The organism is Aquirufa rosea, assembly GCF_004118285.1.
Lineage (GTDB): Bacteria > Bacteroidota > Bacteroidia > Cytophagales > Spirosomataceae > Aquirufa > Aquirufa rosea.
In genome coordinates this window covers 173,015-224,571 of record NZ_SDHY01000006.1, presented here as the reverse complement: position 1 = coordinate 224,571, position 51,557 = coordinate 173,015, and the positions used below count along the sequence as shown (strand labels likewise).

Here is a 51,557-nt window from a genome sequence, read left to right as displayed (position 1 = left end):
CTGAGCCAGGATCAAACTCTCCATTGTAAATATTCTTTGGATGTTTGACTTGCTCTTATATATAATAAGAATTGTCTTTATCCTTGTCTTGAATGCTATTCTTTACTCTTCATAACTAACTTAAATAGTTATGAACTTTTTCCTTTTATCAACACGTCAAAGAACTCTTTTAAACTTGACTTGCCTGATTGACACAATAGTGCCTCACATACTCGTTTCGTTTATTGCGCTGGCTCGTTAGCTAGCGATTGGGAGTGCAAAGATGCACGGTTTATTTATTTTGTGCAAATATTGGCGAATAATTTTTTTAATATTTTTTGAATTTATTCGCCAGTAATCTCACAACTACTTGATTGCCAATATGTAGTTTTTTTGTTTCCCGTTTCCGATCAACAAATATTTTTGGCGCAATAACGGAAAATCAATATTTGCCTGTGGATTATTTACCTTCACTTTATTCACACTAATGGCATTTCCTTGGATGGCTTTTCGAGCTTCCCCCTTCGAAGAACAGATTAAATTATTACAGCCCACGCTGATTAAATCCGTCAGATTTTGGCATTCTGCCATCGCCTCTGAACTAACCTGATAAATAGGTAATTGCTGAAAAACACTTTCTGATGCTGCTTCCAATTGCTCAATGGCATCTTTCGCAAATAAGATACCCGAAGCTTCTATGACCTCCTCGCAAATTTGGGCGCCATGTACTCTCGTCGTTACTTCTTTTCCTAAGGCTTTTTGTAATATACGTAAATGAGGGGCCTCCGCATGCTCTGCCTCCATCGCCTCAATTTCCGTTTGACTAAATAAGGTGAACACTCTTAGCAACCTAGGTACGTCGGCATCTGCCGTATTTAACCAGAATTGATAAAACTCATAAGGACTTGTTTTACTAGCATCTAACCACACATTGCCCGACTCCGACTTACCAAATTTGGTTCCGTCGGCCTTAGTGACTAGGGGGGTAGTCAACGCAAATGCTCGATCCGTTTCATCTTCTCCTGCGCCTTCTTTCCTACGGATCATTTCGGTACCTGTGGTAATGTTACCCCATTGATCAGATCCTCCCATTTGTAATCGTACGTTCTTTGTTTTGTACAAATGGTAGAAATCATAACCCTGTAACAATTGATAGGAGAACTCCGTAAAGGATAGTCCCGTTTCCAAGCGGTTTTTCACCGAATCCTTGGACATCATATAATTAACAGTCAAGAATTTCCCTGCCTCCCGTAAAAATCCTAGGAAACTAAATTCTTTAAACCAATCATAATTATTAACAACTTCTGCTGAATTAGCTCCTGAGTGAAAATCTAGAAACTTCTCCAATTGCTTCTGGATACCCACTTGATTATCGCGCAAGGTTTGCTCCGACAAAAATTCCCTTTCCGCATTTTTACCGGATGGGTCACCGATCATTCCCGTAGCTCCTCCCACCAAAGCGATGGGCTTGTGTCCCGCTAATTGAAAGTGCTTCAGCAACATGATGGCCGCCAAATTACCTATGTGCAAACTAGGTGCTGTAGGGTCAAAGCCAATATAGGCCGTGGTCATTTCTTTGGCTAGTTGCTCTTCTAAACCTGGGATCATGTCATGCAACATGCCTCTCCATCTCAATTCCTCGATAAAATTACCTTGCATTTTTTTGGGTCTGATAAATAAAATGGTCGCAAAAATACAAATATTTGCTTGAAATCACTTATTTTTTGAACAACAATGATGAATCACCGTAACTTAAAAATCGATAGCCTTCTTCTAGAGCCACCTCATATACTTTTCGCCAATGCTCTCCAATTAAAGCCGCTATTAACACCAAAAGGGTGGACTTTGGTTGATGGAAATTGGTAATCAGCGCATCACACAAGTGTAAGGGATAACCCGGCATAATTAGGAGCTCAGTTTCAGCTACCCATTGTTCCAAACGATGGGTACGTAAATAGTCCAAAACCTTTTTCAAGGATTCCTGTACAGAATAGTTTTTGGCATGCACCTGATAGGCAAATTCTTTCGGCAATACGAATCCCTCTGCTGGTATAGGCTTCCCTTCCATTAAATAAACACCTGACCAATATAAGCTCTCCAATGCTCTCAAGGCGGTAGTACCTACTGGAACCATAGGTCCCTGATGTTGCAATAAGGTCTCAATCATGGGAATGGAGAATATCAATTGCTCCCTGTGCATGGGATGGTGGGCGACATTGTCCTCTTTGACTGGAAGAAACGTGCCTGCTCCCACGTGCAAGGTAATAAAGGTACTTTGATGCCCTTTGGCAGGAATTTGTTCAATAATCTGTTCCGTAAAATGTAGGCTAGCCGTAGGGGCAGCTACCGCGCCTAATTCCTTGGAAAATATGGTTTGGTATCTTTCTTGGTCGGCCTCATCCAAATCTCTTCCCAAATAAGGAGGGAGCGGAATCTGTCCCAAAGCATTTAAAATCTCGGCGAATAAATGGGCACTATCCCAAGTGATTTTGACCCAATTGTTTTCACGATCTATCCAATCCAATCGTAAGGAAACGCTCTCTTCGCCCATTTGGACGGCCTGCTCCAAGGATTCACCTTCCTTCCAGCGCTTTTTATTGCCCACCAAACATTCCCAATCCACTTCATGCTGAGATTCCATGGTGATTTGGGTGGCAACAGTAGCCGTTAAAGGCTTTAGTAAAAACAGCTCAATGGTGGCTCCTGTAGCTTTCTTTAAATGAATTCTGGCAGGAATAACACGGGTATTGTTGAATATCAATAGGCTATTGGCAGGTAATAAATCCAATAGATTGTAGAATCGATGATGCGAAATCTCTCCATTTTTGCTGACTAACAATCGCGAGGCATCCCGAACTGGACTAGGATGCTGCGCTATGCTAGTCTCAGGGAGGGGATAATCATAATCGTGTATCGAAACAGAAGGTAACTCAATTTTCATTAGTTTTCAGATTCATCTGCTAAGGAGAACAAACGAACAGGCAAATAAATAAGCCAAAGGAGTAATAAGACGATTCCTAAGCTTGGATAGTAGGAAAAATCTTGGTTATAAGTTCTTTCATCGTTCAATAAAAGCAAGGCTCTTAATACCAAAATCATATAAGTGTTGATCAGGGCGGGCAACATGTGTAACCAATGTCCGACAATGGCTTTTATATTTTCTGGTCCTTTTTTCTGAAAAGCTGAAAACAAAGAAAGGAATTGAGCAGCAGGTATTTTTTGGATGTTTTTAATCAACAATAAGGCTAGCATATTGATCAAGGTAATGATCCCGGCCGTCAGATAAAACACTTCTTCTTTCGGTAAAAATCCATCTCCACGACCCGTTTCGCCAAAATGCACGGCAGTTGGATCGGGTAGGCCACGGTAGATAAATAAGAGAGAGACACCAAAACCGACTAGGGAAATGATTCTCCATACTCGAGAGAAAAAATGATCGATCGACATATGTTGATTAAAATGTGCACAAAATTAGGTCTGAAAATCTATCTGACCTAATCTTTATTTTCTTTCACCGTTGAAAATGATAATTATGCCTCATTCTTGTTATTCAGGCTCGAAAAAAGTAGATTTGTGTCTTATACTACATTGCCATGGCGATCTACACAAAAAACGGAGATAAAGGCTTTACGCGCTTAGCTGACGGGAATGGCGTCTCAAAATCAGATTTGAGAATTGATGCCATGGGAGATATAGATGAGTTAAATGCTCATTTAGGATTATTGAACACCCGTCTTTCGGATCCATTACATGCCAAAGTCCTAGGAATTCAGGCTAGTTTATTTGTTCTTGGAGCACATGTGGCCTGTGATTCTACGGATTTTTTGGGTAATATGAAGCTTCTAGAGCTTCACGATATTGTGGCTTTGGAAGGTTTAATTGATGAAATGGATGATGTCTTGACACCCATGCGAGTCTTTATTCTGCCCGGCGGTCATGAAACAATTGCATTAGCTCAAGTTTGTAGAACCGTATGTCGCCGTGCAGAACGCAGCCTTATCCGATGGGTACAAGCCGAAGAGAAGGAAGAAGCTTTTCAGATATCCATCGCATTTTTAAACAGATTATCCGATTATTTATTTATGATGTGCCGCTATTTACATCATTTATTGGGGATCCCAGAGATTCCTTGGAATTCAGGTAGATAGCCATATATATTCAATAAGATGCAAATAGAAATAAAACCCATAGCCCAATCTCGAATCTCAGAGGTTGATTTTGATCATTTAGTTTTCGGTCGCAGTTTTGCTGACCATATGTTAGTAGCGGATTATGCCGATGGTGCTTGGCAAAAGGTGACCATCCAGCCTTATGGGCCATTGACCTATCAACCTGCCATGATGTCTTTGCATTATGGTCAGGCTATATTTGAAGGAATGAAAGCCTATCGTTCCAAGCAAGATGAGATTTTGGTATTTCGTCCAGAAGAAAACTTCAAGCGTTTTAATAAGTCGGCCGTGCGCATGTGCATGCCAGAGGTACCTGAGGAGATATTTTTAGGTGGATTGCGTCAGTTATTACAAATGGACAAAGCTTGGGTTCCTGCCAAAGAAGGTTGCTCTTTGTACATTCGTCCTTTTATGTTCTCTACGGATGAATATGTGGGTGTTTCGCCATCTACGACTTATAAGTTTATTATTTTCCTTTGCCCAGTGGGTTCTTACTATGCCAAGCCATTGCGTGTACGTGTAGAGACAAAATATATCCGTGCTGCCAAAGGGGGAGTAGGATTTTCTAAAAATGCAGGAAATTACGGTGGCTCATTATTTCCAACTCAAGAAGCCAACAAGGCAGGTTATGATCAGATTATCTGGACGGACGCTGCCACCCACCAATATGTGGAGGAAGCCGGTACGATGAACTTGATGTTTGTGGTGAATGGGGCTCTAGTGACAGCACCTACGGGAGATACAATTTTAGACGGAGTGACTCGCAAGTCGGTCTTACAAATAGCCAAAGACTGGGGAATGAAAGTGGAGGAAAGGCCTCTTTCTGTAAAGGAGTTGGTAGAAGGTATTCAATCGGGTGCGGTAACTGAAGCATTCGGTGCAGGTACTGCCGCAGTAATTGCTCCTATACAGGTGATTGCTTTTGAAGGTAAAGATTATGAATTACCTGCTAGAAAAGAAAGCGATTTCTCATCCAAAGTATTCCATGAAATCAATCAGATTCGCCTAGGCGAGGTAGCAGATACCCGTCAGTGGATTTGGAAGGTCTAATTGATTTTCGAATAAGTTACTTGAATACCTGGGTCTTTGGGAGTACCTACATCCTCTAAAATGACCTGGGTATTTTCATTTTTCCAAATGATCTTTTTGGCATTTCCTCGGCCATTGCCATAGATGTTACTCAGGTATTGTTTGAAGTCATTGGTTAGGTCTAGAACTTCGTCCTGCTCTTCAAGGAAAATATTCAACATGATACTCTTTACCTTATTGTTTTCATCGGGTATGTAGGTGATGTCCACGAAGTTTAAATCCGTATCATCGAAAAACTGGGTATACGATTTACCCATGCTGGGTTGGGTTTCTGATAATTCTACTTTTTCGCCTAATTGCGCTATATCCTGTCCCCAAAAAACATTTCTGACAACCCCTTCTGTGCCCAAGGTGATTCGCTTTAATAGGGGAGTGCTGGCATCCCAGGCTTTTAGTTTAGCTTCTTTTTGAGGATTGCTGCTAGTCTGATTGGCTTCTTGTTTATCTGTGCTTGTCTGACAGGCATGGCTAATTATCAATAAACTGATAATCGTAATAAATGCCTTAAATATTCTAAAAAAGCCTGTTTTGTGATGCATTAGGTAGGAATTCTAGGGTGATAAATTTACCGATGGATAAAATTAAAAAAAATCAAATTTGATATATTCAATTTTTAGAAAAATAGTGTTATTTTTGTACAACGATTTTTAAGTTTGATAAGTCAAACTAGCAATATTTAAGATTATTAGTGGTTAGGTATTTTAAAAAGAAGCCGGTCTTTGACTGGCTTTTTTTTTAGAACTCACGTCCAAGTCCAACTACGAAACCGTACTTCCCTCCATTATTAAACGGTAAGGCCATCTTTAATACAAAATTGTAATAGGTCACCACGTCTAACCCCAGTCCATAACCAAACAACCATTTGTTGGCGAAAACACTTTTCGTCTCCATGCGATTCTCCTGGTTAACATAAGCAAAATCAAAAAAAGCGGTTGGATAGATGGATAGGGGCATTTGATTGAACTGTTTATATGGGATAAAGCTCAGGGGAATGATCTGTTTAAATAGTTGGTATTTCAAGGTATTCCTAGAAAGGAAATAATCAGTCCCATCGATTACCTTGAGCTCAAATCCACGGACTACCTCATTGCGGTAACCCAATCCTCGTTGATTGGCATAGGGTACTGTAGCACCTTCTTGAGTGATTTTTCCTTTGAATTGACTACTGAAATAAACCTTTTTACCTAGATCGAAAAAATAGGATAAGCCAGCCGTCATCTCCCAAAAATTGATTTCATCCTGAGCTAACACACCATATTTTTGGAAGCTGATGTCAATCTTTTTTCCGATCAAAGGATAGACGACAAAATCCCTGAAATCATAAGAGAAAGTGTAACCAATCTGCATGAAATTCTGCTCGTTTGACTTACCCTGGAAGTAAACAGGATTTAGGCGCGTAATGGTATCTGCCACTACATTATGGGTGTATTTGATTTCTAAAATTTGGAAATCGTAAAAGCGAAAACGCTTCCTGAAACTGAGACCTCCGCTCCATTTTTCCCTTAATATATTATCTGAGCCCAAATAGACCAGGGTGTCCGCTTGTGTCTTGTAGGCAATGTTTTTGCTAGTGGTATAATCTACGTTAAAACCTACTCCAAGGGTCTTTTTTCGGTCTACATAGGGATTGCTATAAGAAAATTCTATGCGTTGGGTAAAGCCAGTTTCTGCCTTGAGCATTAGTTTTTCGGCTCTGCCCCGGAAATTGCTATGCAAAAAATGGATTCCATAAATGGCTCTGTCCAGTGGATGACCGCGTGCCCACCATTCATTTAAATTCCTGTCGGCCAATTGAAATACTGGATACCCCAATAAATACAATTGCTCCAAAAGGTCAAAATGGATGATTAATTTACCTGCGGGAGAAAGGTGGTATTCTGAACGAACCCAAATGAATAAATTGGTATTCATGAGTTTTCGTCGACTCAACTCCAGTTTTTGATCGATCTCATTAAGGTCCAATACATCGCCAACTTTAAAATCTAATTCTCTGGTGAGGATGCTTCTTTTAGTTCGCTCATTACCTTTAAAATGGATGCTATCAATCGGCACCATCTGCGCCCAAAGGGATGTTTTGGAGCCTATGCCTAGGAATAGGAACAAGCTGATCATGACAACATTAGGCGGAACTAGGCGTCTCATGCAACTAATTTAGTCAAAAAGACCAGCTATTAATTTAGGGTCCAATAAATTATTCAAAAAGAATGGTGGAAGGATGTTGGTGCCAATGCTCTAATTGATCCTGAAACTTTTTCTCAATGGCGTGTCGACGAATTTTCAAGGTTGGCGTAATGCATTGGTTTTCAATGGTCCAGTCTTCCTTGAGGACAATCATTTTGGCCAGATGCTCGTATTTCTTAAAATGTGGTTGTAGATTACTTCTGATACCATCTAGGGTCAATTCAAGGGCCGTTTTATCCGCTTTTTTCCCTTCAGAGTTTAACACAATGAGGGCGACCGGCTGGGGTAAATTGCTACCTACCACGCAGACCTGCTCAATCCACTCATGTGATAGAATCATGTTTTCGATAGGAGCGGGAACCACGTATTGACCTTTGCTGGTCTTGAAATTATCTTTTACTCGACCTATGATGGAAATATAGCCCTCCTCATCTAATTCTGCCATATCACCCGTTTTGAGCCAAGGTCCATCAAAAAGATCGGCCGTTAATTGGGGTTCTTTATAATATCCTGAAGTATTGTAGTCGGCCTTCATGAGTAATTCATTCGAATCTGGGTCAAGGCGCACCTCACAGGTTGGCCAAGGTCTTCCCACAGTTCCCAAGCGCATTTGATCTCGAGGCATTAGGGAATTAAATCCCATGTTTTCTGTCATGCCATATGCCTCTTGAATGACGATGTCCAGTTTTTGAAACCAAATTAATAATTCGGTGGGCATGGGTGCTGCTCCTGTAACATTCAATTTGGTTTGGTCTAGCCCTAGTCCTTTTTGGATTTTCTTTTGAATGAGGTTTCGAACAATGGGTATAGACAAGAGTAAATCCAATCGTTTTTGGCCACCTATTTTTTGTAGGATTCCCTCCCGAAATTTGGCCCATATCCTTGGAACAGCTAAAAAATGCGTAGGCCTACAGGATACTAAATTATCTTTGAAGCTGTCGAGTGATTCCACAAAATAGATAGTACCTCCTGAAGCCGTACCCGCAAATTCAACAAAGTTTCTCTCTGCTATATGGCAAAGAGGCAAATAGGAAATGAAGCGATTATTCTCAGACTGCAGATAGGCTGCTTTCTTGGCCAAATTAATGGCTTGAATAATGCCCTTGTGGTGGAGCATCACCCCCTTGGGAGAACCAGTGGTACCAGAAGTGTATACAATGGTACTTAGCTCATCTCCATTAGCTTCATGAATAGGATGTATGATGTCGTTCTGGGCGACGATACTCATCCAATGTTCTTCTGAAATTAGATTGCTATGTTCAGGAGTAAAAATTAGTTGGATATGGGAAGGAATACCTTCTTTTAGGCTATCCCAGAGATCTAGTTTTCCTACAAAAAGGATTTGGCAGTCGGAATGCACCAAAACCTGATTCAACTGTTCTGCGCTTAGGGTAGGATAAAATGGAACAGAAATAGCGCCCGCGGCTGCAATGGCCAAATCAGCCATAATCCAATGGGCACAATTTTTGGATAAAATACCCACATGTTGGGGCTTTTGAACATCCAGCTGTTGCTTTAAATGATTGGCTACACGCAATATTTGGTCGGCTACTTCCCCATAGGTATAATCCAGATAGGATTTGCCAACAGGTTGTTTCAAATAAACTTTATGTGGGCAATGTTCTGCCCAATACAGAAAATTGTCAAGGTTACTGCGGTAGTGGTCAATCATGGACAAAGTAATGGCTAAGCTTAGTCCTTAAAAATAAAACTTAATTCCTTGATTTCATAGGCTTGTTCTCCACTGGATTTCTCCATGATTAATAGCCCTTGATCGTTGACCCTTAGAATTTTACCAGTAAATATGTGATTTTTGTCTTGATAGCTATGCCATTCTTGGAATCTAAATAATTGACTATGATAAATTTCGTCCAATAAATAGAATTTTTTCTCTAAAAAATGTAAGTATTTTTGTTCTATACCCATTGAAATATGCTGGTAAATGTCTAGCAGGTCGAAGGGTTGAGGTGACTTCATCCAAGATTTCAAGGAGCAAGCTCGCAGGTCGGCGAAGTTAGTTTGATTGATATTTAAACCAATGCCTATGATGGAAAAGGTCCATTGGCCTGCTTGAAAATTATTTTCTATCAGGATGCCTCCCAGTTTTTTGCCTTCTAAGTAAATGTCATTAGGCCACTTAATGGACAAGGGTAATTTTTCGCCAAAATGGATTTTGGCCCAATCTTGTAATCCATGGATGATACCAAGTGCCACGGCCTTGCTCAGAAAGAACTGATTTTCCAGTAAATGATGGGGTGGTTTTAGTAAATAGGACAGTAATAAATTTTGGTCAGGTTCTGCTTGCCAAGTGTTACCTCTTTGTCCTCTCCCAGCTGTTTGATGTCCTGCTACCCAGGCATATCCTTCGGGTAGAAGCATGTCCAAGGATTCCTGAAAAGCCAGGGAATTGGTGGATGGACAACTAGCGAGGTATTTCGCCGTTTTGCCTACGAACTGGGTAGGAGCGTGGTAATTGTTCAAATTTATTTGTAATTTTAGGTTTGATAGAACAAAATTAAATTTTTAATCGTTAAGATAGTTCTCTACAACATTTAGATCAAAACATTATATGCGTAAAAGTTCCATTAAGTCCCCTAAACAAGATATATCTGAAGAAATTGTGAGCTGGGTTATCAAGGGGATGCAAGAAAAGAAAGCACAGGAGATTATGGTACTTGACTTACGTGGTGTTCACAATGCCTTCACCGATTTCTTTGTTATTTGCTCAGGTACTTCCGATACGCAAATTGATGCGATTGCTGATTCCGTGGACAAGGAGATTTGGGAAGCAGGTAAATTACATGCTCATGCCATTGAAGGTAAGGCCAATAGAGAGTGGATTTTGATGGATTATTACGATGTAATTGTACATGTGTTTTTAAAGGAGAAGCGCGCATTTTTTAAATTAGAAGAGTTGTGGGGAGATGCGAAATTTACACTTGTCCCGGATCTATAAGAGTTCATTTGTAGATTTTTTAACCCAAAAGAAACTTATTCATTCCCTTAGGTTGTTACAAGCCCAAATAGATAGCAATGGCAAAACAATTAAACAATTCAAAGAATACTAAGAGGTCAGGAATTCCTCCTCGATTACCTAAAAAACCCGTTGGAGGCATGCAAAGTTGGATGGTCATCGGTCTGATGATCGCGGTGGTGAGCATGTTCTTCTTTACCAAACAAAGAACACTTCAGGAAATTTCTCAAAAGCAATTCGAGTCAATGTTGATTCAAAAAGAGGTAGAAAGTGTGACAATCGTCAATGATAAATTGGTGGAAGTAAGCTTGAAGCCCACTTTTGTGAATAAATATTTTAAAAACTCTCCGCAAGGTCTAATTACCGTGAAACAAGGGCCTCATTTTGAGTTTCAAATCATCTCCAAGGAGGGTTTTGAGCGCTTTTTGGAAGATAGACAGAAAACTTTCCCTCGCAATGAGCAGATTATGGCTAAGCCAGAAACGCGTACAGGACCGTTAGATTGGCTGGGTACATGGGGCTTTTTCATCTTGATGGGATTAAGTTTTTATTTCCTTTTCTTCCGAATGGGAGCAGGGGGTGGTGCCGGTGGACAAATCTTCAATATTGGCCGTAGTAAGGCGACTTTGATTGAAGGTGAGTCTAAAGTACGTATCACCTTTAATGATGTTGCAGGATTGGATGAGGCTAAAGAGGAGATTCAAGAGATAGTTGAGTTTCTAAGACATCCAAAAAAATTCACGGATCTAGGAGGTAAAATACCGAAAGGAGCCTTGTTAGTAGGCCCTCCGGGAACTGGTAAAACCTTATTAGCGAAAGCCGTGGCTGGAGAGGCAGGGGTGCCATTTTTCTCCCTTTCTGGTTCCGATTTTGTGGAGATGTTTGTGGGGGTAGGAGCTGCCCGAGTACGTGATTTGTTTAAGCAAGCCAAAGAAAAAGCACCTTGTATTATTTTCATTGATGAGATTGATGCCGTAGGTCGTTCCAGAGGTAGGGGTTCCATGCCAGGTGCTAATGATGAGCGCGAGAATACATTGAACTCTTTATTGGTAGAGATGGATGGATTTGCGACTGATTCTGGTATCATCATCATGGCGGCTACTAACCGTCCAGATGTATTGGATTCTGCCTTGTTAAGACCAGGGCGTTTTGACCGTACGATTAGCATTGATAAACCCGATATCATTGGTCGCGAGGCTATTTTCAAGGTACATATCAAGCCATTAAAATTAGCCAATGGAGTAGATGTAAAAGAACTTGCAGCTCAAACCCCGGGTTTTGCAGGTGCAGAGATTGCCAACGTTTGTAATGAGGCAGCTTTGATTGCAGCCAGAAGAAACAAAGCTGCCGTGGAGATGACTGATTTTCAAGAGGCGATGGACCGAGTGATTGGTGGATTGGAGAAGAAAAACAAATTGATTTCTCCCGAAGAAAAGAATATTGTGGCCCACCATGAGGCGGGGCATGCCATAGCGGGTTGGTTCTTAGAGCACGCCAATCCACTGGTAAAGGTATCTATTGTTCCTCGTGGAGTGGCAGCCTTAGGTTATGCTCAATACTTGCCAAAAGAGCAGTTTTTGTATCGAACAGAGCAATTAATGGATGAGATGTGTGTGACATTAGGGGGGCGTGCTGCTGAAGAGATTATTTTTGGAAAGGTATCTACTGGTGCACAAAACGATTTGGAGAGAATTACCAAATTGGCCTATTCCATGGTGACGGTTTACGGTATGAATGATAAGTTGGGTAATATTTCTTACTACGATTCCAAAGGAACGGAATACCAATTTAATAAGCCGTACTCTGAAACTACAGCCAGAGAAATCGACGAGGAAGTGCGCAAGATTATTGCAGAGGCCTACAAGAGAACTTTAGCTTTGTTACGTTCGAAGAAGTCCAAATTGATTATTCTAGCTGAGCAATTATTGAAAAAAGAAGTGCTCTTTCAAAGTGATTTGGAAGCATTAGTGGGGCCTCGTCCTTTTGCGCAGTTGACTTCCTACCAAGAGTACATCAATGGAGAAACCGAGAAAAAGCGTAAGGAAGCTAAAGATGAACGAGATATAGCAGAGAAAGCTGATCAAGTTCCGGAGACTCCAGATGTGAAAAAAGTAGTCAGAAAAACTAAGCCTAAAGCTGCGAAGAAAGAAGAGCCAAGTGGCTCGGATGATGCTTCCAGTGAATCGGCCGTATAACTATTTGGGGTGGTTAGTCCACCCCTTTTTTTATGAAACAACTTCACGTAGCTAAGGGTAAAAAAGTTTATTTCGCCTCCGACTTTCATTTGGGGTTTCCTAATGAAACTGAAAGTAGGGAGCGAGAAGCTGCTTTATTGGATTGGCTTCAAAATGCCCAGCAAGATGCGCAAGCTATTTTTCTACTCGGGGATTTGTTTGATTTTTGGTTTGAGTACAAAAAGGCTGTTCCCAAAGGTTTTGTTCGTTTTTTAGGCAAATTAGCAGAATTAACGGATGCTGGCATTGAGCTCCATATTTTTGTTGGAAACCATGATTTGTGGATGTATGATTATTTCCAAGAGGAATTGTGTGCTAAAATCTACCGTGAACCAGAACGCTTTATCTTATCTTTTGAGGAAGGCCAACAGAAGTCGATCTGGGTGGGACACGGAGACGGTTTAGGTCCGGGTGATTATGGGTATAAAGCGCTGAAAAAAGTGTTTACCAATTCATTGGCTCAGTTCTTATTTCGCTGGTTACATCCTGATTTGGGTATACGTTTAGCACATGCCTGGTCGAATACCCGTAAGTCCAATGCCATTACTCAAGGTTTGGTTCCTTTCAATCCTGAAACGGATTACATTCTTCAATATGTTCATGAGAAATACCACCAAGATTTAGCTTCCCAAGAGGTATCTTGTTGTTATGTTTTCGGTCATCGACATCACCCTATTGCCTATGAATTGGGCAAAGAGGTCTTTTATTATAATTTAGGAGATTGGTTTAGTCCTGCTTTAGCCAATGCTTACATTTTAAGAATCGATGAACATGAAAATACATTTCAAAAATATACTGCTGGCTAGCCTATTTCAGGTAGCATTTTTATTAATTTCTCAGGCTCAAACTGCCACTGATGCATGGCGTCCTTTGGTGCATTTTTCGCCCCAAAAGAATTGGACAAATGATCCCAATGGCTTAATCTATTTCAAAGGCTATTATCATATATTCTTTCAGCATAATCCTATAGCCAATGAATGGGGGAATATGAGTTGGGGGCATGCTCGTAGTAAAGATTTATTGCATTGGGAAGAATTGCCCTTGGCCATTCCACATGGGGAGGAGTATATATTTTCAGGCTGTGTGGTTTGGGATAAAGAACACGTTTCCGGTCTGGGAGACCCCCAAAAAGAGCTTTTAGTGGCGATCTATACCGCAGATTATCCGAACAAAAAACAAGAACAACATTTGGCCTATTCAAATGATGATGGCTTGACTTGGACGAAGTATCTCCATAATCCCATATTGGATATTAATCTGTTGAATTTCAGGGATCCTAGCGTCATTTGGCATAACAGTAGCAAGCAATTTGTGATGTCTGTAGCTAAACCTACGGAACGCTCTGTTCAATTCTATGGATCCAAGAATTTATTGAATTGGGAATTGTTGAGTGAATTTAGTAATCAAGGAGAACTTGATATGATCTGGGAATGCCCTTCCTTGGCTGAATTACTTGTCGAAGGCAGTGAGAAAGAAACGAAATGGGTCTTATTTAACTCCACCCAAGGAGTACAGAAAGGTTTTGTGGGTATGCAGTATTTTGTGGGGGAATTTAATGGTAAGACATTCACGAATGCTAATCCCCCAGAAACCAAACTCTTTGTGGATTATGGCAAAGATTTTTATGCAGCTATTCCCTTTTATAATGCACCCAATCAAGAAGTATTGTGGTTGGGTTGGGCATTGAGTTGGCAATATGCCAAAGAGCAGCCTACCTTTCCCTGGAAAGGACAGATGTCATCTATTAGAAAGTTGAGCTTGATTAATAGTCCTGATGGCTTGCGACTGAAGCAGGAATTTCGGCCAAACTTTTCGGAAGTAGAGCCGACTTTTCAGATTAAGGATGTGAGCATTACTAAATCCAAAGTTTTGAGTGGGATAAAACTGTTGCAAAATAAGTCTTACATCATTGAATTAGATGTAGAAGGTACTACATCTGACCGATGGGGCTTAAAATGGCAGTCGGCTGATAATCTCCAAGAATTCACGGTGGTAGGATTTGATGAAATAAAAAAACAATGGTTTATAGATCGTTCCAAATCAGGAAAGATTTTGAGTCCTGGGTTTTTCAAAATTGACTCCGCTCCTTGGCATGAAGGGGAGTCTCGTCAATTACGGGTGTGGGTGGATCACTCCATGTTGGAATTACTGGCACAAGATGGAATCGTAGCCATAAGCTCCTTGCGCTTTCCTTTGGGAAAGAAAGAAAATCTGAGCGTATTTTCAGATAAAGGCAAATTAGACTTAAAACAAATAAGGATTTGGGAATTGAAATAAGGATATGAAGCAATATTTATTTTTGTATATTCGTTTAAAATTATCCAAATAAACTAATCTATATATCATGTCTCAATTTGCTACTCGTGTGGAGGTAATGTCTGAACTTTCCAAAAACATGGATGCTTATGTGAAAGAATATTTGAATCCAATTGAAACCAATTGGCAGCCATCAGATTTGTTACCTGATTCTACTAAAGAGGATTTTTTGATGGAAGTCAAATTATTGCAAGAGGCGGCGAAGGAGTTACCTTATGATTATTGGGCGGTATTGATTGGGGATACCATTACTGAGGAGGCATTGCCGACCTATGAGTCTTGGCTGATGGCCATGGAATCAGTGAATCAAGACACAAAACAGGGGCAAGGTTGGGTACAATGGATTCGTAGTTGGACAGCGGAGGAGAACCGTCATGGAAATTTATTGAGTACCTATTTATACTTGTCTGGTAAAGTAGATATGCGTGCTATGGCCGTTTCAACTCAATATTTAATTGCTGATGGATTTGACATTGGTACTTCATCAGACCCATACAGAAATTTTGTGTATACATCATTTCAAGAGATGGCGACCAATATTTCACACAGAAGAACAGCTTCTTTGGCTAAACAGCATGGTAACCCACAGCTGTCTCGTATGTGCGCTCAAATTGCCGCTGATGAATTAAGGCATGCCAAGGCCTACCGTCGATTCGTGACTGAAATTTTCAAATTAGATCCTTCGGAAATGATGTTGGCTTTTGCTGATATGATGAAGAAGAAAATTGTGATGCCAGCGCATTTCTTGAGAGAAATCAACGGCCAAAAGAGTTCTTTGTTCGAGCATTTCTCTGATGCTGCACAGCGCATAGGTGTATATACTACACAAGATTATACCACCATTATGCGTGGTTTGATTCAGGATTGGGAGGTGGAAAAAATCACAGGATTAAATGATGCGGCTGAAAAAGCGAGAGATTATGTGGCGGCTTTGCCTGCCCGTTTGGAGCGCTTAGCCGAACGTATCAAAATTCCTGAATTGGCCTATCCATTCAGCTGGATTGCCTAATTGATCACAAGGTTTTATGATGAAGAAATTATCCATGGACGAGCTGAATAGGCTCGATATACCATCATTCAAGGCATTAGATAAATTTCCTTATGTGTTGGTGATGGATGATATTCGTTCCATGAACAACATCGGCTCAGCCTTCCGTACCGCAGATGCCTTTCGATGTGAGAAAATTTATCTCTGTGGTATCAGTGCCCAACCTCCGCATCGAGAAATCACAAAAACAGCTTTGGGAGCGGATGAATCCGTTGATTGGGAATATTTTACTCAAGCCAAGGATTGTATCACTAGTTTGAAAGAGCAAGGATTTACGATTGTTTCGGTAGAACAGGTAAGTAATTCTCAATTGCTTCAAGATTTTAGTCCAGTGCGTGATGTAAAATATGCTTTTGTTTTTGGAAATGAGGTGTTTGGGGTTCAAGAATCTTGGATTGAGGCCAGTGATATTTGCCTAGAGATTCCCCAATTTGGTACGAAACATTCTTTAAATGTATCTGTAAGTCTTGGGATTGTGGTATGGGATTTCGTCTCCAAATCACAGTTTAAATAAGAATATGTCTTAATTGTTTATTTGTTTAAAAACTTAACACAAATAAATTTTTATTCCTGTAAAACTTTTCTAGATTTAGGCCAATAGTTTAAAAACATATGAGCAAAGCAGACAAATCATTGATAGAACAATTATCCTTATCCATCTTGCCAAAATTAAGTGGTTTAAATGATAAGAATGCTAAAAAAATGGTCAATACGACCAATAAGGCCATCGAATTAATCGCCAAGAAATTCCAGAAGTTAAAAGACGAACAAGCGAAAGCATTGGCTGATTTGAAAGAAAAAGAAGCCAAAAAAGCTAAAAAATTGTTGGAAAAAGAGGCGAAAAGAAAGAGCAAATTAGCCAAAAAAGAAGCGAAAAATAAGCAGTTAGCGATGTTGACTAAAGGCTCAAGTCCTGCTAAAATAGACGCTAAACCAGTGGCAAGTACGGCATCAAAAAAAACAGTCTCCAAGACTAAGGTAAATACACCTAGTACCCCAAGAAAAAGAAGAACGGTAGTAGCTAAATAAAGCCTTCTCGTTCATCCTTATAATTTTGCGCTCATCCTTTTTTATAGTCAAGGGATGGGCGCATTTTTTATTTTCGGGCAAATTATAACATACCCTAAAATGATTCTATCCATTCAAGACGTTGTCAAAAGTTATTCCAACCATGTTGCCTTAGATCACGTATCACTTGATATTCCCAAGGGTAAGATTTTTGGACTCTTAGGGCCCAACGGTGCAGGAAAAACTTCCTTGATTCGTATCATTACCCAAATTACGGCTCCTGATGAAGGGCAAATTTTATTTGATGGAGAAAAGCTTTCTCCTAAGCATGTGGAGCAAATCGGTTATTTACCCGAGGAGCGTGGTTTATATAAAAAGATGAAGGTGGGGGAGCAATTAATCTATTTAGCCCAATTGAAGGGTTTGCCTCATTCTGAAGCCATTTCTCGTTTGAAGCAATGGTTTATTAGACTAGATATCAAGGAATGGTGGGATAAACAAGTAGATGATTTATCAAAGGGCATGCAACAAAAGACCCAATTTATCTCTACTGTCGTGCATGAGCCTAAGTTATTAATATTGGATGAACCATTTTCGGGTTTTGACCCTATCAATGCTAATATGCTGAAAGATGAAATTTTAGCATTGAAAGCAAAAGGCACAAGTATCTTGTTTTCAACCCATAGAATGGAATCGGTGGAAGAATTATGTGATTCAATTGCATTGATTAATCATTCACAAGTGGTGTTGACAGGAGAGAAGAATGAGGTTCGGAATCGATTCAAATCGCATCAGTATGAGGTGCTATTTGAAGGAGATTTGAAACAAGACTTACAGGGTGTTGATTTGGTTAGCTTGGAAATGCAGGGAAACCAAGCATGGAAAAAAGCTATATTTAAACTGCAGGAATCGGTCAGTCCAAATCAATTGTTGGGCCAATTGATTCCACAGGTATCAATACATAAATTTCAAGAGCTTATACCTTCTTTTAATGAAATCTTTATTCAAGTAGTCAAATCGAGCAATAATCAATAGAAGATCATGGACAAGATATTTTTAGTCATCAAAAGAGAGTATTTGACCCGCGTAAGCAAGAAGTCTTTTTGGATTGCCTCCATCGTGGCTCCTATGTTATTAACAGCTATTTATGCCGTACCTATTTGGTTAGCTACCCGTGATAAGGAGGTCAAACATATAGCCATTTGGGATGGAAGTGGATTATTTACTCAACAAGGTTTAGCCCATAAAGAGATTGCTTTTCAATTGTTGAAGGGGGATGTCAATCAAATCAAGAAGGATTTTAGTAAGCGAGGTTTTGATGCGTTTGCCGCTATTCCAGCTAATATTTTATCGAACCCAGAGGGCTTGAAGATTTATTCAGAGAAGAATTTGAGCCTTTCCTTGAAGAACAATATTGAACGAACTGTACAAGATAAAGTTCGTGAAATTTTATTGCGAAAGGCGGGTATTTCTACTTTAAAATACCAAGAAACCCAAGTGGATATTTCCAGTGATACCATTACTTTATCTAAACAAGGTGACGAGACCACTTCCAGTTCTGGCGGTGCTATGATTTTGGCTGCTATTTTAGGCTTTTTGCTGTATTTGACTTTGTTGTTATATGGTTCACAAGTTATGAATGGGGTGATAGAGGAAAAAAGTAATCGCATCATAGAGGTGATCATTTCTTCTATCAAACCATACCAATTGATGTTGGGTAAGATTTTGGGGGTGGGTATGGTTGGTTTGACACAATTTTTATTGTGGATTGTCCTAACCATTGGTTTATCAACGGCCACCAGTAAATTGTACCAAGCCCCAGCCCGCATGGCTTCGATGACGCAGGCTAGCCAATCAGATGAGTTAAAGAAAAACATTGCCAAAGCGGAGTCCAGTGCACAACCTATGGAAGAATTAAATAAGGTGATAGAAAGCACTAATATTCCTCTGATTTTAGGGTCTTTTTTCTTTTATTTCTTATTTGGTTATTTGCTTTATAGTTCCTTATTTGCTGCGATTGGTTCGGCAGTAGAAAGTGCTGCTGAGGCTCAGCAGTTCACCTTTCCAGTCATGATTCCAATTATTTTGGCCTTCATTCTTGCCCAGTTTACCATGCAAGATCCAGATAGTAATATTGCATTTTGGGCTTCCATTATTCCATTTACGTCGCCTATTAATATGATGGTTCGACTCCCCTATGGAGTTCCTGCTTGGGAAATTGGTCTCTCCATGATTTTGTTGGTTGGAGGATTTTTAGCTTGCAGTTGGTTATCTGCTCGTATTTACCGAGTGGGTATTTTGATGTATGGAAAGAAATTGACCTGGAAGGAAATCAGCAAATGGGTTTTTTATAAGGGATAACCAGGGGAATTTACTTCATTGGATTAATTTTATTTAACCGTTTAATAAATAATAAGGACAGGGATAATTCTTGTCCTTTTTGTTTTATTGGAAAATTTCAATGACTTAAGGGCTGAAGACTATTAAATGAACTTTTGGTGAAAGAGTTCTACACTGATCTGTATTTTTTATATTCTTGTTTATTGTAAAAAATACCCTAAATTTCAGTCGTAAACACCTGTTATTCAGAAGCATATGGTTTTGTAACTATTGAATATACCGGTATTTCTACACAATCCCTATTTACCAGGGCGGGAATGCTGAAAACCGATAAGAGTAGGCTTCAAGTTCTATTAGGTATATCCATGGCTACTTATTTAATTGAAAGAGAAATTCCTGGAGCAGGAAATCTTACATCTGACCAACTCAAATCCATTTCCCAAACTTCTTGTGAGGTGCTAAATCAGTTAGGCCCTAGCATTAAATGGTTGCAAAGCTATATTACCAATGACAAGATCTATTGTATTTACAGTGCACCCAATCCAGAAATTATCTTGGAGCATGCCAAGCAAGGAGGCTTCCCTGCCAATTTGGTTAGTGAAGTTTTTACGATCATTGATCCAACTACTGCGGATTAAGGATACTATTGTATTCCCAAGAAATATTTCGGAGAGAAAATGGGGTGCGGTAATAATTATCGATTCACTACCTTTTTCCAAGAAAGAGGTGTAATTTGAAGTCTGAATCCTTCAATGGCATAATTGATATTTATTGGAAACGTATTTTACTAATTTAATTGATTTCATTGGCACATTTGCCTTTGCTATAAGTGGTATCCGCTTGGCATCAGGTAAGCAAATCGATTGGTTTGGAGCCTATATCATAGGCTTGGTGACTGCTATTGGAGGAGGTACCGTGCGAGATTTATTGTTGGGAATTCGTCCTTTTTGGATGTTGGATGGACGTTATTTCTTGACCACAGGTATAGCATTGATAGCCATGCTTCTGTTGAAGGAGCGACTAGTTAAATGGTGGAATATGTTGTTTTTGTTTGATGCCATTGGATTAGGTTTGGTGACTATCGTGGGAATCAGTAAATCCATGGATGCCCAATTACCTTTTTGGGTATGCATTGTCATGGGTACCATCACGGGTTCTGTGGGAGGATTATTGAGAGATGTCCTCTTAAATGAGGTGCCATTATTATTACGAAAGGATATTTATGCGCTGGCTTGCATAGGCGGAGGGCTTGTTTATTTCCTTTGTCGCTATGTTCCACTTTCTACTTCCATGACAGAGCTTATTGCAGCCAGTGTAGTGATTAGCCTTCGTATTTTGGCATTTCGTTATCATTTACATTTGCCCGTTCTTAATTCTATACAAAGTCAATCAAAGGATACTGATTCCAAAGAGTAGGTTTGCCTAGCCCCATTAAATTAAGAAAGGTAAACATAAGCCTAGAACTCTTCTATTTAAATTATTGGTTATCAGCTTGATATAGGCCTATAAATTTAAGGATTTATCCAGTTGCTAATTTTTTCTTCGTCAAATCCAGCGAATAGTTTATCTCCTTTTTGTAGGATGGGACGTTTGATGGCGGATGTTTTTTGCTGAAGAAATTCAAAAAGTTTTTCTGGGTTTTCTAGTTCTTTTTTGCTGTCTTCATCAAGTTGCTTGTAGGTACTCCCTTGTTTATTCAATACGATGTTCGGTCCTAATTGATTCAAAAACAAGCGAAGCGTTTCAGGGCTAATTCCTCTCTTTTTGTAATCGTGAAATTCATAGTCGATACCTTGATTCTTCAAAAATTCAAAGGTCTTTTTCATGGTATTACAAGCGGGTATTCCGTAAATGCTGATCATGGATGCTATTTATTTTAAAAAGGTGTGCTACTTGTTTGTTTTGGTGGTATTTTTGTTTTTTCCTTACAAATTTAACACAAAGCTATCTTATGGAGTACAGAATAGAAAAAGATACGATGGGTCAGGTGAAAGTACCTGCGCACGTGTATTGGGGGGCGCAAACTCAACGTTCCATTGAGAATTTTCCCATAGCTCAGGACATCAATAAAATGCCAAAAGAGATTATTCGTGCCTTTGCTTATTTAAAAAAGGCGGCAGCCATCACAAATTTCGAGGCAGGAGTTTTGGATGCTTCGAAAAAGGACTTGATTGCTCGGGTTTGTGATGAAATTTTGGCGGGCCAACTGGCAGACCAATTTCCCTTGGTTGTGTGGCAAACGGGTTCAGGAACTCAATCGAACATGAATTGCAATGAAGTGATTGCTTACAGGGCACATGTGCTTCAAGGAGGCTCTTTGTTAGACGAGAAAAAAGTGGTTCATCCTAATGATGATGTGAACAAATCGCAGTCATCCAATGATACTTTTCCTACGGCTATGCACATTGCGGCCTACCAGATTTTAATGGAAACCACTATTCCTGGCATCACTAAGTTACGCGATACCTTGGCGGCAAAGGCTAAAGCTTTCAAGAATGTGGTGAAGATTGGACGTACCCACTTCATGGATGCGACTCCATTGACCTTGGGACAGGAGTTTTCAGGTTATGTATCTCAATTGGATCATGGTTTAAAAGCAATTAAAAACACCTTAGATCACCTAAGTGAATTGGCTTTAGGGGGTACGGCAGTAGGAACGGGAATCAATACACCAGTGGGTTATTCAGAAAATGTAGCGAAGCACATCGCTACACTGACAGGATTGCCATTTAGGACGGCTGAAAATAAGTTTGAGGCATTGGCTGCGCATGATGCCATTGTGGAGGCTCACGGGGCTTTAAAAACAGTCGCAGTGAGTTTAATGAAAATAGGGAATGATATTCGTATGCTTTCCTCTGGTCCTCGTTCAGGAATTGGAGAGATTTACATTCCAGACAATGAGCCAGGTTCATCCATCATGCCAGGTAAGGTAAATCCAACTCAATGTGAGGCTATGACGATGGTGGCAGCGCAGGTGTTGGGGAATGATGTGGCTATTAACATCGGTGGGGCAACAGGCCATTTTGAATTAAATGTGTTTAAGCCTGTGATGATTTATAATTTCTTGCATTCGGCTCGTCTGATCGGAGATGTTTGCGTGGCATTTAATGATAAGTGTGCCGTGGGCATTGAACCATTGAAAGAGAATATTCAAAAGCACGTGAATAACTCCTTGATGTTAGTGACAGCCTTAAATACGAAGATCGGATATTATAAAGCCGCTGAAATAGCTCAAACGGCCCATAAAAATGGCTCTACCTTGAAAGAAACGGCTATTTCATTGGGATATTTAACGGCTGAAGAGTTTGATGAGTGGGTTCGCCCTGAGAATATGGTAGGAGAAATTAATCTGTAATGAGCTTCTAAATACGCGATTCTCAGCGATTTACGTAAAAAATGCCCTATATGTTATGTATAGGGCATTTTTTATGTGTATTAAGCCATTTCTCTAAGTTCAATGCTATAAAATGGGTTGACAAATGGAAAACTGGAGGCAATGCGTTCGGCTTCTTCCCAATCTGGTAAAATTAACGTGACGATCTGTGAAATCTCTCCACCGTCAATCTGATTAATCCATTTGGAATCTAATTTTCCACTGGCAGTTAGGTGGACTTGTTGACCCGAAAACTTTTGATATAACATGTCTTGATAGCTAGATTTTATCCCCTTCAACCACGTTCTAATTTGTTCCAATTCTTCCTCTGTGGCCAAGGAATTTTCACCTGAAATTCCAGCTACTGGCCCCCGAATAATGATGACAAAACGTTTCATTTAAATGGTATTATTCTAATATTAAAATTCGCTTTGAAATTTTTCAAAGGGATTAGTTTCAACTTTCACTTTGGGTTTTGAGCTTCGTTCTTTGGGAGTAGCTTTTGGCTTTTCTGCGGCTATGCCCAGCAGGGGAGCGAGCCAATTATAGATTACTTCCAAGGCTTGCTTTTCCAAAGAATAATAGATGAACACACCATTGCGCCGTGTATTAACAATCCCAGCTTCTTTCAATACAGAAAGGTGCCTGGAAATAGTAGGAGCGGCATAGTTAAATTGCTCAAATATAGTACTTGCAGGTAGTTCTCCGTCTTTTAATAACTCCACAATCTTTCTCCTGGATTCATCCCCTAATGCTTTTGCTATAGACTCAACTTGCATAAAAAATTACCTATTTAGCTAATTTACTGTATTTAGTTCAATTATCCAAAAAGCCTCATTTAAGCTAATATGAATATATAATTAGTCATTCAAACAATTGATTAGCTGTATTGATAAATATAATTATTCATTTTGCTAAATAATTAGTTGAATTACAAAATATATTAGCTTTTTAGCTAATTAATATTGTTGATATAATAATTCGGTTCTATTAAGTTTACTTGATTGGGTTTATGGTTAGTTGAATATTTGAAGTAAAAAAGTAGCCACATGTTAACTTGCTCGAAATGTATTTTAAAAAAAAATACCCCAGAAAACATTCTGAGGTATGATGGAATTTTGATTAAAATAGATTTGCCTTTACCTTTTCTTTTGCTAGCTAAATTAGTTTTTTACATAGACTCTTTTAACTCTTTCACTGATGTTGGTCATCAGTTCATATGGGATCGTTTTAGCTTGATGAGCTAATTCTGTTAATTGTATTTTTCCGCCAAAGGCAATGGCCTCGTCTCCCTCCTTAACTAGGGGTACATGGCTAATATCTACCATGCACATGTCCATACAAATGGCTCCTACGGTTGGACATAAATAGCCGTTAATTTCGAATAATCCTTTGCCCATTCCGAGGCTTCTGGCATAGCCATCTGCATAGCCTAAAGCTAGTGTAGCTATGCGTCCGTTTGTTTTTAATTTGCCTTTTCTACCATAGCCGATGGTTTCATTTTTCTTAATTTCTTTGATTTGAGAAATATAGGTTTTTAAGGTCAATACATTTTCGAGTGATTTTTTTTCTTCTTTATTTCCTGAAATTCCATATAAACTGATACCCAAACGGACCATTTCGTACCTAGAATTCGGGTAGTTTTTGATGGCTGCTGAGTTGGCTATATGCCTAAGAGGAGTGTATCCCAATGTTTGAATGATTTTTTGAGTCATTTTATCAAACAATTGGATTTGTTTTTCCGTGAATTTTTGATGTTTTATGGATTCAGAGGCTACTAAATGACTTAATATACTGGCTACCCATACTTGAGGCATACTTGCTATTTTATGAGTTAATTCTTTGCATTGATCGGGACTAAATCCCAATCTTTTCATACCGGTATCTAATTTGATATGTATTTTGATGCTTTTATTGTGTGCATGACAATACTCATCTATGGCCTCTAACATGGCCATCGAGTATACTTCTGGTTCTAGTGCGTAATTACTCAAAGTATCTAGTTCTCCTATTTGTGGATTCATCACCATGATAGGACTGTAAATCCCATTTTTTCGCAATTGTACGCCTTCATCAGTATAAGCTACCGTCAAGTAATCAATGCCTTGTTGTTGTAATACTTGAGCTATTTCAATCGCCCCTGTACCATAGGCAAATGCTTTAACCATAACCATAAGTTTGGTGTTTTGGCCAATGGTTTCCTTATAATAGGTTAAGTTGCTCTGCAAAGCATCTAAATTGACTTCTAATTTAGTGCAATGGGTCTTTGTCTCTAGGGCTTGTGTAATTAGTTCAAAATTGAATTTTCGGGCTCCTTTGAGCAATATGACCGCATCGCTCAATTGATTTAATATTCCACTGTTCAATAAATCTTCTGTATGGTAAAATACCTCAATGGATTGAAATGCTTGTTGATATTTCGTAAGCTGATCTCCAACGCCAATTAATTGGTCTATTTTTTGTGATTGGACCAAGCTGGCTATTTTGGGGTATAGTTCTACAGCGGGAATTCCAGTTTCTATGAAATCACTGATGATAAGAACCCGCTTTTTATGTTCATATTTTTTCAGCAGGGGCAAGGCCAATTGAAGTCCATCTAAATCATTGTTGTAAGAATCATCAATGATTTGATTGTTTCTGAGGCCTTCTTTAATCTCTAAACGCATGGAGATAGGTCGTACCCATTTTGTTCTTTCCTGTATCTCTTCTGTCGATAAACCGGCCACATGTGCCATAATGAGGCAATGACAGAGGTTTTCAAGATAGGCTTCATCGGTTAGCTCCGTTCTAACGTCAAGAAAGGCCTCGCTTTGTGCTGGTTTTTTGATTCGAATATGTGTTTCATGCGCTCCAATTTTCCAATACACAAATAATGATTGGGGTAAATCTTCTGTACTCCATGAAATAAGTTCAGCTTGCGGGTTTATGGCTTGCATCCCCTCTTTAATAGGGTCATGCTGAGCATTTTTTCTTCGATAAACTAATTTTTCTACCTGTGTAAATAATTGCAGTTTCTCCTGTAGTTTTTGTTGATCTGATTCAAAATTTTGACCATGCGCCTCCCCAAAATGGGTGAATATTCCCCACGTAGGTTGAATAACTCTTTCAATCTTTTTCATTTCACCTACTTTGGATATTCCGGCTTCGAAAATGGCCAACTGATGTTGGGATTTTATTCCCCAAACCGATAGGGGGACGCCTATTTGTGAGTTAAAGCTTTTAGGGCTTTTTATCACAGAAAATTTACTTTGTAACAAGGTCGCTAGCCACTCTTTACATGTAGTTTTACCGTTGGATCCTGTGATTCCAATGACTGGAATGGAAAAGGATTTGCGATGAATACGGGCAATGTCTTGTAGGCTTTCAATACTACTCTCTACCACCCAAAAATCAGCGGTATTCCATTTTTTGGCTTTTTCTGCCAAGATACCAGACCAAGCAGCTTTCTCAACGATGAATTCTCTGACTCCCAAATGATACAAGGGCTCTATATATTGATGGCCATCATGGTGTACCCCTCTAACCGCAAAAAAGGCTGTTTGTTGGGGTAAATATATCTGACGACTATCTAGACTTAAAATGCTTGAACGTAGTTGTGAGGGCGAGGAATGATGAATCATGTGGTTTGCTAGTTGGCAATTAGCTAAAATACAAAAAGGCAAGGAAACTATTCCTTGCCTTTCATGCTATTTTTAATATTTTTTGGCTTTTTAAGCTTCCAATGCAGCTACACCTGGTAATACTTTACCTTCCATGTATTCTAGCAAAGCTCCTCCACCAGTGGATACATAGCTTACACGGTCACCATAACCTGCATTATTGATAGCAGAAGCTGAATCTCCTCCTCCAATCAATGAAAATGCTCCATTATCTTCTGTGGCTTTCACTACGGCATCTGCAATGGCATTGGTGCCTTTCGCAAAATTAGGAAACTCAAATACTCCCATAGGGCCATTCCAAAGGATAGTTTTAGAGTTAGCAATAACCTCCTGGAATAATTCAATGGATTTAGGTCCTATGTCCAATCCCTCCCAGCCATCAGGAATCTCTCCTCTATTTACCGTTTGTTGGTTCGCAGAATTACTGAAATCATCAGCTACTACATTATCCACTGGCATGTACAATTTTACGCCTTTAGCCTTGGCTTTTTCTAACAGACTTTTAGCTAAATCTACTTTATCAGGTTCTGAGATCGATTTACCAATTTTTCCACCTTCCGCTAAAGAGAAGGTATAAGTCATTCCACCACCGATGATTAGATTATCTACCTTATCCAATAATTGCTCAATGATTAATATTTTATCAGAGATCTTAGAACCACCCATGATGGCCGTAAATGGTCTGTCGGCATATTCTAAGATTTTTTTAGCATTATCAATTTCTGCTTGCATTACGTATCCACTTACTCGGTCTTGCAAGAATTTACCCATAACAGCCGTAGAGGCGTGTGCACGGTGCGCTGTTCCAAATGCATCATTTACCCAAACATTTCCTAAGCTGGCTAATTTCTGAGCAAATGCCTCGTCGCCTTTTTCTTCTTCTTTGTAAAAACGTAGGTTTTCAAGAAGTAGAATTTCACCTGCTTGTAGATCACTGGCTAATTTAACGGCCTCTTCACCAATACAATCTGGGGCAAATTTTACTTTGATTCCAAATACGATGGAAAGAGGGGTAACCAAATGTTTCAATGAATACTTTTCAGTTGGGCCATCTTTCGGTCTACCTAAGTGGGACATGAGAATAACGGAACCACCATCTTTCAGAATTTTCTGAATAGTGGGTATCGTGGCTTTTATACGTGTATCGTCGGTAATTTCGAACCTTTCGTTCAAAGGAACATTAAAATCAACACGAACCAGAGCTTTTTTACCAGCGAAATTGAAATTGGCGACTGTTTGCATACTATTTTTGTTTCAAATTGTAAGTGGAGATGTATGCCTCAGATAAGGCAGGCAAATATACCCAAGTTTTATTAATTGTTGAAAAAATCTAATTTTCTATTGAAAATTTTGAAATTTTTAGTCAAATAGTACAATTTCGACTAATTGATTAGCCCTACTCCATGGATACTAGCCAACAGGTACCTTTGTCGCCCACCTATTATTGGTATTATTTCCAATACATACTTCGCTATGTGGCCAAGCATTATACACATATTTTGGATGAACATGAACAGGTTTTTATCCGTGATTTTGAGTCGGCCTCCTTTTTTGCTCAATGTTTGTATTTACGCTTAGCTAGCAGAAGATCGACGTGGTTTCAGGAAGATCAATTGAATTATCCAGAAATTGAATCCATGGAGGCTGTTATTGTGGAATTGATGCATTTAAATTTTTTGGAAAAAATTGAACAATCGGAAAATGAAGTCATTTTTTCTTGTCTGGGAAATTTAACCAAGTCAATCTGCCTAGAAATTTTACATAAGCCAGGAGATAAAAACCCTCTGCCTAAATCAGTCTCCAAGCCTGTCGTGGTGCAATATATTCAGGAGAATTTGACCGAGCGGGATTTTATTTCTCGATTGCAAGAACTAGGGATTTCATTAATTCGACCTTTGCGTACTACGTATTTTCAATTTATTCAGTTTTTGTTTTTTGGTAGTAGACATCACGATTTGACGGATTTCGTGGTGCGTGATTTAGGACACCGGCAATTCATCAACATCCAGGAGGAAGATTTAGTACCTTATTTTTCTAGCCGAGAGGAAGCAGTTCAAAAATGGAGAATCAGTATTTGGAGAGAATGGTTTTTCGAAAAATCGAAGGAAGAAAAGTCGGTGGAGAAAATTTTGAATAGTTGGCGTTCACACATGTGGCCTTTGCTGCCTGAATTAGTAGAACTTTGTTTAGGTAGTTTTGAAAGAACCTTGTTTCATGTGGCACGTTGGTTGGAAAGGAAAGGTGAATTGGAATCAGCCTTGTCAATGTATGAAGAAAGCCTAGCTGGAGCATCTCTGGAACGAAGGGTTCGACTTTTGGCCAAGTTGAAACGCTTGGATGAAGCTAAAATGTGGGCTCGCACGGGGCTGGAACTGATTGCAAATCCTAAGGAGAGGCATTTTTTTGAGGATTTTCTGTTGAAACAAGAATCTAAAAAGCAAATTAAGCAAGTGACCTCCAGCTTGAAGGAGGCTGAAAAATTAGCCATTTCCAGCGAATGGAAGGAAAATGTCGAGGAAGGAGTAGCCGAATATTTTAGATCAAAAGGTTATTATGCGGCCTTTACGGAGAATAGGGTTTGGAAGAATCTGCTCGGACTTTGGTTTTGGGAATTGATTTTTAGACCTCAGGGGACTGGTTTTCATCATCCTTTTCAATATGCGCCAAGCCATTATGCCCAAGAAAACTTTATCATGGCTTTGTCAAATGAATTTCAGAACTTATTGCAATTACTGGAGAGTGAGCATCAATTAATGGGGCTATTAAAGCAAAATGCGTCTAAATATCAGGGTCAAATGAATCCCTTGGTCGATTGGCAAAGATTAGATTTTGATGTAATTGAACGCATCTTGCAAGTGATTCCCAGAGCGGCTTTAAAGGAGGTGATATCTTATATGTGGCAGCACTTGGGTACTCATGCCAAAGGTTTTCCAGATTTATTTATTCAAAAGGGAGTAGACTATGCCTTTGTGGAGGTTAAATCTCCCAATGACCATTTGTCTGCTATCCAATATTTTTGGCATGATTTTTTTAAGCAGCAACAGATTTCCATGAGGTTGATTCGGGTAGAGTGGATGTAATAATTTGGATATGAAATGATTTTATTTGGGTTCCATTTTAGCCCCCCAAAATACTTTTCTTCTTGTCTAAAAATTCTGCTAAAAATGCTTGACATCTTTTTGAAAATATTCTACATTTCCCATGAATCTAGAACGTTCTTTATGTTGTAGGCTTTGTTGGATTCCCAAAGCAATATTTCACCTTTAAATTTCAAGCTTATGAAAGTGCAAGTTCATGCCATCCACTTCACAGCGGATCGTAAATTAGTCGAGAGTATCCAAGCTAAGTTGAACAAATTAGAAACCTTTTATGATCGAATAACCAGCGGAGAGGTATTTCTTAAATTAGAACAAGGGGAGGGGAAAGTAAAAGAAAAATTACTTGAAATTAAAATTGCTGTACCTGGTGCTGTCTTATTCGTAAAAGAGAAGGCTAGGTCTTTTGAAGAAGCCTTAGATTTAGCATTGAATGCTATTGCTGAGCAAATTAAACGCTTTAAAGCTAAATTAAATCAAGTTAAAGCATCTAAAACGGCTCTGGATTTACCAGAATAGTTGTTTCACCATAAGACACAAAAAAGGGGACATTCGTCCCCTTTTTTGCTATATAAAGGCCTTAGACTATAATTGGAATGCTGATTTAACCGCATCTACATAATCCAATTTCTCCCATGTGAATAATTCCACTTCTAGATTTTTTGTACCATTAGGTCCAACAAATTTCTTAGTTACTACTTCGTTTTTACGGCCCATATGTCCGTAAGCCGCAGTTTCCGAATAGATTGGATTTCTTAACTTCAGGCGTTGTTCAATGAAATAAGGACGCATATCAAAGATTTCTTCTACTTTTCTAGCGATTTCTCCATCTGTTAAATTAACCTTAGCAGTTCCATAAGTATCGATGAATAAACCACAAGGTTTAGCTACTCCGATAGCATAGGATACTTGAACCAATACTTGGTCACAAAGTCCGGCTGCCACTAAGTTTTTGGCAATATGCCGTGTAGCATAAGCTGCCGAACGGTCTACTTTGGATGGATCTTTCCCTGAAAAAGCACCTCCACCATGCGCACCTTTTCCTCCATAAGTATCCACAATAATCTTACGACCTGTTAAACCTGTATCTCCGTGAGGTCCACCAATCACAAATTTACCCGTTGGGTTGATGTGGTAAGTGATTTTATCTGTAAATAAAGCCTGTAACTCAGGTTTTAATTTAGCTTTTACACGAGGAATAACGATCTCAATGATGTCTTTTTTGATTTTGGCTAACATGTTAGGCTCAGTATCAAAATCATCGTGCTGAGTAGAAACCACGATAGTATCAATGCGTTGAGGTATATGATCATCTGAGTATTCTATCGTCACTTGAGATTTAGCATCTGGACGCAAATAATGGATGATTGGATTCTCTTGATTACGTATTTCGGAAAGTTCTTTGAGGATTTTGTGGGCTAAGTCTAAAGCCAATGGCATGTAATTCTCAGTCTCTTTTGTCGCATAACCAAACATCATTCCTTGGTCACCTGCACCTTGTTCCTCAGGCTTTCCACGATCTACACCTTGATTGATATCTGCTGATTGTTCGTGAATAGCTGACAAAATACCGCATGAATTAGCTTCAAACATGTATTCTGCTTTGGTATATCCAATTTTTCGAATTACCTCACGAGTAATGGACTGTACGTCTAGGTAGATATTAGAATTAACCTCTCCAGCTAAAATAACTTGACCTGTCGTAACAAGAGTTTCACAAGCGACTTTCGATTTTGGGTCAAAAGCCATGAAGTGGTCAATTAAAGCATCTGAGATTTGGTCGGCTACTTTATCAGGGTGCCCTTCAGATACCGATTCAGATGTAAATAAATATGCCATTGGCGGAACGGTTTATTTAGTGTGATTAATCTTACAAAAGTACCAATTATCTTACATAGCTACAAGTGCAGTAGGAAGAATTAGTCATCTATTACTTTCTTAAAAATAAATGGTAAACAGCCCGAATAAATGGCATGCGAGGAACGGTGGTCATGAGTATTAAATCTTCCCAGATACTGGTTTTTTCATCCAAGAAGCGCAGCATTTTACTCCCCTTATTCCTCATAAATAAAGCTTCAAAAACTTTACTTCCTGGAATAGATTTTTCTAATAAAACCTGCAAAAATACTCGGTCAAGCCAGTTTTTAAAGGAATTGCTCGGCAAGATAGACTGGTTGGAGGACTCTTTTTCTAGTTCCTTGACTAGGGCTTTAGTGATTCGCTGTGTTCTTAAAAAGCTATATCCCGTAGAGGCTTTGATAAAGCCACCTGAAGTACCAATTCGAATAATTTTATCGGCTAGACTTTGCCTTGGTCGATTATCTAAGCACATGGGAATAATCCCTTTTTCCTCTTCTTTAATTTGGTAGTCTTCATCTCCCAGGCCATAATATGCCTGTAAATAGGATTTAATTTTTTCTCGATAGAATTTGGCTTCTCTCACCTCGGCAGAGAAAAAGGTATATTCAAACAAGGATTTTTTAGAGGAGATTGGTAGCTGGTACATGAATTCACATTCGGAGCCGTGGGCCACCCTGAAATCGAATAAGTGTGCCGCATCTGCTTTAAAAATCGGGAAATGACTTTCTACCTCCCAGCCCAAAAAATGCTGCTTGATGTGTTGAGGGTTTTGTATTTCACAAGGGAAAGTACTGTAGGAATCAAAAACTTTATCGTTGGCCCAGAAATCTCCTTGCGTGCTAATAACTTTTATTCCTTTTTTCTCTGGGCATATTTGAATTACTTCCGCCTCTAGAAAGTGGATGTTAGGAAACAGGCTTAAGTGTTTTCTAATATATGGAAACCAATCTGCACTCCTGATTTTAACATATTGAAATGGTTGGATGTCCAAGGCAATGCTATTTCCTTGAGATCCATGGAACCATAATTTTTTCCATGTTTTTTGCGCTATTCCATCAAATTCTTCCGCTTGATCTGACCAATAACACCAGGTTTTATCTTGAGCCTTCTCGAGTGAAGGATTTATGATCAACATGGGTTCTTGAGCTCTTTTACTTTGGCTTAAGTAGTAAACCAAGGAAAGGGCAGACATGCCTCCCCCAGCAAATATGTACCGATAAGAAGTATCACTGGGGGCTAGAAGACTCATGTGGCATTAGATATGGCGTTCGGCATGATAGCTGGAACGCACCAATGCGCCCGCCTCCACATAGGCTAAACCTCTTTTTAAACCTTCTTCCTTATACATCGCGAATGTATCAGGATGAATCCACTCGATCACCTCATGGTGCATTTTGGTAGGTTGTAAGTATTGACCCAAGGTTAATACATCTAATCCATGAGCGACTAAATCATCCATGGCTTGAAATACTTCTTCTTTCGTTTCTCCTAGGCCAAGCATAATGCCTGATTTCGTTCTTTTGCCAAAATTTTTCGTGCGTTGAATTTGCTCTAAACTGCGCTCATATTTGGCCTGTGGACGAACGTATCGGTAAAGCCTAGCGACTGTTTCCATGTTATGGGAAACCACTTCTTGGCCTGCCTCAATCATTCGGATTAAGGCATCCCAATTTCCTTTTGTATCGGGAATTAAGGTCTCAATGGTAGTTTGTGGAGTACTTTCTTTGACTGCACGTACGGTTTGATACCAAATTTCAGCTCCCTTATCTTTCAGCTCATCACGATTTACGGAGGTAATCACGGCATGCTTTACTTTCATCAAACGAATTGCCTCGGCCACACGTCTTGGCTCATCTTCATCATATTCTGGAGGTCTACCTGTGGCTACGGCACAAAAAGTACAAGAACGCGTGCAGACATTACCCAAAATCATAAAGGTGGCAGTTCCCTCTCCCCAGCATTCTCCCATATTAGGACAATTTCCCGACTGGCAGATGGTATGCAATTTATATTCGTCTACGATCTTTCTGACGTTAGTATATTTTTCCCCAATAGGCAATTTGACACGTAACCAATCTGGTTTACGGGTATTGGCTACGGGATTTATTTGCGGTAATTCAATCATGATATATCAATAAGTTCTTCCAAAGAAGAAAGTTAAGTAACCCGTCGTATAAACTGCCCTAGGGGTAGTTTGGTTAAGTATTTCCACTGGATTTTGAAAAACATCCACGATAAAACCTACTTCCAGGCTTAAATAATTATGCTTAATGGTGTTTAGTTCAATATCGAAGCCTGATTTGATATGCCAACCAGGTGCCAGCTTCGCATTGCCACTTCCTGCAAAATAACCGCCTTCACCTATGATGACAGATCTACTTGGACTGCTATTAATGGCCTCCGTGTAAGGAATAGATTTAATAATTGTTCTACCACTATTAGGATCTAGATATGACACATCCACGTAGTAGGGAATTTTAAATCCTAAACTAGGCCCTGTAGCTAATATACCTTTTAAGGCTGCACCGCCTTCGCTGGATTTTTTAAATAACATCCATTGCATACCAAATTCGGGTCTGGCAATGAGTAAATTATTCAATTTGCCTTCCGTGTAGCTTCTGCCGTTGTATGAAAAGGGAGAGGTGAATTCACGGTAATCCTTTAAATTGACTAGGTCTAAACCTATGATGGGCTGTCTATTAGGATTTTTATTCCAGGATTTTCTAAAATTAAGTCCACCAAAAATTCCCGAATTTGTGGTGGTCGTTAAACCTATGGCCCATGTACCTCTTTCACTGATCTGAGTAGCGGGTGTCGTGCTGCTATTAGCTCTTGTAGTATTTTGATTGGTCATTTTAGGGGTACTGGGAGTACCGCTACGTTGCGCCCATAGGAATGTGGGTGTTAGCATTAGAACCAATATATACTTAGGTAAAGCCTTGAACATGTTACTGGCTAATATATGGTTTCAATTCATCCATGGAGATATCCCAATGCGATGCATGATAACTGCATTTGCCTTGATCAATGACCAAAACCTGCGGTGATTGATGCTCCACCTGAAATGTATCAGCAATTTGATTAGAAATTGTTCGAAAAGCAATTAAATCTAATAAATATGCTGGAGTATTGTCTACATTCCAAGCTCTTTCTAATCGATTCAGCGAGGTGGCTGAAATGGAGCAGCGGGTACTATGTTTAAAAACAACGATGGGCTGTTTTTTCGAATCTTCAATGATTTGATCAATTTGCGATAATTCGTTTAAGTTATTCCAATTCATAAGAATGATGCAGGTTTTCTGCTTATTTCGTAATTTTAAAGATTCAACATCAAATTTAAGAAAAACTTGAGAGTTTGGCTGTATTCTTTTGCCTTGTTTTTGTATCGTCAAACCCTTGAAGGATTGTCTAAGTTCCATCCCAAAGCAAAACTTTGGGTGCAGGGACAAGAAGATGTTTGGCAACAGCTTGAAAAGGTTTTTACAGTTCAAGAAAGAAAGGTTGTCTGGTTTCATACGGCTTCCCTGGGTGAGTTTGAACAAGGAAGACCTGTCATGGAAGCTTACCGCTTAGAATATCCTGAACATTTTATTTTGGTAACTTTCTTTTCTCCCTCAGGATATCAAGTTAGAAAGAATTTTGCAGGTGTGGATTTTGTATCCTATCTACCTTTTGATGGCGCAAAATCGAGCCAGAGATTTCTAGACCTAGTCAAGCCCCAATTAGCCATATTTGTCAAATATGAATTTTGGCATTTTTATCTAACCGGATTAGCCCAACGACAGGTGCCTACTTTGTTGGTGTCAGCCATATTTCGACCTAAGCAAGTTTTCTTTGCTTGGTACGGAGGCTTTTACAGGAATTTATTAAGACAATTTAGCCGGATATTCGTTCAAGATCAGGCCTCCAAGGATTTACTTGAAGGCATCCAAATTCAATCGGTTCAGGTCGCAGGAGATACTAGGTTTGATCGAGTGTATGCGCAGTCCCGGCAGGTTAATTCATGGGATTTGTTGACGGAATTTTTACAGGGAGAAGCATTTGCTGTATTGGGATCTGTATGGCAGGCAGATATGGATCGAATTATCCCTTTGATAAATAAGCAGACTTTACCCATTAAGTGGGTCATAGTTCCCCATGAAATTAAGGAGGAGGAGTTGGCGAAATGGGAGAAGGAAATTCTATTAGCATGTATTTATTCACATTCCGAGAAATCCACGCCGCTTGCTAATGCCCAAGTTTTATTGGTCAATGAAATGGGTCGTTTATCTTCTTTATACCAAGGAGCAAGTTTTGCCTTTATTGGTGGAGCTTTTGGGGCAGGCTTACATAATACCTTGGAAGCAGCCGTATTTGGACCAGCCATTGCATTTGGTAACCTTAATTATCTTAAATTTAGAGAAGCATGTGCTTTGATTGAGGAGGGTATAGCTCGGGTAATTTCATCGAGTGCTGATTTAGAGAAATGTTGGGTTGACTTATGGAATAATCCTCTACGAAGGGAAAAAATAAAAACAAAATCCCAAGCTTATATTGCCAATAATATGGGAGCCACGGAAGCCATCATGCACCATGTAAGAACCATTCAATATGCTTGAAACTAGAAAAAAAGGATTAATTATTCGCTCCACGGGTTCCTGGTATGAAATCCGATCGGAAGAAGGTTTAGTCTATTCAGGTCGATTGAAGGGAAAATTTAAATTAAAAGGTCCTCAAACTTCCAATCCCATTGCTGTGGGTGATTGGGTTATATTTGAAATGGAGGATGAAGTACATCAAACGGTGCTGATCGTGGAGATTTTGCCACGTCAAAATTACTTGATTCGAAAATCGGTTCACAAAACGGGGCAAGGACAATTGTTAGCCGCCAATATTGATCAAGCTATATTCATTATGACTTATAAATTGCCCAAGACATCATTGGGTTTTTTAGATCGTTTTTTAGTGACTGCAGAGGCATTTCGTATACCTGTACAAATCGTTTTCAACAAAATGGATTTGTTGAATGAGGAGGAGCAAGACCAGGTTTTTGAATGGGCGGGCTTATATCAATCTTTAGGCTACGGAATTTTATTTACTTCCATTCCTCAAAACCAGGGGGTAGAGGAATTTAAAGCCATATTTCAAGGAAAGGTATCCCTTTTGTCTGGACATTCCGGTGTTGGTAAATCTAGCCTAACCAATGTAGTGGCCCCAGATCTGCACATCAAAACCAAGGAGGTGTCTGATTTTGCCCAAAAAGGGGTTCATACCACGACTTACGCCACCATGTGGGAACTTGGGCCTGATACCTATTTGATTGACAGTCCGGGAATAAAAGAATTGGGGATTTTAGAAATAGAGAAAGAAGAGCTGGCGCATTACTTTCCGGAGATGCGAGAGATGCTCGGAAGTTGTAAATTTAACAATTGCATGCATTTGTCGGAGCCTGGCTGTGCGGTGAGGGCTGCCTTGGAAGAAGGAGATATTGCGGAGTCCAGATATTTCAGTTATTTGAGTATGCTTGAAAACAATGATAATAGACGCTAAACCTAAAAAAGATGAAACAAGAATTATTATGGGGTATTGATTTGGGAGGAACCAAAATTGAATGTGCTGTTTTGGATAAGCAAAACCCGAGCAAGGTCGTGGTGAGAGAACGTATAGATACGGAATCAACCAAAGGTTACCAGCACATTGTGTCTCAAATTAAAGTATTGGTAGACCGGGTTAGTGGTATTTTGGGAGAAAAACCGACGGCCATTGGTTTTGCCACGCCTGGGGTATTGAATCCATTAACCAATACTATGAAAAATTGCAATACGGTATGTTTGAACGGACAGCCTTTGGCAACGGACCTGACCAATACCTTGAATTGTGAAGTTAAGCTAGCTAATGACGCCAATTGCTTCGCCTTAGCAGAAACCCTGTTGGGGGCAGTACAAGATGTGAATCCGAAGGCCGAAGTGGTTTTTGGAGTGATTATGGGAACAGGTGTTGGTGGAGGATTGGTAGTTCATGGAAAAATCATCGAAGGATTACACGGAATAGGAGGAGAGTGGGGGCATAATATTTTAGAAGAGGGGGGAGAAGCTTGTTACTGTGGTAAGTCGGGCTGCGTAGAGACAGTTATTTCAGGGACGGCATTAGAAAGATATTATGAGAAAAACTCGGGGACTAAAATGAAATTGAAGGATATATTACTAGCAGCCCAATCTTCCCAAGATGCGGTGGCGGAGGCTACTGTAGAGCGATTAGTGGATTATTTTGGTCGAGGAATGTCTACGCTGATCAATGTTATTGATCCTGATGTGATTGTGATTGGTGGTGGGGTTGGAAATGTTGACCTCTTATACACGGAGGGATATGAACGAATCAAAAGGTATATTTTTAATTCGGGCGAGGTGCATACTCCGGTGGTTAAGCCTAAATTGGGGGATAGTGCGGGGGTATTTGGAGCGGCTATGTTATTTAGTTAGTGGCTATCATAAAAATAAAAAAGCTCATTAGGCATTCTAATGAGCTTTTTTTATGGCTATTCCTTTGGGTTCTATACTTTTAAGAACCATTTTTTTCGATAGAAAACATAGCAAATAGACCAGCAAACAAGTACAAAGCAAATAGCATAGGCTAGCGACCCATTGTATTTTCCTAGCGTAGGTTCAAAAATATGCCAATACATCCAATTGCTGGCAGAGGTTTGTCCATCGCCTTCTGCTATTTGCCATTTGTTCAATTGGATGGCCAAAAGTTCTGAAATACCATATGCTAAGATGGAATTTGTCCCAAAAACTAAAAAGAAGGTATTAGCCAATTTCTTTTCTTTGATTTCAATCCAACAATAAATTAGGGCAATCAATACGAAGTCGATGCCGGCACATAGAAGCACAAAGGAACTTGACCACAATTTTTTGTTGATGGGGAAAGCTAGATCCCAAATGAGTGCAAGAACTACTAAGCCCAAACCTGCACTCACTAAAGGGAAGGTCACTTCCTTGCCATCTATTTTTCTTTTGTCTAAGAAGAGGCTCACTTGATAACCGAAAAGACAAGTGGACAAGGCAGGTAAGGTACTCAACAAACCTTCTGGATCAAAAGCGATTCCATCACCATGGTAAAGATGCGAAGGTCCAAAAAGGAATAGGTCCAGTTTTCTTACCGCATTGGTGCTCAAGTCAAATGCAGCCCCATGGTCGCCAAATAGTAGCATAATAATCCAATAGAGCAATAAAATACCCGCATTGATGCCTGTGAGCCATTTTTCGGAAACCTGAAGAACAATAAAGGAAATAGCACAATAGGATAAAGCTATCCTGGGCAATACATTTAAAAAACGCATATTTTCCCAAGAGAAGTCAAGAAAGGGAAAGTAAAAAATGATATAATTGATGAGGAAAAGAAGAAATGTGCGCTTGATAATTTTATTTCTTAGACTAGGTGTCAATTGAAATTGAAATGATTTAAAAGCAAATCGCATGGCCACACCCACCATAAATAAGAAGGAAGGGAATACCAGGTCTGTCGGTGTAAATCCATGCCAATTGGCATGTTTCAAGGGGGCATAAGTAAATTCACCGTTACCCGAGGTATTTACTAAGATCATCATAGCCAAGGTGATACCTCGAAAAATATCTAAGGAAAGAAAGCGTGTTTTCATGAAGGTTTAGTTTGAAAAGTAAAATGGAATCACCTCTTGAGTGATTTTATCTGTAAATCTAAAATAATATTTCCCTGAAACGAGAGGAGGCGGGTAAAAATCTTGTTGTTGGCCTGTCCAGCTAAAGGTATAGATGACCGAACCTAGGTTGTTAATTAATTCCACCGTGATCTCTTCAAAGGTATCTCGTTTCAAATGCACAGGATCTCCCAATTGAATAACATTGGGATAAACTTGAATGCGTTTTTTTTCTACTGTTGAGATGGCTAATAAGGGATTCAGTAATTTTTGTATTTGGTTAAAATTGGGTACACCATAACCTAAAGAATTATCAGGCTTAGTGCTTTGATTACCAGATTGTTTGATGGCCTGCATGATTTGCCAAGGGGATTTGTTGGGATTAGCTTGTAAAGTCCCAGCCACCAAACCTGCTATCAGCGGAGCGGCAAAAGAAGTGCCATTGGAAGTACTGATGGTCCCTGAATATGTGCCTATCACCGTTGCCTGTCCCATGGCAGCCACATCTGGTTTGATTCTTCCATCGGCGCTGGGCCCCCAAGAACTAAAGCTAGCTCTCAGCAAAGACTTATCGACTGCTGCTACGGCCAATATGGAATCTGCATCGGCAGGAGAAGAAATATATTTCCATGAGGAGGCGCCGTCATTACCCGCAGATATGGTGCAAATAATGCCCCTTTGTGCCGCCCAAGCTGCGGCCAAACTGCTGAGAGCGGTTTTACCATTCATATCTGAGTAACTGTGATTACTTAATTTAAGATCAAAAACGGTATAGCCCAAAGAGGAACTGATGATATCCGTTCCTAGACTATCCGCCCATTCAGCTCCACGGAGCCAATTAACTTCTTCTACTATTTTTTCTGTGTTACCTTCCTCAGTTTGGGCCAAGGCGAATTGAGCCTGAAAAGCAGTACCCATCAATTTGCCGGGAGAGAACCCTGCTATGGTACTTAATACGTGGGTACCATGAGATCCCTGAATATATACATCCTTGAGTCCTGGAGTTGTGGTAAGTGTAGCTAAAATTCTTTTTTCCGTGAAAGCTTTTTGTAGAAAGGAAGCATTATTCGCATTTAAAAATCCTTCATCCAGTAGGGTAATAAGTATTCCTTCCCCTCGAAATCCTTTGGCATGCATGGTGTTCACTCCTAGTTGAGAGATTTGTGTAGTCGAATTACCATAATCCAGGCTATCACTTAGTGTTTGATATGCCTCTGGAAGCTCAGGGAGTTTAGGGCTTTTTTTCTTTATTTGGAAAGAACCACTGGAATCGATGGGATAAGAATAATATAGGCCTTTTACACCCTCTTGGCTCAAGGTATTAGCTAAATCTTTGGGTTTTTGTTGGATTAAAGCTCCGTTAATCCATTTGAGTGGAAATAAAACTTGGGCACCACTTTTTTGAACGTTTTGTAAATATTTGGGGTTAACAGGTAGGTCTTGCTCTTTCAGTGTAATTTGATATTTTCTTCGGCGTTCGATGGAACGAGCACTTAGAAACTTGTCCGGTTGGGAAAGGGAATAAGGTGAATTGGTCTTGTCTTTGAATAAAATAAGGTATCTATAGCTGTCATTTTGGCCCCAAACGGGGTGATAAATGAATAGCAAAATGATAAAAGCTATGTAGTAAGGTGTTTTAAAACAAGACATTAGGCTAAATATATTTAATTAATATGTAAATTTGAGTGTTTCAAATTGATTTTGATGAAAAGCATAGCAAAGCGGTTTTTCTTGGTGTTCTTGTCTGCATGGCTTTTAATAGGGCATGTTGGCTTGTCATATCAAGTTTCCGACTGTTTGATAACGGGCAAAAAGAAGTTTAGTTGGTCTTTGCCAGTTAAAAACAATTCATCAAGTTCAGATAAAACAAGTATCTCTCGAGCAGCATGTTACGAGTATGCTCATATTCAAGTCAAATTCAGTTTTGATCAGCAAATAAAGAAGACTCAGCTAAATGCTGAAGTGCTGGCCTCAGATTCAGAATTTTTAGTTCTTTGCCTTGATTCATTGAGCCCTTTATTGGTTCATGAGTCCAAGGTCTATACATTCGATTCCTCTCCTTATTTTCGGCCATTAACTGAACGATTGGCCTTTATTCAGCGATACAATATTTGATCAAACAAAAATTCTATCTGAATTTTTCTAATCAAATATTGTATTCATATGCTAATTCAACGAATCTTATATTGGGGATTATTTTTCGGCTTGATACTCGAAATAAGCCCAGCTGTTTATGGACAAGTGGTCCAGGGACGTGTTATGAGCCTAGATGCTCAGGGGAACATGGAGGATATACTAGGTGCCTCCGTGTATTTTAAGCCTATCAAAAAAGGTACATTAACGGATACCAAAGGTGCATTTTCATTGGATGTACAAGGTAAAACGGGTTGGATGATATTTAGTGCAACTGGTTTTAAAAATGATTCTGTTTTTGTGGACAAGAATCAATTTTTGCATGTACACTTACAGCCTTCTAATAAAGAGTTGACGGAGGTTCGTGTGGTGGCCACACCTGGAAATATGGACAATGTGTCCACCTTACATACCGAAATTCTTACGATGAAAACGCTGGCAAAAGCTGCCTGCTGTAATTTATCTGAGAGTTTTGAGACTAATGCCTCGGTATCAGTAAGTTTTGCGGATGCGGTTACAGGAGCGAAACAGATTCAATTATTGGGTTTATCAGGCACCTATGTCCAAACTAATATGGAAAATATTCCTTCCATTCGGGGTTTAAAAACAACCTATGGATTAAATTATTTGCCGGGTACATGGATTAAATCCATTGATTTAGCCAAGGGGCAAAGTTCGGTAGTCAATGGATATGAGTCCATTACGGGAGGGATTAATGTCGAGTTAGCCAAACCTGATACGTCTGAAAAGTATTTTTTAAACGTCTATGGCAATTCCCAGGGGCGTTTTGAAATCAACCAGCAAGGGGCGCATCGGTTCAATCAAAAATTATCTACCGGATTATTTACTCATTATTCTAAGCAAGCAGCCCGCTTGGATGGAAATGGTGATGGATTTATGGATTTGCCAATATTTGATTTGTATAATGTGTTAAATCGCTGGAAGTATTCAACGGATCGCTGGATGCTTCAATGGGGAGCATCCTATTTGTACGAAAACCGTTTGGCAGGTCAAAATAACTTTGATGCAGAGAATTCTAATCGCTTTTTGATTTATGGATTTGGTAGTAAAACTTCCCGTTTTGAGACATTTGCAAAGATAGCTAGATTGTTTCCTGACAAACCGTATCAAGGTTTGGGCCTTATCTTGAATAGTGCACAGCACCAGAATGATTCTTATTTTGCCTTCAAGAATTATTTGGGAAGGGAACAAAGTGTCTATGCCAATTTGATTTATCAGTCTATTTTTGATAATACGAATCACAGCTGGAAAGCTGGAGCTAGCTTTTTGTACGATTCTTATCAAGAACGTTATATAGATTCTACCTTTGCTAGGACGGAAATTGTGCCTGGAGCTTTCTTTGAGTATACGTGGACCGTTCCTAATCAATTAACCATGGTGGTAGGGAATCGGGTAGATTGGCACAATCAATTAGGATTACAATGGGTTCCTAGATGGCATTTAAAATGGGATGCAGCTGAAGATTTGATTCTACGTTTATCAGCGGGAAAAGGCTGGCGTCGAGTGAATCCTTTGGCAGAAAATATGGGTTTTCTTGCCAATGGAAGAAGATTGGTGCTTTTGGGCGATTTGAATCCGATGGAGAAAGCTTGGAATTTTGGGGCGACTTTAACTAAGAATTTTCAGATTGGAACGAGAAAGGGAAGTTTGGTGATCGATGCTTTTCGGACCGAATTTGAAAAGCAGTGGATGGTGGATATGGAAAATGGGGGAGAACTAAGGATGTACAGCAGTCCGGGAGTTTCCTTTGCCAACAGCTGGCAGGTAGAAATGAATTACAGTCCATGGAAGCGATTAGAGATAAAAGCCGCCTATCGTTATCAGGATGTACAAGCGGATTATTTAACAGTTCAAGGGACCTTGAGCCGATTGCCAAAAGCCTATTTGAATAAAGATCGGGTCTTGGTGAATATTGCCTATGCTACGCCTTATGAAAAATGGAAGTACGATTTAACATGGCAATGGAATGGTAGCAGAAGAATTCCGAATGGGAGTTTGGCGCATGTGCATGATGGAGTAAGTCCATCGCTAACGGCTCCAGCCTTCTCTACGGTATATGCCCAAGTTACCCGCCAATTCAAAAAGTGGGAAATGTATGTAGGAGCTGAAAATCTTTTTAATTTTACTCAGTCAAACCCCATCATGTCTGCCAAGGATCCTTTCAGTCGAGGCTTTGATGCGACCATGGTTTGGGGGCCAATTGTTGGCAGGATGATTTACACAGGAATGCGTTATAAAATTCAATAAACAGAAAAACAATGAAAAATGTAATCATGATGGCAGGTCTTATGTTGGGAACATACGGCTTGATGGCACAAGAAAAACAAGAGCATAAGCATGAGGCTAGCAAAACCTCAACGGATAAAAAAGAAGTATATCAATGTCCAATGAAATGTGAAGGCAATAAGACCTATACCAAAAAAGGTAAATGTCCAGCCTGTACGATGGAATTAAAAGCAGTTAAAAAAGCAGCCTAATGAAAAAGATCATCCTTGCAGCCTTATTGGCTATCCCTGGTTTAGCTTGGGCGGGGCCTAAGCAGACCGTAAAAATTAAAACCTCAGCTATTTGTGAGATGTGCAAAGAGCGGATTGAGAAGAATTTGGCTTTGAGCAAAGGCATCAGTAAGTCAGATTTAGATCTCAAGGATAAGACCATCTTGGTGGAGTATAATCCTAAAAAAACTGATGTGGCAGCGATTAAGCGAGCCATTGCAGAAGTAGGATATGATGCCGATGAGGTAGTAGCAGATGGCAAGAGCTACGAAAAGCTGCCTTCTTGTTGCAAGAAAGGCGCTGCAGCGACAGCTCATTAATTAGCTAATCAAAGGAAAAATCAACGCTCATTTTTTAACGCTGTTAAGGTTTAAAACCTTGACAGCGTTGAGCGTTGTAACGTTTTTCATTAACAATATGTTGTCCAGCTTTCTGATAAAGAAGTTTAACGAGCTTTCATGCTCAGGGCAATTCGTTTACGAGCTTCATCCACTTCGGTAACGGTGACCATCACTTTTTGCTGTACTTTGACAATTTCATTGGGGTCTTTGACAAATTTATCGGCTAATTGACTCACATGTACTAGTCCATCTTGGTGTACTCCTATATCTACAAAGGCACCAAAATTGGTGATATTCGTGACGATTCCTGCCAATTTCATACCTACGCGTAAATCCTTGATGGAGTTTATTCCTTCCATAAATTCAAAAGCCTCAAACTGTTCTCTCGGGTCGCGTCCGGGTTTGGCTAATTCTTGAATGATATCCGTCAGCGTTGGGATTCCCACCTCTGAATTAACATACCGGTTGATTTGAATTTGCTTTCTGAGGCTTTCATTTTGAAGTAAATCACTTACTTGGCATTTCAAATCCTTGGCCATTTGTTCCACAATGGGATAACGTTCCGGATGAACAGCGCTGGCATCGAGTGGATTAGCCGATTTTCTGATGCGCAAAAAGGCAGCAGCTTGCTCAAAAGCTTTTTCGCCAAGTCGTGGAACTTTCTTTAAATCCGATCGACGAAGAAAAGGGCCATTTTTCTGACGATAGTCGATAATATTTTGTGCCAATTGGGGGCCTAGGCCAGAAATGTAGGACAAAATTTGCTTCGAGGCCGTATTCAATTCCACCCCAACCGAGTTAACACAAGACATGACGGTATCATCCAAGGAGGCTTGCAATTTCTTTTGATCTACATCATGTTGGTACTGACCCACACCGATGGATTTAGGATCTATTTTGACTAATTCTGCCAAAGGGTCCATCAGTCGGCGGCCAATGGAAACCGCTCCACGCACCGTAATGTCTTTATCAGGAAACTCCTCTCTGGCCACTTCGGAGGCCGAGTAAATGGAGGCTCCACTTTCATTGACCATGATGACGCTGATTCCTTCCAGTCGGAGGTTTTTTACAAAACTTTCACTCTCTCTACCTGCCGTGCCATTACCAATCGCAATGGCTTGTATTTGATATTTTTTTACCCAGGAACGTATGATTTGCTCTGCTTCCTGAGCTTGTCCAGGGCCTGTATGTGGGTAAATGGTGGTGTTTTCTATGAGATTACCTTGTTCATCTAGGTAGACTAATTTACAACCTGTACGGAAACCTGGGTCTAGGGAAAGCATACGTTTTTGTCCCAGCGGAGCAGCTAATAGCAATTGACGGACATTTTCTGCAAACACCCGAATTGCTTCTTCATCGGCTCTTTTCTTTGCTTCGGCACGCATTTCTGTTTCCATGGCAGGAAGTAGTAGGCGTTTATATCCATCCTGAATGGCTAGTGCTACCTGGTCAGCACAGGCATTGCGTCCCGTGATAAATCGGCGTTCCAGGCGTTCCAGCACTTGATCATCAGGCCCTTCTAGAGATAAGCTCAAAATACCCTCGTTTTCACCACGAAATAGGGCTAGTATGCGGTGTGATGGAGCTTGAGATAGAGGTTCGGTCCAATCAAAGTAATCTTTGTACTTGATGCCAGCTTCTTGTTTGCCTTTACTGACTTTCGAACTGAGTTGGGTTTTTCGAGCAAATAATTGACGAGCATCTTCTCGGGCTTCTGCTTTTTCCATCATTTCTTCTGCCAAAATATCCCTGGCACCCGCTAAAGCTACCTCTATGGAAGAAAGCCCCTTTTCTTCGTCTAAGAATTTCTCAGCAAGGTCTTCTGGGGAGAGGTTTCTTTGTTGAAATAAAGCATGGGCCAATTCCTGTAAGCCCTTTTCCCGGGCAGCCATGGCACGCGTTTTGCGTTTGGGTTTATAGGGCAAATACAGGTCTTCCAGCTTAGCCAACGTTTCAGCCCCTCGGATCGCTTTTTCTAGCTGAGGGCTTAGTTTATCCAGTTCTTTCAGTGATTTTAAAATGGCTTCTCTGCGCTTTTCAAGTTCGATGGATAGCTCCATGGCATCCCTTATGTCGCGGATTTGAACTTCATCTAAACTACCCGTCATCTCTTTTCTATAACGAGCGATGAAGGGGATCGTAGCCCCTTCTTCTAATAGGGCAATGGTTTTACGAACAGCATTTTCGCTTAGCCCGAGGCTAGCAGCTATTTTTTGAAAAGGAATGGACATACATGAAATGAAAAATGAGGCCTGACTTATTCGTTTGTTTCGGGGAATTCATTGTAGAAGTATCCCGCGAACTTCCAGATTTCTTGAATTTCAGTACCTAAAATCGGGTAAGGGTCGTATAGTTTGTTGGTCGACTTTAATATTAAGACATTTTTTTCTTGCAGGTGGTTGATCACCTTTTTTAGCACAACGCCGTCTTCACGAGTCACCACAATGCAGATGGTGCCGTCTTTGATGTCTTTCCAATCTTCCACGTACTCGGCGAAAACTAGTGAGCCTGATTGGAGAGGTAACATCGAATCACCTTTGATAGGGAATACGCGGTATTTACGGTCTTTGGATAAAAAGGGGACCTGAAAGGTGGGTAGTTCTTTGATGAATTCGAGGTCATCATAGGCGGTGGTATAACCAGCCAATGCTTTCACCGGGACCATTTCGATATTTTCTTCGTTGTCCTGATTAACCGTCGTAGCTAAAATTCGTAGCTTGGGTTTATTGGACAAGCCTGGAATTCTTTTAGAAAGATCTTCCTTGAGTAATTCATCGATTTCAACTCCAAAAAAATTCGCTAAAATGATTAAATCGGCATATTTTGGCTCCGCTCTTCCTGACTCGTAAGAGCCTAAAGTAGGTTTTTTTATTTGTAAAATTTCAGCCAGTTTTTCTTGGGAAGTTTTCTTAGGCATTTTACTGCGTAAGAATCGTAAATTCTGACTAAAAAAAGTGCTCATGTATATTGCTTATTAAAGTAAAATGAATAAAATTCGTATCCAAAATAAAGTGATACTTGTTCCTAAATTACAAAAGGTATTCAGAATACCCAAATATCTATCAATTTTATGCAAGAGCGTGCTATTGTTCATATGGACTTAGATAGTTTCTTCGTCTCTGTCGAGCGGCTACGAGATAGTGCTTTGGTCGGTAAGCCCGTGATTGTGGGGGGCTTATCAGACCGAGGGGTCGTAGCAGCCTGCAGTTATGAAACAAGGGCTTTTGGGGTTAGGTCGGCCATGCCTATGCGGGTAGCGATGCGACTTTGCCCGGACGCGATTGTCTTACGTGGTGATATGGAGGCTTATGGACAGTATTCAGATGCGGTAACTTCCTTGATCATGGAACGGGCTCCTTTGGTAGAGAAGGCTTCCATCGACGAGTTTTATTTAGATATGACGGGCATGGAGCGTTTTTTTGGCAGCTTTCGCTTTGCTACGGATCTGCGAGATCGTATTCAGAAGGAGACGGGCTTACAAATTTCTTTTGGTTTGTCGGTCAATAAAACGGTATCCAAAGTGGCCACGAATTATGTTAAGCCTCAAGGCCAATACCAAGTCTTGGCTGGTCAGGAAAAGGCTTTTTTAGCACCTATGCCAGTTGGTAAAATCCCGATGATCGGGGCGGTGACCGCTCAGACATTGCGTAACATGGGTATTGTTCATGTCGGTACCTTGAGTCAAATGCCTTTGAAGGTTTTGGAGCGGAGTTTTGGGAAGTCGGGCGTGATGCTTTGGGAGCGAGCCAATGGCATCGATTTACGTCCTGTGGTGCCTTATTCAGAACAAAAATCCTTGTCCAAAGAAATCACTTTTGAGCAGGATAGTACGGATGTGTCTTTATTAAAGCGAATATTAGGCTCTTTAACGGAGCAGCTCGCCCATGATTTACGGAATTTAGGCCAATGTACCTCTTGCGTTGCGGTGAAGTTGCGCTATTCTAATTTTGATACGCATACTCGTCAAGTTACCCTGCCTGCTACGGCCAGTGACCATCGTTTGATTCCTGCCGTATTGGAATTGTTCGAGAAATTGTATGATCGCCGTTTGCTGATTCGATTGATTGGGGTACGCTTTTCTAAATTATTGCAGGGGCAAGAGCAATTGAGCTTATTTGATGAGGGCGCTCGTTTAGCCCCTCTTTACCATGCGCTGGATGAATTGAAAAACCGATATGGGGAATTTTCTGTGGTGCGAGCTAGTGGTTTGATGAGCCGTCATGAGCGTAGGAATAGATTACCTGAATCGAAGTAGCTATGTACCTCAATTGTCATTCATATTATAGTTTGCGCTATGGTACGCTCTCGCCAGAAGCTTTGGTCGCGGCTGCGGCTGCCCGAGGTATCAAGGCTTTGGCATTAACGGATATACATCGCGTATCAGGTATATACGATTTTTTTCAGGCTTGTCAGGTGGCAGGTATCAAACCCGTGGTGGGGATGGAGTTTCGACAAGGAAATGCATGTTATTATATCTGTTTGGCAAAAAACGCGGCTGGTTTGGCTCAGATTAACGCATTTGCCTCGCAGTATTTATTGGAGTCGAAGCCTTGGCCACTGAGGCCTCCTAGTTCCGCGGATGTATGGACTATTTTTCCTTTGGCGCGTCGAGAGCAGTTGAAGACCCTAGGTCCTCAGGAGCGTTGGGGAGTACGAGCCAGTGATCGAAATAAGCTATGGAAAGAGCAGGATTGGTCTTCTTTGGTTTGGTGTCAGCCTGTTACATTTTTGGATAAACAGACTTTTTCTATGCATCGTTTGTTGCGGGCCATTGATCACAATGCCTTATTGAGTAAGCTTCCTCAAGAGGCGCAAGCGCAGGCTGACGAACGGCTTTATAGTCCTGAGGAGCAGGAAAAAGCCTGTGCAGATTTTCCCAGCTTATTGGAGCAAGCCAATAAGATATTGGAGAGCTGTGAATTTTCTTTTGATTTTAAGTTGCCTAAAAACCGGCGGTTGTTTGGTAGTAGCCGGGAAGACGATCAAGCTTTATTGGCGAAGTTAGCCTATGAAGGGGTTTTGTATCGTTATCCATATCGGACCAAAGAGGCTAATGAGCGTGTTAAAAAAGAGCTTCAGGTGATTTTTCAATTGGCATTTGAAGCATATTTTCTAATTACTTGGGATATTATTCGCTATGCTCAATCAAGGGGATATTTTCATGTAGGGCGGGGTAGTGGGGCTAATTCCATCGTGGCCTATTGTTTAGGCATCACAGATGTAGATCCTATAGAGTTGGATTTATATTTTGAGCGTTTCATCAATCCTTATCGAACGAGCCCTCCAGATTTTGATATTGATTTTTCTTGGGATGAGCGTAATGAGATCATCGATTATATCTTTAAGCGCTATGGTACGCAATATGTATGCCTGTTGGCCACCTATGTAACTTTTCGAGATAGATCTATTTATCGAGAATTGGCTAAGGTATTCGGTTTGCCCAAGGCGGAAATTGACGAATGGATCAGTCCATCGGCGGAGTTAAGGCAGTCGAGTTCCCAGATTCATCAATGGATTATGAAGTACGGGAGTTTATTGATTGATTTTCCCAATTACCTGAGTATACATGCCGGCGGAATATTGATTTCGGATCAGCCTTTGTCTGCATACACCGCCTTAGAGCCCATGCCGAAGGGTTTCCCGATTTGTCAATTTGACATGTATGTAGCTGAGGAAATAGGTTTTGCGAAGTTTGATATTTTATCTCAAAGGGGTTTAGGGCATATCAAAGAGGCGGTGGATATTATTCGTCAAAACCGAGGTGTTTATGTGGACATACATCGGGTTCATGATTTTATGAAGGATGAGCGAATCAAGATGCAGCTGGAAAGTCATGAAACGATGGGCTGTTTTTACGTAGAATCTCCAGCCATGCGTCAGTTGATCAAGAAGTTACAGTGTTCTGATTATTTGACCTTGGTGGCGGCTAGCTCCATCATTCGTCCTGGAGTGGCTAGTTCGGGTATGATGAAGGCCTATATTGAAAGGCACCATGCTCCTGAAGCTTATCAGCCTGTTCATCCATTGATGGGAGAATTGATGCGGGAAACATACGGGGTGATGGTATATCAGGAAGATGTGATTAAGGTGGCGCATTATTTTGCGGGTTTGAGTTTGGCGGAAGCCGATGTATTACGGCGAGGGATGTCGGGTAAATACCGCTCTCGAGGCGAATTTGAACGTATTCGGGAGCAGTTTTTTCTGAATTGTGCTGAGAAAGGCTATGAGGAGGCGGTGAGTAAGGAGGTTTGGCGACAAATGGAGAGTTTTAGTGGTTATTCGTTCAGCAAGGCACATTCAGCGAGTTTTGCTGTGGAGAGCTATCAAAGTTTATACCTGAAGACTTATTTCCCTTTGGAGTTTATGGTGGCTGTGATTAATAATTTTGGAGGTTTTTATCGGACGGAGTTTTATGTGCACGAGGCTCGCCGGGCAGGCGGACAAGTGGAAGCTCCCGAAATCAATGAAAGTGATTATTTGACTCGTTTAGATGGTCAAGTGCTGTATTTGGGTTGGGTACATGTCAAAGGTTTGGAAAAAGAATTGATCCATGATTTGTTGGCTGCCAGAAGTCGGGGACCATTTTTGTCCTGGGATGATTTTGTACATCGGGTGAGCATCAGCCTCAATCAGGTCATTATTTTAATTCGTGTGGGGGCATTTCGACGGCTAGGAATGGGTAAAAAGAATTTGATGTGGGATGCTCATGCACGTTTTCAGGGTAAAGTATCGGAAGTGGTTGCGCTGGAAATGTTTGAGGATAGATCGGAGATTGGGCTTTTACCCACGCTGGTGCATGATCCTTTGGAAGATGCTTTTGATGAGTGGGAATTGCTAGGTTTTCCGCTTTGTTCACCTTTTGACTTATTAGCAGAATGGCCTAATTGCAGCTTGGATGCCCGTTTATTAGCTGGCCGTGGAGATATTTTGGGCTATTTAGTAACCTTGAAACCTACTCGGACAAAGAAGGGTGAGCGGATGTATTTTGGCTATTTTTTAGATGAGCGAGGAGCTTTTTTTGATACGGTACATTTTCCTTCCGATTTAAAGAATTATGCTTTTCAGGGTAGTGGAGTTTATTGGATGAAAGGCCAGGTGATGGAAGAATTTGGTCACCGCTCTTTGCGGGTCTTGCAGATGCGTAAATTGCCGTGGAAAACAGACCCTAGGTATGAAGGAATGTAGAATTTGGAATGTAGGGAGGGAATCCTTAATCAACAAGTCCCTTAGGAATATATGGAACAAGGGTTATTTTATTCGTGATACGATGGGTGGCTGTTTAACTATGGGGAGGATATATTAAGCTAAAAATTAAATAGTAAGTGACCGAGATAAGAATGGAGCATAAATTGCCAATTAAAAAATAGTCATTAGCGATGATATTGTCTTTGGAAGAAAGTCTCGTTCCAATTTTTAATGCTCCAAATACCGTTAAAATAGGTAGAATATTATTTAATAAGCAGATTGAGATGATAAATCGCTCCAATATACCTTTGAAAGTAGCCATGGGTAGATAGAAAATTTTCTTATCTCGGATCGTGGTACCTTGGGGTTCATCAGAAGAGAAATATTTTTTTAGGTAATTCAT

Annotated in this window: 47 protein-coding genes; 25 read left to right on the top strand and 22 right to left on the bottom strand. The window is 40.1% G+C overall.

What is annotated here, in order from left to right; all coding sequences use genetic code 11:
• Positions 1-345: 345 nt before the first annotated feature.
• From tyrS to ESB04_RS10680, 3 genes are read right to left on the bottom strand one after another with little or no spacing between them, the layout of a single operon-like run.
• Positions 346-1,638, bottom strand: coding sequence for a tyrosine--tRNA ligase (tyrS, locus tag ESB04_RS10690; protein ID WP_129027733.1), 1,293 nt, complete (start codon positions 1,636-1,638; stop codon positions 346-348).
• A gap of 58 nt (positions 1,639-1,696) precedes the next feature.
• The gene (locus ESB04_RS10685; protein WP_129027732.1) at positions 1,697-2,920 is read right to left on the bottom strand and encodes an S-adenosylmethionine:tRNA ribosyltransferase-isomerase; all 1,224 of its coding nucleotides are present in this window, start codon (positions 2,918-2,920) and stop codon (positions 1,697-1,699) included.
• Positions 2,920-3,426 (bottom strand): SdpI family protein, encoded by a 507-nt coding sequence (locus ESB04_RS10680; protein WP_129027731.1) that lies wholly within the window; start codon positions 3,424-3,426, stop codon positions 2,920-2,922. The genes ESB04_RS10685 and ESB04_RS10680 overlap by 1 nt, the downstream gene beginning before the upstream one ends.
• Before the next feature lie 146 nt (positions 3,427-3,572).
• On the opposite strand from ESB04_RS10680, the gene ESB04_RS10675 reads away from it, so the two are divergent.
• Both ESB04_RS10675 and ESB04_RS10670 read left to right on the top strand, forming a co-directional pair.
• Complete coding sequence (locus ESB04_RS10675; RefSeq protein WP_129027730.1) at positions 3,573-4,127, top strand: cob(I)yrinic acid a,c-diamide adenosyltransferase; 555 nt, start codon at positions 3,573-3,575, stop codon at positions 4,125-4,127.
• Between the two features lie 18 nt (positions 4,128-4,145).
• Entirely contained in the window at positions 4,146-5,198 is a 1,053-nt protein-coding gene (locus tag ESB04_RS10670) for a branched-chain amino acid aminotransferase (protein WP_129027729.1), read from the top strand.
• On the opposite strand, the gene ESB04_RS10665 is transcribed toward ESB04_RS10670, so the two are convergent.
• The 4 genes from ESB04_RS10665 to ESB04_RS10650 all read right to left on the bottom strand — a co-directional run bounded on the left by ESB04_RS10665 (position 5,195) and on the right by ESB04_RS10650 (position 9,899).
• A complete protein-coding gene (locus ESB04_RS10665) occupies positions 5,195-5,776 on the bottom strand; it encodes a hypothetical protein (protein WP_129027728.1) in 582 nt (193 codons plus the stop codon). The two genes, ESB04_RS10670 and ESB04_RS10665, sit on opposite strands and share 4 nt — an antisense overlap.
• Before the next feature lie 196 nt (positions 5,777-5,972).
• The gene (locus ESB04_RS10660) at positions 5,973-7,379 is read right to left on the bottom strand and encodes a BamA/TamA family outer membrane protein (protein ID WP_129027727.1); all 1,407 of its coding nucleotides are present in this window, start codon (positions 7,377-7,379) and stop codon (positions 5,973-5,975) included.
• 49 nt (positions 7,380-7,428) lie between these two features.
• Positions 7,429-9,090, bottom strand: a complete 1,662-nt coding sequence (locus tag ESB04_RS10655) for an AMP-binding protein (protein WP_129027726.1) — start codon at positions 9,088-9,090, stop codon at positions 7,429-7,431.
• 20 nt (positions 9,091-9,110) lie between these two features.
• Positions 9,111-9,899 (bottom strand): biotin--[acetyl-CoA-carboxylase] ligase, encoded by a 789-nt coding sequence (locus ESB04_RS10650; RefSeq protein ID WP_164969646.1) that lies wholly within the window; start codon positions 9,897-9,899, stop codon positions 9,111-9,113.
• A gap of 88 nt (positions 9,900-9,987) precedes the next feature.
• Between ESB04_RS10650 and rsfS the strand changes: the two genes are divergently transcribed.
• The 11 genes from rsfS to ESB04_RS10595 all read left to right on the top strand — a co-directional run bounded on the left by rsfS (position 9,988) and on the right by ESB04_RS10595 (position 20,754).
• Positions 9,988-10,374 (top strand): ribosome silencing factor, encoded by a 387-nt coding sequence (gene rsfS, locus ESB04_RS10645; protein ID WP_129027724.1) that lies wholly within the window; start codon positions 9,988-9,990, stop codon positions 10,372-10,374.
• A 77-nt stretch (positions 10,375-10,451) separates the two neighbouring features.
• On the top strand, positions 10,452-12,587 hold the full coding sequence (gene ftsH / locus ESB04_RS10640; protein ID WP_129027723.1) for an ATP-dependent zinc metalloprotease FtsH: 2,136 nt from the start codon (positions 10,452-10,454) through the stop codon (positions 12,585-12,587).
• 32 nt (positions 12,588-12,619) lie between these two features.
• Positions 12,620-13,432: a UDP-2,3-diacylglucosamine diphosphatase gene (locus ESB04_RS10635; RefSeq protein ID WP_129027722.1), complete on the top strand. Its 813-nt coding sequence runs from the start codon at positions 12,620-12,622 to the stop codon at positions 13,430-13,432.
• Positions 13,398-14,903 carry a glycoside hydrolase family 32 protein gene (locus ESB04_RS10630; RefSeq protein WP_164969645.1) on the top strand — a complete coding sequence of 502 codons (1,506 nt, stop codon included), beginning with the start codon at positions 13,398-13,400 and terminating at the stop codon, positions 14,901-14,903. The genes ESB04_RS10635 and ESB04_RS10630 overlap by 35 nt, the downstream gene beginning before the upstream one ends.
• Before the next feature lie 67 nt (positions 14,904-14,970).
• Positions 14,971-15,951 (top strand): acyl-ACP desaturase, encoded by a 981-nt coding sequence (locus tag ESB04_RS10625; protein WP_235832228.1) that lies wholly within the window; start codon positions 14,971-14,973, stop codon positions 15,949-15,951.
• Between the two features lie 19 nt (positions 15,952-15,970).
• Positions 15,971-16,504 carry an RNA methyltransferase gene (locus ESB04_RS10620; RefSeq protein WP_129027741.1) on the top strand — a complete coding sequence of 178 codons (534 nt, stop codon included), beginning with the start codon at positions 15,971-15,973 and terminating at the stop codon, positions 16,502-16,504.
• Between the two features lie 98 nt (positions 16,505-16,602).
• Positions 16,603-17,019 carry a hypothetical protein gene (locus tag ESB04_RS10615; RefSeq protein WP_129027720.1) on the top strand — a complete coding sequence of 139 codons (417 nt, stop codon included), beginning with the start codon at positions 16,603-16,605 and terminating at the stop codon, positions 17,017-17,019.
• Between the two features lie 99 nt (positions 17,020-17,118).
• Positions 17,119-18,033 carry an ABC transporter ATP-binding protein gene (locus ESB04_RS10610; RefSeq protein WP_129027719.1) on the top strand — a complete coding sequence of 305 codons (915 nt, stop codon included), beginning with the start codon at positions 17,119-17,121 and terminating at the stop codon, positions 18,031-18,033.
• Positions 18,034-18,039: 6 nt separating this feature from the next.
• Positions 18,040-19,359, top strand: coding sequence for an ABC transporter permease (locus ESB04_RS10605; protein ID WP_129027718.1), 1,320 nt, complete (start codon positions 18,040-18,042; stop codon positions 19,357-19,359).
• A gap of 344 nt (positions 19,360-19,703) precedes the next feature.
• Positions 19,704-19,976 (top strand): DUF4242 domain-containing protein, encoded by a 273-nt coding sequence (locus tag ESB04_RS10600; RefSeq protein ID WP_129027740.1) that lies wholly within the window; start codon positions 19,704-19,706, stop codon positions 19,974-19,976.
• Between the two features lie 133 nt (positions 19,977-20,109).
• Positions 20,110-20,754, top strand: coding sequence for a trimeric intracellular cation channel family protein (locus ESB04_RS10595; protein WP_129027717.1), 645 nt, complete (start codon positions 20,110-20,112; stop codon positions 20,752-20,754).
• 95 nt (positions 20,755-20,849) lie between these two features.
• On the opposite strand, the gene ESB04_RS10590 is transcribed toward ESB04_RS10595, so the two are convergent.
• Entirely contained in the window at positions 20,850-21,200 is a 351-nt protein-coding gene (locus ESB04_RS10590) for a Spx/MgsR family RNA polymerase-binding regulatory protein (RefSeq protein ID WP_129027716.1), read from the bottom strand.
• Positions 21,201-21,289: 89 nt separating this feature from the next.
• Between ESB04_RS10590 and fumC the strand changes: the two genes are divergently transcribed.
• Entirely contained in the window at positions 21,290-22,693 is a 1,404-nt protein-coding gene (gene fumC, locus ESB04_RS10585; RefSeq protein ID WP_129027715.1) for a class II fumarate hydratase, read from the top strand.
• An 80-nt stretch (positions 22,694-22,773) separates the two neighbouring features.
• Here fumC and ESB04_RS10580 read toward each other — a convergent pair whose 3' ends face one another.
• The 4 genes from ESB04_RS10580 to ESB04_RS10565 all read right to left on the bottom strand — a co-directional run bounded on the left by ESB04_RS10580 (position 22,774) and on the right by ESB04_RS10565 (position 27,612).
• A complete protein-coding gene (locus ESB04_RS10580) occupies positions 22,774-23,109 on the bottom strand; it encodes a hypothetical protein (protein ID WP_129027714.1) in 336 nt (111 codons plus the stop codon).
• Between the two features lie 21 nt (positions 23,110-23,130).
• On the bottom strand, positions 23,131-23,490 hold the full coding sequence (locus ESB04_RS10575) for an ArsR/SmtB family transcription factor (protein ID WP_129027713.1): 360 nt from the start codon (positions 23,488-23,490) through the stop codon (positions 23,131-23,133).
• Between the two features lie 384 nt (positions 23,491-23,874).
• Positions 23,875-26,331 (bottom strand): bifunctional UDP-N-acetylmuramoyl-tripeptide:D-alanyl-D-alanine ligase/alanine racemase, encoded by a 2,457-nt coding sequence (locus tag ESB04_RS10570; protein WP_129027712.1) that lies wholly within the window; start codon positions 26,329-26,331, stop codon positions 23,875-23,877.
• A 90-nt stretch (positions 26,332-26,421) separates the two neighbouring features.
• Positions 26,422-27,612 carry a phosphoglycerate kinase gene (locus ESB04_RS10565; protein WP_129027711.1) on the bottom strand — a complete coding sequence of 397 codons (1,191 nt, stop codon included), beginning with the start codon at positions 27,610-27,612 and terminating at the stop codon, positions 26,422-26,424.
• A 161-nt stretch (positions 27,613-27,773) separates the two neighbouring features.
• Here ESB04_RS10565 and ESB04_RS10560 point away from each other — a divergent pair, with 161 nt between their 5' ends.
• Positions 27,774-29,450, top strand: coding sequence for a VRR-NUC domain-containing protein (locus tag ESB04_RS10560; RefSeq protein WP_129027710.1), 1,677 nt, complete (start codon positions 27,774-27,776; stop codon positions 29,448-29,450).
• Positions 29,451-29,648: 198 nt separating this feature from the next.
• Positions 29,649-29,984: an HPF/RaiA family ribosome-associated protein gene (locus ESB04_RS10555; protein WP_129027709.1), complete on the top strand. Its 336-nt coding sequence runs from the start codon at positions 29,649-29,651 to the stop codon at positions 29,982-29,984.
• Between the two features lie 66 nt (positions 29,985-30,050).
• On the opposite strand, the gene metK is transcribed toward ESB04_RS10555, so the two are convergent.
• From metK to ytxJ, 5 genes are all read right to left on the bottom strand, one after another.
• Positions 30,051-31,304: a methionine adenosyltransferase gene (gene metK / locus ESB04_RS10550; protein WP_129027708.1), complete on the bottom strand. Its 1,254-nt coding sequence runs from the start codon at positions 31,302-31,304 to the stop codon at positions 30,051-30,053.
• 91 nt (positions 31,305-31,395) lie between these two features.
• Positions 31,396-32,574, bottom strand: coding sequence for a lycopene cyclase family protein (locus ESB04_RS10545; protein WP_129027707.1), 1,179 nt, complete (start codon positions 32,572-32,574; stop codon positions 31,396-31,398).
• Between the two features lie 6 nt (positions 32,575-32,580).
• Positions 32,581-33,450 (bottom strand): lipoyl synthase, encoded by an 870-nt coding sequence (gene lipA / locus ESB04_RS10540; protein ID WP_129027706.1) that lies wholly within the window; start codon positions 33,448-33,450, stop codon positions 32,581-32,583.
• 6 nt (positions 33,451-33,456) lie between these two features.
• The gene (locus tag ESB04_RS10535) at positions 33,457-34,236 is read right to left on the bottom strand and encodes a hypothetical protein (RefSeq protein ID WP_129027705.1); all 780 of its coding nucleotides are present in this window, start codon (positions 34,234-34,236) and stop codon (positions 33,457-33,459) included.
• Between the two features lie 37 nt (positions 34,237-34,273).
• Positions 34,274-34,606 (bottom strand): bacillithiol system redox-active protein YtxJ, encoded by a 333-nt coding sequence (gene ytxJ / locus ESB04_RS10530; protein ID WP_129027704.1) that lies wholly within the window; start codon positions 34,604-34,606, stop codon positions 34,274-34,276.
• A gap of 66 nt (positions 34,607-34,672) precedes the next feature.
• Here ytxJ and ESB04_RS10525 point away from each other — a divergent pair, with 66 nt between their 5' ends.
• The 3 genes from ESB04_RS10525 to ESB04_RS10515 are packed head-to-tail and all read left to right on the top strand — an operon-like array spanning position 34,673 to position 37,783.
• On the top strand, positions 34,673-35,923 hold the full coding sequence (locus tag ESB04_RS10525) for a 3-deoxy-D-manno-octulosonic acid transferase (protein ID WP_164969644.1): 1,251 nt from the start codon (positions 34,673-34,675) through the stop codon (positions 35,921-35,923).
• Positions 35,916-36,854 (top strand): ribosome small subunit-dependent GTPase A, encoded by a 939-nt coding sequence (gene rsgA, locus ESB04_RS10520; protein WP_129027702.1) that lies wholly within the window; start codon positions 35,916-35,918, stop codon positions 36,852-36,854. The genes ESB04_RS10525 and rsgA overlap by 8 nt, the downstream gene beginning before the upstream one ends.
• Before the next feature lie 11 nt (positions 36,855-36,865).
• Complete coding sequence (locus tag ESB04_RS10515) at positions 36,866-37,783, top strand: ROK family protein (RefSeq protein ID WP_129027701.1); 918 nt, start codon at positions 36,866-36,868, stop codon at positions 37,781-37,783.
• A gap of 71 nt (positions 37,784-37,854) precedes the next feature.
• Here ESB04_RS10515 and ESB04_RS10510 read toward each other — a convergent pair whose 3' ends face one another.
• Entirely contained in the window at positions 37,855-38,961 is a 1,107-nt protein-coding gene (locus ESB04_RS10510) for an acyltransferase family protein (RefSeq protein ID WP_129027700.1), read from the bottom strand.
• Between the two features lie 6 nt (positions 38,962-38,967).
• A complete protein-coding gene (locus ESB04_RS10505; RefSeq protein WP_129027699.1) occupies positions 38,968-40,629 on the bottom strand; it encodes a S8 family serine peptidase in 1,662 nt (553 codons plus the stop codon).
• A 54-nt stretch (positions 40,630-40,683) separates the two neighbouring features.
• Between ESB04_RS10505 and ESB04_RS10500 the strand changes: the two genes are divergently transcribed.
• The 4 genes from ESB04_RS10500 to ESB04_RS10485 are packed head-to-tail and all read left to right on the top strand — an operon-like array spanning position 40,684 to position 43,948.
• A complete protein-coding gene (locus ESB04_RS10500) occupies positions 40,684-41,094 on the top strand; it encodes a hypothetical protein (protein ID WP_129027698.1) in 411 nt (136 codons plus the stop codon).
• A 48-nt stretch (positions 41,095-41,142) separates the two neighbouring features.
• On the top strand, positions 41,143-43,380 hold the full coding sequence (locus tag ESB04_RS10495; protein ID WP_129027697.1) for a TonB-dependent receptor: 2,238 nt from the start codon (positions 41,143-41,145) through the stop codon (positions 43,378-43,380).
• Positions 43,381-43,391: 11 nt separating this feature from the next.
• Positions 43,392-43,610: a heavy metal-binding domain-containing protein gene (locus tag ESB04_RS10490; protein WP_129027696.1), complete on the top strand. Its 219-nt coding sequence runs from the start codon at positions 43,392-43,394 to the stop codon at positions 43,608-43,610.
• Positions 43,610-43,948, top strand: a complete 339-nt coding sequence (locus tag ESB04_RS10485) for a heavy-metal-associated domain-containing protein (RefSeq protein WP_129027695.1) — start codon at positions 43,610-43,612, stop codon at positions 43,946-43,948. Before ESB04_RS10490 ends, ESB04_RS10485 begins: the two co-directional genes overlap by 1 nt.
• Before the next feature lie 125 nt (positions 43,949-44,073).
• Here ESB04_RS10485 and ESB04_RS10480 read toward each other — a convergent pair whose 3' ends face one another.
• Both ESB04_RS10480 and ESB04_RS10475 read right to left on the bottom strand, forming a co-directional pair.
• Positions 44,074-46,200: a Tex family protein gene (locus ESB04_RS10480; protein WP_129027694.1), complete on the bottom strand. Its 2,127-nt coding sequence runs from the start codon at positions 46,198-46,200 to the stop codon at positions 44,074-44,076.
• Positions 46,201-46,226: 26 nt separating this feature from the next.
• On the bottom strand, positions 46,227-46,931 hold the full coding sequence (locus tag ESB04_RS10475) for an XRE family transcriptional regulator (protein WP_129027693.1): 705 nt from the start codon (positions 46,929-46,931) through the stop codon (positions 46,227-46,229).
• A 108-nt stretch (positions 46,932-47,039) separates the two neighbouring features.
• Here ESB04_RS10475 and dinB point away from each other — a divergent pair, with 108 nt between their 5' ends.
• Positions 47,040-48,224 (top strand): DNA polymerase IV, encoded by a 1,185-nt coding sequence (gene dinB, locus ESB04_RS10470; RefSeq protein ID WP_129027692.1) that lies wholly within the window; start codon positions 47,040-47,042, stop codon positions 48,222-48,224.
• Between the two features lie 2 nt (positions 48,225-48,226).
• Positions 48,227-51,154 carry a DNA polymerase III subunit alpha gene (locus ESB04_RS10465; protein WP_129027691.1) on the top strand — a complete coding sequence of 976 codons (2,928 nt, stop codon included), beginning with the start codon at positions 48,227-48,229 and terminating at the stop codon, positions 51,152-51,154.
• A gap of 94 nt (positions 51,155-51,248) precedes the next feature.
• Here the strand turns inward: ESB04_RS10465 and ESB04_RS10460 are convergent, their stop codons facing one another.
• A complete protein-coding gene (locus tag ESB04_RS10460) occupies positions 51,249-51,557 on the bottom strand; it encodes a hypothetical protein (RefSeq protein ID WP_129027690.1) in 309 nt (102 codons plus the stop codon).

Coding starts and splice junctions, on each gene's coding strand:
- tyrS (WP_129027733.1), bottom strand. CDS start 1,638: ATGCAAGGTAATTTTATCGAGGAATTGAGATGGAGAGGCATGTTGCAT.
- ESB04_RS10685 (WP_129027732.1), bottom strand. CDS start 2,920: ATGAAAATTGAGTTACCTTCTGTTTCGATACACGATTATGATTATCCC.
- ESB04_RS10680 (WP_129027731.1), bottom strand. CDS start 3,426: ATGTCGATCGATCATTTTTTCTCTCGAGTATGGAGAATCATTTCCCTA.
- ESB04_RS10675 (WP_129027730.1), top strand. CDS start 3,573: ATGGCGATCTACACAAAAAACGGAGATAAAGGCTTTACGCGCTTAGCT.
- ESB04_RS10670 (WP_129027729.1), top strand. CDS start 4,146: ATGCAAATAGAAATAAAACCCATAGCCCAATCTCGAATCTCAGAGGTT.
- ESB04_RS10665 (WP_129027728.1), bottom strand. CDS start 5,776: ATGCATCACAAAACAGGCTTTTTTAGAATATTTAAGGCATTTATTACG.
- ESB04_RS10660 (WP_129027727.1), bottom strand. CDS start 7,379: ATGAGACGCCTAGTTCCGCCTAATGTTGTCATGATCAGCTTGTTCCTA.
- ESB04_RS10655 (WP_129027726.1), bottom strand. CDS start 9,090: ATGATTGACCACTACCGCAGTAACCTTGACAATTTTCTGTATTGGGCA.
- rsfS (WP_129027724.1), top strand. CDS start 9,988: ATGCGTAAAAGTTCCATTAAGTCCCCTAAACAAGATATATCTGAAGAA.
- ftsH (WP_129027723.1), top strand. CDS start 10,452: ATGGCAAAACAATTAAACAATTCAAAGAATACTAAGAGGTCAGGAATT.
- ESB04_RS10635 (WP_129027722.1), top strand. CDS start 12,620: ATGAAACAACTTCACGTAGCTAAGGGTAAAAAAGTTTATTTCGCCTCC.
- ESB04_RS10630 (WP_164969645.1), top strand. CDS start 13,398: ATGAAAATACATTTCAAAAATATACTGCTGGCTAGCCTATTTCAGGTA.
- ESB04_RS10625 (WP_235832228.1), top strand. CDS start 14,971: ATGTCTCAATTTGCTACTCGTGTGGAGGTAATGTCTGAACTTTCCAAA.
- ESB04_RS10620 (WP_129027741.1), top strand. CDS start 15,971: ATGAAGAAATTATCCATGGACGAGCTGAATAGGCTCGATATACCATCA.
- ESB04_RS10615 (WP_129027720.1), top strand. CDS start 16,603: ATGAGCAAAGCAGACAAATCATTGATAGAACAATTATCCTTATCCATC.
- ESB04_RS10610 (WP_129027719.1), top strand. CDS start 17,119: ATGATTCTATCCATTCAAGACGTTGTCAAAAGTTATTCCAACCATGTT.
- ESB04_RS10605 (WP_129027718.1), top strand. CDS start 18,040: ATGGACAAGATATTTTTAGTCATCAAAAGAGAGTATTTGACCCGCGTA.
- ESB04_RS10600 (WP_129027740.1), top strand. CDS start 19,704: ATGGCTACTTATTTAATTGAAAGAGAAATTCCTGGAGCAGGAAATCTT.
- ESB04_RS10590 (WP_129027716.1), bottom strand. CDS start 21,200: ATGATCAGCATTTACGGAATACCCGCTTGTAATACCATGAAAAAGACC.
- fumC (WP_129027715.1), top strand. CDS start 21,290: ATGGAGTACAGAATAGAAAAAGATACGATGGGTCAGGTGAAAGTACCT.
- ESB04_RS10580 (WP_129027714.1), bottom strand. CDS start 23,109: ATGAAACGTTTTGTCATCATTATTCGGGGGCCAGTAGCTGGAATTTCA.
- ESB04_RS10575 (WP_129027713.1), bottom strand. CDS start 23,490: ATGCAAGTTGAGTCTATAGCAAAAGCATTAGGGGATGAATCCAGGAGA.
- ESB04_RS10570 (WP_129027712.1), bottom strand. CDS start 26,331: ATGATTCATCATTCCTCGCCCTCACAACTACGTTCAAGCATTTTAAGT.
- ESB04_RS10565 (WP_129027711.1), bottom strand. CDS start 27,612: ATGCAAACAGTCGCCAATTTCAATTTCGCTGGTAAAAAAGCTCTGGTT.
- ESB04_RS10560 (WP_129027710.1), top strand. CDS start 27,774: ATGGATACTAGCCAACAGGTACCTTTGTCGCCCACCTATTATTGGTAT.
- ESB04_RS10555 (WP_129027709.1), top strand. CDS start 29,649: ATGAAAGTGCAAGTTCATGCCATCCACTTCACAGCGGATCGTAAATTA.
- metK (WP_129027708.1), bottom strand. CDS start 31,304: ATGGCATATTTATTTACATCTGAATCGGTATCTGAAGGGCACCCTGAT.
- ESB04_RS10545 (WP_129027707.1), bottom strand. CDS start 32,574: ATGAGTCTTCTAGCCCCCAGTGATACTTCTTATCGGTACATATTTGCT.
- lipA (WP_129027706.1), bottom strand. CDS start 33,450: ATGATTGAATTACCGCAAATAAATCCCGTAGCCAATACCCGTAAACCA.
- ESB04_RS10535 (WP_129027705.1), bottom strand. CDS start 34,236: ATGCTAACACCCACATTCCTATGGGCGCAACGTAGCGGTACTCCCAGT.
- ytxJ (WP_129027704.1), bottom strand. CDS start 34,606: ATGAATTGGAATAACTTAAACGAATTATCGCAAATTGATCAAATCATT.
- rsgA (WP_129027702.1), top strand. CDS start 35,916: ATGCTTGAAACTAGAAAAAAAGGATTAATTATTCGCTCCACGGGTTCC.
- ESB04_RS10515 (WP_129027701.1), top strand. CDS start 36,866: ATGAAACAAGAATTATTATGGGGTATTGATTTGGGAGGAACCAAAATT.
- ESB04_RS10510 (WP_129027700.1), bottom strand. CDS start 38,961: ATGAAAACACGCTTTCTTTCCTTAGATATTTTTCGAGGTATCACCTTG.
- ESB04_RS10505 (WP_129027699.1), bottom strand. CDS start 40,629: ATGTCTTGTTTTAAAACACCTTACTACATAGCTTTTATCATTTTGCTA.
- ESB04_RS10500 (WP_129027698.1), top strand. CDS start 40,684: ATGAAAAGCATAGCAAAGCGGTTTTTCTTGGTGTTCTTGTCTGCATGG.
- ESB04_RS10495 (WP_129027697.1), top strand. CDS start 41,143: ATGCTAATTCAACGAATCTTATATTGGGGATTATTTTTCGGCTTGATA.
- ESB04_RS10490 (WP_129027696.1), top strand. CDS start 43,392: ATGAAAAATGTAATCATGATGGCAGGTCTTATGTTGGGAACATACGGC.
- ESB04_RS10485 (WP_129027695.1), top strand. CDS start 43,610: ATGAAAAAGATCATCCTTGCAGCCTTATTGGCTATCCCTGGTTTAGCT.
- ESB04_RS10480 (WP_129027694.1), bottom strand. CDS start 46,200: ATGTCCATTCCTTTTCAAAAAATAGCTGCTAGCCTCGGGCTAAGCGAA.
- ESB04_RS10475 (WP_129027693.1), bottom strand. CDS start 46,931: ATGAGCACTTTTTTTAGTCAGAATTTACGATTCTTACGCAGTAAAATG.
- dinB (WP_129027692.1), top strand. CDS start 47,040: ATGCAAGAGCGTGCTATTGTTCATATGGACTTAGATAGTTTCTTCGTC.
- ESB04_RS10465 (WP_129027691.1), top strand. CDS start 48,227: ATGTACCTCAATTGTCATTCATATTATAGTTTGCGCTATGGTACGCTC.
- ESB04_RS10460 (WP_129027690.1), bottom strand. CDS start 51,557: ATGAATTACCTAAAAAAATATTTCTCTTCTGATGAACCCCAAGGTACC.